This is a genomic window from Pseudomonas izuensis, assembly GCF_009861505.1.
In the GTDB taxonomy this organism is placed as follows: domain Bacteria; phylum Pseudomonadota; class Gammaproteobacteria; order Pseudomonadales; family Pseudomonadaceae; genus Aquipseudomonas; species Aquipseudomonas izuensis.
On the sequence record NZ_WTFT01000017.1, the window covers coordinates 111817 to 164447 of the forward strand.

Sequence of the window (52631 nt, forward strand, 5' to 3'; positions counted from 1 at the left end):
CCAGTTCCCGCAGGTTGTGGGTAATACTGCCGGAGCCGATCAACAGCACACCCTGTTCGCGCAAGCTGGCCAGGGCATGGCCGACGCGGGTTTGCAGGACGGGACCGCCACGGGTTGGCAGGGAAACCTGGACGATCGGAATATCGGCCTGCGGATACATCAATGACAAGGGCACCCAGACGCCGTGGTCAAACGGCCGCTGGGTGTCGCTGCGTGCGGGAAGGTCGGCTGCGTTCAACAGCTCGACAACCTCGGCCGCCAGCCTGGGATCGCCGGGTGCCGGATATTGCACTTCGAACAGCGCCTTTGGAAAACCACCGAAGTCATGCCAGGTTTCGGGCCGGGGATTGGCGCTGACCAAGAGTTCATGACTTTCCCAGTGCGCCGAAACAATCACGATGGCTTTGGGCTTGGGCATTTCTGCCGCCAGGCGAGCGAGGGCCGGCCCGCTGGCGCCGGGTTCCAGGGCCAGCATCGGGGAGCCATGGGATATGTACAGGCTGGGGAACATGAATGAGCTCCTGAGAGTTAAGATGGCACCATCTTCAGTCAGATCATTGATCTAAATCTAATATAAGTTTTAGGGTGTTTTGATCGAATTTTCGGGGTTATTTATGCAGCCGGAGTTTTGGCACAAGAAGTGGGCGTCGAATCAGATCGGCTTTCATCTGCCGCAGGTGAACGGTCATCTGAAACGGTTCTGGCCACAGCTGGGTCTGGAGGAAGGTTCGCGGGTGCTGGTGCCGTTGTGCGGCAAGAGCCTGGATTTGTTATGGCTGGCTCACCAAGGGCATGAAGTCCTGGGCATAGAGTTGTCGGAAAAAGCCGTGGAGGATTTCTTCGCAGAGCATGGTTTCGATCCCGCCATCAGCGAGCAGGGACCATTCAAGGTCTATCGCGCCGGTTCGATTGAACTGTGGTGCGGTGATTTCTTCTCCCTGAGTGCCGGTGATGTGGCGGATTGCTCCGCGCTTTATGATCGCGCGGCGCTGATTGCGTTGCCGCCGGCGATGCGGGAGCGCTATGCCGAACATTTGAAACGAATATTGCCCAGGCAGTCCCTCGGGTTATTGATCACCCTGGATTACGATCAGGCACAAATGTCCGGGCCACCATTCGCCGTGCTCGACGATGAAGTGCAGCGGTTGTACGGGGCTGCGTGGGGGTTGAAGATCCTGGAGGATCGGGATGTCTTGAGCGAGAGCGGGAAATTTCTGGAGGCGGGTGTTACGCGGCTTGAGGAGCGGGTGTATCGGGTTTCCAGCCGCTGATTTGTAGCGACCCTTAGGTCCCCTTCGCGGGCAAGCCCGCTCCCACAGGTCATGTGCCAATCATGAGATCGCGCGTTTCCTGTGGGAGCGGGCTTGCCCGCGAAGAGGCCCTGAAAATCAATGCGATATTCAAACGGAAAAAAAGGCCCGCATTACTGCGGGCCTTCTTGTTTGCCTTGGAAGCACTCAACCCCGACGACGAGCCAGTGCGTCGATACGCTCTTCCAGCGGTGGATGGCTCATGAACATGCGAGCGAAGCCCTGTTTGAGGCCACCGTTGATGCCGAAGGCATTCAGTGTGTCAGGCATATGCACCGGCAGGCCTTGCTCTGCACGCAGGCGTTGCAGCGCACCGATCATCGCGGCAGTACCGGCCAGGTTTGCCCCGGCTTCGTCGGCACGAAATTCCCGTTTGCGCGAGAACCACATGACGATGGCGCTGGCCAGGATACCCAGGACCAGTTCGGCGAAAATGGTCGCCACGTAGTAAGCGATGCCCTGGCCTTCTTCGTTCTTGAAGATCACCTTGTCGACAAAGTTGCCGATGATCCGTGCGAAGAACATCACGAAGGTGTTCACCACGCCCTGGATCAGCGCCAGGGTCACCATGTCGCCATTGGCCACATGACCGATTTCGTGAGCCAGAACGGCCTTCACTTCATCCGGCGAGAAACGCTCCAGCAAGCCCTGGCTGACCGCGACGAGTGCGTCGTTCTTGTTCCAGCCGGTGGCGAACGCGTTCGCTTCGTAGGCCGGGAAAATCCCGACTTCGGGCATCTTGATCCCGGCTTCACGGGACAGTTGCTCGACGGTTTGCAGCAGCCATTGCTCGTGGCGAGTACGTGGCTGGGTAATGATCTGGGTGCTGGTGCTCATCTTCGCCATCCACTTGGAGATGAACAGCGAGAACAGGGAACCGGCGAAACCAAAGACCGCACAGAAAATCAGCAGCTGATTGAGGTTGAGATCAACCCCATTGGCCGCCATGAACCCGTTGAAGCCGAAAAGGCTTAGCGTGATGCTGGCAATCAGCACGACCGCCAGGTTAGTGGCCAAAAACAGCAGGATGCGCATCATGGTTGTAGAAATCTCCTTATGCTAAAGATGTAGCGTACTGCGGGGTATATAAGGTGCTGCACTGGGGTATTCAACCAGGTGACTATTTCAAACTGTGTCCTACGGCAATAGCTTAGCTGCTTGCAGGGCATTTCCGACGTTGTACTGGGAAGTGTTTGTAAGACTTGTGGGCATTGCAGCGCCCGCTGTTGTTAGGCGAGAGCAGGCCGTGTGTGGTTGGTCGGGAAACGAGATGACTGTATTCGGCAGGGCGTAAACATGTGTTGCTGAATGAATCACCGTGCGACGCGTGTGGGCGTCGCACGGTGATGGCTATTTACTGGCGATAGGTTTTGAGGAAGTTGCCGATGCGCCCGATAGCCATGTCCAGGTCATCGACCCGTGGCAGGGTCACGACGCGGAAGTGGTCCGGCCACGGCCAGTTGAAGGCCGTGCCTTGCACCACCAGCAGCTTCTCGGAGAGCAGCAGGTCCAGGACGAATTTTTCGTCGTTATGGATCGGACAGACTTTCGGATCGATGCGCGGGAACGCATACAGCGCGCCCATCGGCTTGACGCAGCTCACGCCGGGAATGTCATTGAGCAGTTCCCAGGTGCGGTTGCGCTGTTCCAGCAGGCGCCCGGGCGGCAGCACCAGATCGTTGATGCTCTGATAACCACCCAGCGCGGTCTGGATCGCATGCTGGCTCGGCACGTTGGCACACAGACGCATGTTGGCCAGCATGTCGATGCCTTCGATGTAGCTCTGGGCATGGTGTTTCGGGCCGGAAATGGCGATCCAGCCGGAGCGGAAACCGGCGACGCGATAGGACTTGGACAGGCCATTGAAGGTCAGGCACAGCAAGTCCGGCGCCAGGGAGGCGGTGCAGATGTGCACGGCATCGTCGTACAGGATCTTGTCGTAGATTTCGTCGGAGAACACCACCAGATTGTGCTGGCGGGCCAGTTCCAGCATGCCCAGCAGGACTTCTTTGGAGTACACCGCGCCAGTCGGGTTGTTCGGATTGATGATCACCAGTGCCTTGGTGTTCGGGGTGATCTTGGCCTTGATATCCGCCAGGTCCGGCCACCAGTTGGCCTGCTCGTCGCACAGGTAGTGCACCGGATTACCACCCGACAGGCTCACTGCCGCGGTCCACAGCGGGTAGTCCGGGGCCGGTACCAGCACTTCGTCGCCGTTGTTGAGCAGAGCCTGCATCGACATCACGATCAGCTCGGAAACACCATTGCCCAGGTAGATGTCTTCTATGCCGACGCCTTCCACCTGCTTTTGCTGGTAGTACTGCATCACGGCCTTGCGCGCGCTGAACAGGCCCTTGGAATCACTGTAACCCTGGGCGGTCGGCAAGTTGCGGATGACGTCCTGGAGGATTTCATCCGGCGCTTCGAAACCAAAGGGCGCCGGGTTGCCGATGTTCAGCTTGAGGATGCGATGGCCTTCCTCTTCCAGGCGTTTGGCGTGCTTGAGCACCGGGCCGCGAATGTCGTAGCAGACGTTGGCGAGCTTGTTCGATTTGCTGACCTGCATGGCGATGTGTTCCCGAAAATGAACGATCCAGGCGGCGTGTGAACAACCGTACTGGGAATCCTGCGTAATCACACAGGCCTGACGCCTTGAGAGGCAGCATCCATAAATCCGTTTGAATGCGCGTGGTCTGGCTGCCAGACTGGCGTTTGACGAGGCGCAATCATACGTGCCGCCTGATCCGTGGAAAAGGTACAGATCGGGCTTTTTCAGCCGCCGAGGTGTGATGATGGAAAAGTTGGAAAAAACCCTGGAAGAATGGAAAGCCATGCTCGATCCCGAGCAGTACAACGTGTGCCGGCTCAAGGGCACCGAACGCCCGTTCTCCGGCAAATACAACGACAGCAAGGTCGACGGCATTTTCCACTGCATCTGCTGTAACGAGCCGCTGTTCGATTCCAGAACCAAATTTGATTCCGGATGCGGCTGGCCGAGTTTCTATGCGCCGATCGGCGACAGCGCCATGGTCGAGATTCGCGACACCAGCCACGGCATGATCCGCACCGAAGTGGTCTGCGCCAAATGCGATGCGCACCTGGGGCATGTGTTCCCCGATGGCCCGCCACCCACCGGCCTGCGTTACTGCATCAACTCGGTGTGCCTGGACCTGGTACCGCGCGCGTGATGCCTACCCTGTAGGAGCGAGCCTGCTCGCGATGGACTTGAGGGCAGCACGGGGCACCAGGCTTCCCGCGTTATCGTTGACGACCATCGCGAGCAGGCTCGCTCCTACAGGGGGGGGTCCGATAATTTAAATTGCACACAATTCAATTGCTCGCTATGTTTAGCGCATCTTCCCGAATCCGGAGCCTTCATCATGAGCGACAACCTGCTGAGCATCCCGTGCACCACCATCAAAGGTGAGCAAAAGACCCTGGCGGATTTCGCCGGCAAAGCCGTTCTGGTGGTCAACACCGCCAGCAAATGCGGTTTCACCCCGCAGTACAAAGGGCTGGAGGAGTTGTGGCAGACCTATAAGGACCAAGGCCTGGTGGTGCTGGGCTTTCCCTGCAATCAATTCGGCAAGCAGGAGCCGGGTAACGAAGGCGCGATCAGCGAGTTCTGCGAGTTGAACTACGGTGTCAGTTTCCCGCTGTTCAAAAAGATCGAGGTCAACGGCGCCGGCGCCCATCCGTTGTTCGTGCAATTGAAAAAGCGGGCACCGGGCGTGCTAGGTTCCCAAGGCATCAAGTGGAACTTCACCAAGTTCCTGATCGGCAAGGACGGCAAGCTGGTCAAGCGTTTCGCCCCGGCGACCAAACCACAGGACCTGAGCCGCGAGATCGAAGCCCTGCTCAAATGAACACCTTGTCCGTCGACTCCCTGAACCTCGACAGCCAGCTCTGCTTCAAGCTGTACGCCGCTTCCCGGGCGGTGATCCGTGCCTATAAGCCGATGCTCGATCAACTGGGCCTTACCTACCCGCAATACCTGGCGATGCTGGTGTTGTGGGAATGGCAGGAAACAGCGCCGGAGCAGCCGACCGTAAAGGCCCTGGGTGAGCGCCTGGCGCTGGACTCCGGCACGCTGACGCCGTTGCTCAAGCGTCTTGAGCAATTGCAGCTGGTGCAGCGTCAGCGTTCGGCCCGGGATGAGCGTGAGGTGCACTTGAGTCTGTCGCCGACCGGCCTGGCACTGCGCGATCAGGTCGGACCGCTGAAGGCTCGACTGTTGTGCGACAGCGGCGTGGATCTGGATCGCCTGAATCAGTTGCGCGATGGCCTGGATCACCTGTTGGGGCAAATCAAGGCACTGTCGTAACGGGTATCCAGATATCCAGCAGCGCGACCAACTCTTCCCGGCGGAAAGGTTTGGCCAGGTAGTCGCTCATGCCCGCCGCACGGCAACGTTCGCGCTCTTCGGACATGGCGTTGGCGGTCAGGGCGACGATGGGCAATTGCGGCCAGCGTCCGCTGCGGCGTATTTGCCGACTGGCTTCATAGCCGTCCATCACCGGCATGTTGCAGTCCATCAACACCAGATCGAACTCGCTGCCCTCCAACTGATCCAGCGCCTCGACACCATGGGCGGCGACGATCACTTCGCACCCGAGTTTGCCGAGCATGCCCTTGGCCACCAGTTGATTGACCGGATTGTCCTCGACCAGCAGCACCCGCGCGCGGCGTTGTGGGGATTGCGCATCGATCCGGATGTCGCCAATGGCGGCGATTTCAGGTTGCAGGACGCGGCGCAGGTTCTGGTGCAGCGCATTGCGTGCCAAGGGGCGGGCCTGCTGCTGCAAGGGGGCGAGGGCATTGACTTGTTCGCTGGGCATGAAGTTGCCATAAGCGGTCACCAGCAAAATCGGCGCGGTGAAGGTGGGGCGCAGGTTAAACAAGCATTCCGGGCAATCGGTAATCAGCATGTCGAAATCCAGGCCGATCAACGGGTCGTCGATGGCGCGCTGCTGATAGTCCACTCCCCAGCCAGGTAACACGCTGCCCAGCAGTTCCGCCAGGCCGCTACTGGCGGCGGTAATGGCGATGACCTTGCCCTTCAAAGACGGCGGTACGAGGGTCCGGGTGTGCCGGGGCAGTGGCAGTTGCGCGCAGAATTGGCTGCCGAAACCCGCTTCCGAGCTGATGGTGAGGCGCCCTTGCATGGCTTCGCAAAGGTTGTAGGTCAGCGCCAGGCCCAATCCGGTGCCGCCGAATTGCCGGGTAATTCCGGCACCGGCCTGGGTAAAGGGTTGGAAGATCTTTACCTGAGCGTCCTGGGGAATACCGATGCCCGTGTCACAGACCTCGATTCTGACGCCATCGCCGGCGGTCGACAGGCGCACATCGACCCGCCCGAAACGGGTGAACTTGAGGGCGTTGGACAGCAGGTTACTGACGATCTGCCGGACCCGGGTCGGATCGCCGAGTACCAGTGCCGGAAAATGCGGATCGATCAGGCAGGTCAGCTCGACACTCGGTGCCGCGTTTTGTGACAGCAAGTTGGCGGTGTCTTCGATCAGCGAGGCCAGGTCGAACGGGATGTGTTCGAGCTCAAGCTGGCCGGCATCGAATTTCGACAGATCCAGAATATCGTTGAGCAATTCCACCAACACCTTGCCCGAGTCATGGGCAATGGACAGCTGTTGCTGTTGCTCGGCAGTCAGGGGGCCGTCAAGCGACAGCGCAATCATCCCCAGCAGGCCATTGAGGGGCGTGCGGATTTCGTGGCTCATGTTGGCCAGGAATACCGAACGCGCTTCGGCCATGTCCAGGGCAGTACTGCGGGCGACTTCCAGTTCTTCATTGGATTGGCTCAGGCGGGTGTTGATCGCCTTGAGTTCGGCGGTGCGCGCCGACACGATGTTTTCCAGTTGGCTGAGGTAGTCGGTGAGGCGGTTTTCCGCGTTGCGCCGCTGCTGGATTTCGGTGGCGACATTTTCGAATTGCTGGTTGGCGACTTTCACCAGCACGCCGATTTCGTCGTTGGCGTGTCCGGCCGGGCATTCCAGGGTAGTGGGTTCAATGCTGCGCGAATCGCGGCCGCTGAGCTCACGGATTACCCGCACCAAGGGTTTGGTCAGCATCACATAAAACAGCGCCAGCAGCAGGCCGGTCAGGATCAGGCTGCGGGCGAAGCCGTTGAGCAAGGTCACTTCGGCGCGACGCAGGAACCGATAACCGAATGAGTAGGTGTCGACGTCCAGTTGCAGCGTGCCGAGGGATTCACCTGGCAAATGGTCCAGATAAAGGCGGTCCTCGAACTGCCGGTCGGCACCGAACAGCAGATCGCTGAGCACGCGATAGCCGCTTTGCAGGCCGGGGCGCTTGACGTTGGCCAGCACGTTACCGTTGTTGTCGGTCAGCCTGGCGCCGATGATCGCCGGCGAGCGCAGCAGGCCCAGGGTCAATTCCTGAGCGAGTTCGGCGTCGATGTTGTAGGCGATGCGTGAGGCAGGGTTGTGGCTGATTTCCAGCAAAGACAGGATTTCACGGTTGATGGAGGCGTCTTCGCTGGCATAATCGATGCCTATTTGCAGCAGACTGAGCAGCGTGCCCAGAATAAAACCGACCAGCACGGTCAGCCGGGCTTGTTTGTAAGACAGCCGGTTGGTGAACTTGATATCCATGGGGTGTTGGATCACTTTCGTTTCCCTTCGCTGCTCAAGCATAGCCGATGCATGGATGCCGATGTTCTCGCGAGTCTCTGTATCGGTGCTGATCCCGGTCTTGGAGCTCTATGTTCTGTCGCTGTATCGCCATCATTACTGTGAACGTGCCCGAGGAGAAGACGTGGATTCCCGATTGAATGCTTTTCTTGAACGCGCCGATGCCGTTCTGGCCCGTATCGAACCGTTGCTGCCTACCCCTCGGCAAGCCATCGACTGGACAACCTGCCTGGCGGCGCGCTGGCAACGCGAGGGCCGTAGCGGCTTTCTGCTGCCGCTACAGGTCAGCCTCGACATGCGTTTGTCCGACCTGATCGGCGTCGACCGCCAGGTGGAACAACTGGGGCGCAATACCCAACAGTTTCTCGATGGCATGCCGGCCAACCATGCGTTGCTCTGGGGCTCGCGCGGCACCGGTAAATCCTCGCTGGTCCGCGCCTTGCTGGCCGAGCACGCCGAGGCCGGTTTGCGCCTGATCGAGATCGAGCGCGATCACCTGGCGGATTTGCCGCGGGTGGTCGAACAGATCGCCAAACTGCCCCAGCGTTTTGTGTTGTTCTGCGATGACCTGTCGTTCGAGTCGGGCGAGGGTGACTATCGCGTGCTCAAAAGCGTACTCGACGGTTCCCTGGAACAGGCACCGGACAACGTATTGCTGTACGCCACCTCCAACCGTCGCCACCTGGTGCCGGAAAAGGAAAGCGATAACGAAAACTGGAAACGGGTCGATGGCGAATTGCACCCCAGCGAGGCGGTGGAGGACAAGATCGCGCTGTCGGATCGCTTCGGATTGTGGCTGTCGTTCTATCCGTTCACCCAGGAACACTTTCTCAACGTCGTCGAGCACTGGATCGGTCAACTGGCCGACAAGGCCGGCCTCAAGTGGCAACGCACCGAAGAGCTGGACATCCTCGCGGTGCGCTGGGCCACGGGGCGCGGCAATCGTAACGGACGTTGCGCGTATCAATTTGCCCGTTATTGGGTCGGGCTGAAACTGTTGGAGCACAAGGCATGATCGATTTACAAAAGAGCGGCCAGGGCCTCGAAGGCTACGGCATGCTGCACGCGCAGCTTGAGTCGCTATTGGCGGATGAGCGGGATTTCATTGCCAACGCCGCGCAGTTTTCAGCGTTCCTGTTCAATCAGCTCGATGACCTGAACTGGGCCGGATTCTACCTCAATCGCCACGAAGAGCTGGTACTGGGTCCGTTCCAGGGGCAGATCGCCTGCGTGCGGATTCCGTTCGGTCGGGGGGTGTGCGGAACCGCGGCGGCCACCTTGCAGACGCAGTTGGTCGAAGATGTGCACGCATTCCCCGGGCATATCGCCTGTGACAGTGCGTCTAACAGCGAACTGGTGGTGCCGCTGGTCAAGGACGGTCGCCTGATCGGTGTGCTGGACCTCGACAGCCCGAAACTGGCACGTTTCACCGCGCAGGACCAGGCCGGTATCGAGCAACTGGCGGCGATTTTCCTGCGCCTCACCGACTGCTGATCACGCCGTCAGGCCTGCCTTGATCAGCAGGCCTGACGGGTCTACCACATCGATTTGCCGTGGGTCGAGGAAACGCTCGGCGTACTTCAGATAGATGCGCGCCTTGATGAATAACCCGAACAACTCAGGGTCAATGTGGGCTTCCCGGCACATGGTGGCCATGATGCCCAGCGCTTCGCTCAAGGACTTGGCTTTCTTGTACGGCCGGTCGGCAGCGGTCAGCGCTTCGAAAATATCGGCGATCGCCATCATCCGTGCCGGCAGGCTCATGTCCTCACGCTTCAAGCGTTTTGGATAGCCGGTGCCGTCCATCTTTTCGTGATGACCTCCGGCGATTTCCGCCACATTGCGCAGGTGGCCGGGGAACGGCAGATGGTTGAGCATCAGGATCGTCTGCACGATGTGGTGATTGATGATGTAGCGCTCTTCACTGGTCAGGGTGCCGCGGGTAGTGCTCAGATTGTAGAGTTCGCCACGGTTGTACTTGTAGCGGGGTACATTGAGTTTGAACCCCCAGGGATTGTCCGGCGCAATCAGTTCGGCTTCGGCGCGTTCGAACAGATGCTCGGGCTTGTCCGCCAGCAGCGATTCGGCGACCGGCAATGCGGGAGGCGGGGTACGGGCCTGTCGCTGATTCTCTTCCCAGGAAACCCCCAGCCGGTCATCCAGGGTTCGGGTCCAGGTGCGCTGTCCGATGCTGCGCAGGCGTTGCAGGTCGCTCTCGGCCATGGCTTCACCGCCGAGATTGCAGCGGGCTACAAAGACGAAGTCATCATCCAGCCCGGCCAGGGTGGCCTCACGCAGTTGCGCCAGGTGTTGCTCATCGCCGCCGTGGGCGACCGCCTGCCAGTAGCTGATCCAGGCATCGCGCTTGAGCACTTCGAAACGGGTGCGGATTTCGTGGATGCGATCGTTCAGGGTTTCAAGTTTCGTGGCCTTATCAACGACGTATTCCGGGGTGGTGACCTTGCCGCAGTCGTGTAGCCAGGCCGCAATGTGCAGGGCCTCCCATTCATCGTCGGTGGGTTGATAGCCGTTGAAGGCCGGATCCTTGCTGGCGGCAGCGGCTTGAGCGAGCATCAGGGTCAGGGCCGGCACACGCTGACAATGCCCGCCGGTGTAAGGGCTCTTGGCGTCAATTGCACCGGCCAGCAGCTTGATGAAGGCATCCAGCAGTTGTTTCTGCCGGGCTTGCAGGCGCTGGCTTTCGATACTCACCGCCGCTGCACCGGACACGGCCTGCAGAAACGCAATGCGATCCGGGCGAAGTTTCTCCAGGTCGCTCTGATTGCCGCTGTCGGCCAGCAGAAACACCAGCAGACCCACGGTTTCGTTATGACGATTGTGCAAGCGGATGCCAATCAGGTGCACCCGGGGACAGTCCAGTGCCAGCAGCACTTTCTGCAAATCCCCCGCCTGCTCGAACCCGAGATGGCACACGACATTGTCGGCGCTCGACAACTGCTGAAGCCAGGCGGGGCTCTGCGGGTTGTGCAGTTCGTGTGCCTGGATATCGAACGACGACAGGGCCTGCGCACTCTCGTTGATGACCAGGCCGTGGGGTTCCATGCGATCGCCGTCGCCTTCGCGCAGGTAGATCAGGCCGGCCTGGGCCTGGCCGATTTTCACGGTTTCAAACAGTACCCGTTGCAGCAACGGGGCGAACCGGGTTTCGGCGCTCAGGCTGTCGGTGATCTGGAAGAAGCTTGCCAGGGTGTCTTTCATGCGCGCCATCGACACACTCAGCTGGTCGATTTCGAGCACCGGAGAGCGACGGGACAGCGGAAAGTTGAAATCGAAACTGCGAATCGCATCCGCTTCCTGCACCAGTGCGCGCAGGGGCTTGACCAGGACTCTGGAGGTCAACCAGCCCAGCGGCACGCACAACAGCAGCGTCGCCAGGGTAATCAGCGCACCTTGCCAGCGCACGCGGTAAGCGTCGATCAGCAATTCATCTTCCGGCACCAAAAGTGCCAATTGCAGTCCCCGGGGGCCTCCTTCCTGCATGCTGCTGCGGGCGACGATCCATTGGCGACCGCCGGCATTCAGGCGATTACCTTCGGGAGGGTTGTTGAGCAGGGCACCCAGGCTGGGGCTCAGGTCGGCGGCCTTGGCCAGGCGGACGGTCTGATCGTCGATGATCAGCCGGCTGGCGTCGGGGTAGGCAATGGCGTTGCCCAGGGCATCGAACAGGACGATTTCGGTAGCAGGGGTCACCACATGCTTGGCCAGGGTGGCACTGAGTTCGACCAGGGTCAGGTCCGCGCCCATGACCAATTGCTCGCCGCTACGTCGGGCCAGGGTGGTACCGACGTTGTGGGTGGAGAAAAAGACGTAGGGTTCGGTGGTGATTTGATCGTTGTCGCGGGCGGCGCTGGTAAACCAGGCGCGGCTACGCGGATCGTAGGGATCGTCGGGATTATCCTGACGGCTGATGAAAGCCAGGTTCCGGTCGAAAAACAAGGATTGCGAATGTACCTGGCCGCCACTGTTTCGCTCGATGCTCCACACTTGATACGCCGCTGTCGTCGGGGCTTTGAGCAGTGTTTTCAGGTCGTCGGTTCGCAGGGGGCGAACCATGAAAAAATCTCCATTGCCGTAGCCCAGGTACAGTGACGCCAGATCGGGGTTGTCGGTGAGTGACTGGCTGAAGGGTTTGAGCAACGCCAGGCGTTGCTCCAGGTCCGGCGCCTGTACAGCGGGATTGAGGATCTGCACGCTCAGCAGGTGACGAATCGGTTCGTAGGTCGCTTTGAGGTCGAGACGGACATCCTGCTCGATGCGATCGAAGAGCTTCTCGCTGCTGGACAGGATGATCTGAGTGGATTGCTGATAATTGAAAATGCCCAGCACCAGGCCGGTCAGCAACAGCAGGCAGGTAAGCATCACGCTGATATGAATGTGCAGCGGAAGCCGCCGTTGAGCCGGGCGCAGTGGGCTGGACATGCAGGTCACTCCATGATGGTTAACACACTGCTCAGCGTCCAAGCATAGTTAAGCCTCTGTGATTCTGCTTTCGTCGCTCTGTCCGATTTGTTGCAACAGCGCCTGATCCAGTTCCAGCAGGGCGCGTTCCACTGCGGCACAGCATTCGGCCACTTTGTCGGGGCGGAAGTCGTCGCGACAGGTTGATTCCAGCGCTTCGCAGCTGTCGATCAAGCGAATCGCCTGGGCGATTCGCGCGGCACCCTTGATCTTGTGGGCGATATCGATAAAGGCCTGCGGGTCCAAGGTGCCGCAGAGTGCCAGCAACCCCTGGCGATCGAGACGGTTACTGTTGAGCAGTTCGGTCAACAGTCGCTGGTTCAGCACGGGATTGCCGCCGGTCAACTGCTGCAACCCTTCCAGGCTGAAAGCCGGAACGAGGGCGGTCGGTGCGATGCCTTTGACCCATTGGCTCAGGGCGGTCAGGGTCAGGGGTTTGAACAGACAGTCATCCATTCCGGCATGCTTGCAGCGTTGAATTTCTTCCGGTTGCGCATTGGCAGTGAATCCCAGAACCGTGCAGGGTGCCTGTTGCGTTTGTTTTTCATGTCGGCGAATGGCTCGGACCAGCTCATATCCATTCATGACCGGCATGTTGCAATCGGCGATCACCAGATCGAACGCACCGGTTTTCCACACCTCCAAGCCTGTCTGCCCATCTTGCGCGACACTGAACCGATGACCCAGAAACTCCAGTTGCTGGCACATGAGCAAACGATTGGCGGCATGGTCGTCGACCACCAGAACGTTCAATGAGGCTGTTGTGTGGTGGATCTGCGTTTCGGTTTTTTCCACCCGGGACGCGCCTGGCAGTGTTTGCAGAAGCAGCGACATCAGCACTTGCGTACCGGCACCCGGCTGACTGCTCAATTGCAAGCTGCCGCCCATCCTTTCGCACAGGCTGCGGCTGATCACCAGGCCAAGCCCGGTGCCACCTCGGGCCGTTTGCCCGGCGTTATCGGCCTGAGCGAAGGGTTCGAACAGGCGCCGTTGATCCTCTTCGCTGATGCCTATGCCACTGTCCTCGACCTGCAACTGCATCTGCACCTGATCGTGCTCGGCGGTGGGGTGCAGGTTGACGCTAATCCTGATCTGGCCGTGCTCGGTAAACTTGATGGCATTGCTGACCAGATTGGACAGCACCTGCTTGAAACGCAGCGGGTCCAGCAGGACATCGCAGGACGGAGTGGCCGGGCTGAAATCCAGCTGGAGTTCAAGTTCTTTCTGCCGGGCCAACCCATCGAAAATCCGCACCACCGATGCCACGATCTCTCGCGGATTGACAGGTTCCGGGCTCAGGCTCAGGTGTCCGGATTCGATGCGCGCGATGTCGAGTATGTCGCCGATCAGGTCCAGCAGATCCTTCGCCGAGTTGTACGCCACATCGATGGCCGGGCGGTCAGGGTGGTTGTGTTCGATACGCTTGAGTGTCAGTTCGAGCATGCCGATAACCGCATTCATCGGTGTGCGGATCTCATGACTCATGGTGGCCAGAAACGTGCTTTTGGCACGGTTGGCTTCATCGGCGCGCTCTTTCGCGCAACGCAGGTCATCAAACAATTGCCGGCGTTCACTGATGTCGATCCAGCCACCGATGATGCCTTGCACTTCGCCGCTTGAGTCGCGGTAGGGGAGAATCCAGTGATAGATCGTCAACCGACGGCCGCCGATATGCAACGCACGGTCGAGAATCAGTGGTGTGCCCTCGGCCACCACTCGCTGATAGTCCGCGTGGTATTCCCGGGCTTCGAAGGCATTGCTCAGGGTGCCGTGGATGACACTTTTGCCGATGACGTCCTCGCGTTTGGCGCTGAAGGCTTGCAAGTAACTGTCATTGCAACTTTGCAGCAGGCCCTGACGATCGCGCACATAAATCGGGTGAGGGGTGCCGTTGACCAGCGAGCGCATGAATTCGAACTGATCATTCAATGCACGTTCGGCAGCCTTGCGTTGATTGATCTGGCGCCGCATGTAGGCATTCCAGGCCACGGAAATCAGTAACAGCACACCAGCACCGATGACGATTTGGTAGAACAGCCGCTGATAGTTGCGCCAGGTGCTTTGCGATGACGCCGAATAGCCACGCCAACGGCTGTTGATGATGCCCAGTTCCTCCGGCGCGATACTCAACAGGGCCTTGTTGAGGATGTCATGAAGTTCCTTGGCTTGCAGGCCGGTCGCCAGGGAAAAGGCCGCCTGCTCGGTGCCGATGGTGGTACTGATCTGCAGGGTGTGTTCGAACAGACTCGATGAGATGAAGTAATTGGCGATCACCAATGAGTTCACCGTGCCCTCTGCCTGACCCTCGGCCAGCATCTCTACGGCACTGAACGTGTCCGGGGTCTCGACGAGCTTTATCTGCGGGTACTCGCTACGCAGATAAGCCATCAGCGGATGACCTTGTGCTATGGCCAGGCGTTTGCCGTTTAGCTGCGTCAGGTTGGTCGGGCTATCCGGGGCCTTGCGCGTCAGCAGGACATAGGAATTTTGCAGGTAGGGACGGCTGAAGTTCAGTTGGGTGTCGCGTTGTGCGCTGGGGAGCAGTGCGGCAATCAGGTCAGCCTGGCCGTCCTTGATTCGCTGAATCATGTCGCTGTCGCTGCGGTTGCGCTGGATGTCGAAACGTAAACCGGTACGCAATCGGATCAGCTCAAGCAGGTCCGCGGCAACCCCTCGAAAGTTGCCGGCACTGTCGAAAAATGTAAGCGGTGCGAAGGCTTCGTTGACCACCACGCGTACCACCGGGTGTTGCGCCAGCCAGCGCTCCTCGTTGTAACTGAGTTCCAGTTTGTGATCGGTGAGCAGAATGTCACTGCCGGCACTCCAGCGTTTGGCAATGTTTTCTCGAACACTGGTGGGGATGGCGAGGAGCATCGCATTGAGGATGCCAAGCAGCTCGGGATTGTTGCGGTGCACCGCAAAACTGAAGCCGTGGGCTTCATGTTTGCCGAAGTTGGCCATGCGGATGTTATTCAGATAGCCCTTGTTGATCATGTAGTGGGTGGAAATGGTGTCGCCGAGAAACACGTCAGCCTGGTCGAAGGCCACGGCATTGATCGCATTCTGGTAGGACGGATAGGACGTGATGATCGCCTTCGGATAAAGGGCCTTGACCTCCTCCTGCGGCAAGTAGTGATACACCATGCTCAGGCGCATGCCGGCGAGACCATCGGTCAGGGATCTGGTTTCGCCTTCACGGGTCACCAGGACTGGCTGATCCACGGCGTAGGGGTTGGACAGTACGATGTCGGCATTGCGTGCCTCGAACCCGTTGGCGGTACCGAGCAGGTCGACCTCACCCTTTTCAAGGGCTTCAATGGCGGCTCCCCGGGATGCAAAGCGCTGAACCCTGATGGGTAAACCGGTTGCCTGGCTCAGGGTGCCCGCATAATCGGCGGTGAAGCCTTCATAGTCGTGGCCGCTGAGGGTCAGGTCGAAGGGCGGATAATCCGGTGCCGAGGTGCCAAGGATCAGTTCTTGTCTGGACTGGAGCCACTGTCTTTGCGATGTGTCCAATTGAATGTCCAGGTGCCCGGCCGTCGAGCGACTCAGCAAGGCGAAGTGTTCGCTGCCCTGGGCCGCGAGCGATGAGGTGCTCAGGGAGAGGCCCACGGCCATCAGTATCAGGTAGTCCTTTAAATGACCGGGCATCCTGTTTCTCACACCAACGCATTGCGTTTTGCCATTTCGATGAGTTCAACCAACGACTTGGCCTTGAGTTTTTGCATGAGACGTTTTTTATAAGTGCTGACAGTCTTGTTACTGAGAAACATGCCTTTGGCAATTTCCTTGTTGGTACGGCCTTGAGCAAAAAGTTGCAATACCATCAACTCCCGGTCGTTGACGGATTTGAATAATTCCAGTTCGGCATTACGCACCTCATCGCCACGAACCGGGTTCAACGCTTCGCTCGGGAAATAGTTGTAACCCGATAGTACTGCTTTGATGGCGCTGACCAGTTCGCTGAGATCTTCCTGTTTACAGACATATCCGGAAGCACCGGACTGCATGCAACGAATTCCAAAAAGTGTTGGGCATTGTGCCGTGAGTACCAATGTTTTCAAGGGGGTACTCATTGCATTGAATCGGGCCAACACCTCCAGGCCATCCAGTTTTGGAATACTGATGTCGAGAATGACCAGATCGGGCATGCATTCACGCACCATCTGCATGGCATCGACCCCATTGTCAGTTTCACCGACGACTTTGTAGCCTTCGTGTTCTAGCAGCATGCGAACTGCAAGTCGGATGACAGGGTGATCGTCGACGATAAAAACGGAGTTCATAATCAAATCCCATGCGAACTGAAATAAAGCGCGCACCTTAGCTCAGATAGTTGGGGTCACGTATGAACTGACCTACCTGTAGCAGCAAAATAGGAATGTTCCTACAGGTGAAAAAGAATAGGCTTACGCGTCAACTAGGTTTTTTATGTAGATGGTTAGCAGTTTGTTTAATTTTGTTATGTTGTTAATGAATTATTTTGTGTGTTTTTTATTATATGTTTATCGGTTTTTTTGTTTTGTGTTCAACGGCTTTGAAATCAATAGTTTTGTGAGTTCGGCTTGTTTCAATGGCTTGACCAAATAACCCAGTAATGGAAGGTCATGAATGCTTGCCATATTTTCAAGTCCATCCAGTTCATCAGGCGTCAGGCTACTCAGAAGGATTGCCTGTTTGATCATCCCGTGGCGACTGGCGAATTTGACCAGATCAATCCCGGAAATATCGGGAAGGCATTGATCGCACAAAAGAATATCGAAAGGTTGCTCGGCGCCAAGCATTTGTTGCAAAGCGCCCTGGGCGCAGTCGGTTGTGGTCAATCGGGTAAAGCCATAACTTTCGAGCAGATATTGAGTGGCCCTTAGCTGAAACGGATGGTCTTCCACCAGCAAGATGCGCAGATTGTCTTTGATCATATTATTCACGCTTCTTTTATAGAACAAAGTAGCCGTGATTGTTTCGCGTCGATACCGGGCAATCGATCAGTTCACTCGACATCAACTGTAGGGGGATTCAGCGAGTGTTGAATGCACTTGGTTTTTTAGTGGCTGATCGGCCATTACAGGTGGCGTAATGGTTGATCAGCCAGTGCTCTTCAGTGACTGGAGCGCCCCGTCATTTCCAGCGCCATGTCGCTGGCGTAGTTGTCCGTCATGCCGGCAATGAAATCGATCATTCTCAGAAACGAGGTGTGCAGCGTGCCGTGGGGATCGGGTGCGTTGTTGCCCAGCAGGTCGAGAATCCGCCGGCTCTTGAAAGATGGCGTCCGACCGTTGTGTTGCTCGAGCGCTGCCCCACAGAAGGCGTTGAGCAAGATTTCCAGCGTGGTGTAGGCACCGATCTCGTGCAGGGTCTTGCGTTTGTCCTGGAAGATTTTTTTGCGTGCCATGTCCTTTGCGTTTAACACGCAACGTTTGGCCGGGCCGTGCATGTGTTCCACCAGATCGCCGGCCAGCGTGCCAGCCAGCAACGTGTCTTGCTGTTCGACAAAGGCGCGGGCCGCGGCATTGGTCAAGTGCTCGATAGCCTTGCCACGCAGGATGGCCAGCTTGCGTCGGCGAGAATCCCCGGGACCGAGTTGCCGATAGGTTTCCGGTAGATCGTCGCCCACCAGATCCAGCAGCAGAGACTCGACTTCGGCATATTCCAGCAACGCCATTTCCAGGCCATCTTCGAGGTCGATCAGCGCGTAGCAGATGTCATCGGCGGCTTCCATCAGGTAAACCAGCGGGTGGCGTGCCCAGCGCTGTTCTTCGAGTTGCGGCAGGCCGAGTTTCTGGGCGATCTGTTCCAGAAGGGGCAGTTCGCTCTGGTAGCAGCCGAACTTGTGTTTCTTGTACCCCAGCGAGTCGGCATGCCTGGCCGTCCACGGGTACTTCAGATAAGTGCCGAGGGTGGCGTAGGTCAGCCGCGTGCCACCGTCGAACTGGTGATATTCCAATTGGGTCAGTACCCGAAAACCCTGGGCATTGCCTTCGAAATTGAGGAAGTCGTTGCGTTCGGCTTCGCTCATTGCATCGAGCCAGCCACGGCCGGCAGCTTGCTGGAACCAGTGACGAATCGCATCTTCGCCAGAGTGACCAAATGGGGGATTTCCGATGTCATGGGCCAGGCAAGCCGATTGCACCACCATCCCCAGGTCGCTGGGTTCGCACCATTCAGGAAGGGCCCCGCGGATGGTTTCACCGACGCGCATGCCCAGCGAACGGCCGACGCAGCTGACTTCCAGCGAGTGAGTCAGCCGCGTGTGGATATGGTCATTACTGGAAACCGGATGCACCTGGGTCTTGCGTCCCAGACGACGAAACGCCCCCGAGAAAATGATGCGGTCATGATCTTTGTGGAAAGGACTGCGCCCGAGTTCTTGCGGGCTGTGCAGAGGCTTTCCGAGGCGTTCGCGGGTAAGCAGGGTGTGCCAATCCAAGGCGGGTATCTCCGTCGGGGGAATTGAGTACCTAGCTTCCCGGTTCGCATCGTGCCCTGCAAGGGGGACTTGTCGGAGCGAGCTTGCTCGCGATGAGCGCCCAGACAACGCGGTCATTCAGGCAGGGCGCGTTATCGTTGGCGTCCATCGCGAGCAAGCTCGCTCCTACAGGGGAAGCCTTGGCCCTAGAGCCCGACCGCATCGATATCGATCAGCAACAACCGCTCACCATTATCAAAAAACTGTCCGGCGGTGAGGCAGTATTGATTGCTGGTGGCATCGCGATACGTGTTGGAGAGGGTCAACTGCCGGTCTTCCCAGCCCTGCGCCAGCAGGTGATAGAAGTACGGACGCCAGGACCAGTTATGACCCATGTAGCGATTGTCGGCGACCCAGGCGTTGTTGCGCCATTCCAGGTTCGGCGTCAGTTGTGTGCCGTTGCGGTCGCATTGATAAAAGCGAAGCAGCCAGGGAAAGGCGTCCAGGTGAGGCAAGTCACTGAGCGGGGCGCGAGCCTGGGCCCAGGCTTGCAGGATCGCCATGAGTTCGCTGAGTTGCCGGCGCATGATCATCAGACGACCGCGCTCGGCCAGTTTCTGCTGAACATAGCGCTGACGCAGTTGTGCAAAGGGCTCAACGAAGTCAGCGGTGGGAAAAAAGTCTTCTTGCGCGCCTGCGAAAAGAAATCCCTGCACGTAGCGTGATCCGCACTCCAGCGCAAAATTGAGCTGCGCATCGGTTTCCACGCCCTCGGCGATAATCCAGCAACCGGTTTTCTCTGCCATTTGCGCCAGGGCCCTGACCACGTCACTGCTGGGACCGCCCAGGGCTGCGGCCTGGAATAAACGCATGTCGAGTTTGAGAATGTCCGGTTGCAGCGCCAGCACGCGATCGAGCTGGGAGTAGCCGGCACCGAAGTCATCGATGGCGATTCGCGCGCCGGCTGACCGGTAACGTGTCACCACTTCGGCCAAGCGCTGGATATCGCCCCCCAGTTCGGTAATTTCGAAAACGATTCGCTGTGGATCGATACCGTACTTGCTCAGCTGACTGAGACTGGGCAGCGGCTGTTCAGGGCGTAATCGGCTGATCCAGCGCGGGGAAATATTCAGACTGAGAAACCAGTCCGAGGGCGCTTCATGCAGTCGGCTCAAGGCGTTGTCGCGCAGCTGGCGATCCAGGCGACGCAGTGCAATGGCGTTGGTTCGTGGATCGGAAAACAGTGGTCCCACCGATGCCAATTGACCGTTGGCCTGACGCAATCGACCCAGCGCCTCGACACCTGCGATACGGCCGGTGGCGGTATCGATGAACGGCTGAAAGCAGGCGAGCGGTTGCCCATCGATCACAAATCCTCCTTGGTTGATCTTGTTTTTTGGATAAAGCCTGGTCACCGGGTAGGCACGCAGGATTGAACCCCTCGATCAAGAGGTTCATCCCACGGGTATTGCAAGAATGCAGCCAGATAGAAACGGCTCAGGGTTTGCGAGAGGAGCCTTGCATGACCAGCTTTATCAGTGGGCCCAGTGTGGTACCGAGCTGAACCAGTCGGGTCAGACTTGCGACTCCGCCATTTTTTGCGCCCTTGCCGGTCAGAAAACCCAGCAGGGTCACCGCTGCGACGCCCCAGAGTGGAGCGTGTTTGAGGCCGAGGCCTTCGTGCAGGTTTTGCGTCATACCGCGAACACGCTGCAAGGGTTGCAACAGTTGCGCGGATTCGTGGCGGATTTCCTGGCGATGCATTTCCATGCGCAGTCTGATCAGCGCCTTGCGCATTTCCGTGCGCGAACTGTTTTGAGGCAATTCAGGCAGATTCATGGCAACAGGCGCTCCCGATCATTTGCCAACTCTTCCAGCGTGCCATGGAAGGGCGAGGACTCATCGAAAATCGCTGCTCTCAGGCGAATGCCGCAGAAGACCGCTGCCAGGGCATAGAACAAGCAAAGCCCGATGATGGCTGCCAGGCGATAGGTGTCCCAAAACAGAATCAGCACCAGCGTGGACAACCCCACCAGCAACAGCAGGGCGAACACCAGCGCCAGGCCTGCAAACAGCAGCAGGCTGACGGTGCGCGCCTTTTGTTCCTGCAGTTCGATGCCGAACAGTTCGACATGGCTGTGCAGTAATCCAAGAACGGCCGCACCCAGGCGCCGCGATGAGGAACTTGCGCCCGTCGTGGACGCGCCGATTTCGTCGATCGCCATCATTAGCGCCGGGTTGCCAGCAGACCGATCAGGAAACCCACCCCGGCGGCGATCCCGACCGATTGCCATGGATTGGCCTGGACATAGTCCTCGGTGGCGGTCACGGCAGCCTTGCCGCGTTCGCGCACGGAGTCTTCGGTCAGTTTCAGGGTTTCCCGTGCACGCATCAGGGTCTCGTGGATCTGTTCGCGCAATTCATCGGCCTGGTCACCGGCCAGGGAAGCGGTGTGTTCCAGCAGCCTTTCGGTGTCGCTGACCAGTGTCTGAAAGTCATTCATCAGGATTTCTTGAGCAGTCTTTGCCTTGATGCTGGCCATTGGTGATCTCCATAGGTGGCGTCTGAAACGTTCGAGTATGAGCCTTGTACGAAGGTTCAGTACAAATGACTGGTACAACTTTTGCTGTGTGCTGGTGCGCCAGCCTGCGCGGATGCGCTGTTGCCGGGCATGATTTACGTAAACCATAACTCAAACAATCAAAACCCGAGCAAATGTCCCCGATCATGATCGACTTCGGCGAACGCTGTGCGCCAAAGCGGTTCATCGGGCGTGGCGCTCTCCATTGGAGGCGACACAACTTGGTGCATGGATTGCCCGCACGAACTGCTTTGGTGCCTTTTTCAGCCTTAAGGTCTGCCTAATCCATGGAAAATCTGCAAAGCGCTGTGGACAGTCTGGTCCATAGTTCCAACACACTGTTCATCCTGATCGGTGCGGTGATGGTGCTGGCCATGCACGCCGGTTTCGCCTTTCTTGAAGTCGGTACGGTCCGACAAAAAAACCAGGTCAACGCGCTGTCGAAGATCCTCAGCGACTTCGCGGTTTCAACCCTGGCTTACTTCTTTATAGGCTATTGGATTTCCTACGGGGTCAACTTCATGCAGCCGGCTGCGGTGATCAATGCCGATCACGGTTATGGGCTGGTGAAGTTTTTCTTTTTGCTGACCTTTGCCGCGGCGATCCCGGCGATCATTTCCGGTGGTATCGCAGAGCGTGCGCGATTCGTACCGCAACTGTGCGCGACGGCGCTAATCGTGGCGTTCGTCTATCCCTTCTTCGAAGGCATGGTCTGGAACGGCAACTTTGGCTTGCAAGCCCGGTTGCTGGAGCGCTTTGGCGCCGGCTTCCATGATTTTGCCGGATCCGTGGTGGTTCATGCCATGGGCGGCTGGCTGGCGCTGGCGGCGGTATTGTTGCTCGGGCCACGCAATGGCCGTTACCGCGAAGGGCGCCTGGTGGCCTTCGCGCCATCGAGCATTCCGTTTCTGGCGTTGGGGTCGTGGATCCTGATCGTCGGCTGGTTCGGATTCAACGTGATGAGTGCGCAAACCCTGCAAGGGGTCAGCGGGCTGGTGGCGGTGAACTCGCTGATGGCCATGGTCGGTGGCACGGTGGCGGCCTTGATTGTCGGGCGCAATGACCCGGGCTTTCTGCACAACGGTCCGCTGGCCGGACTGGTGGCGATCTGTGCCGGCTCGGATTTGATGCACCCCGTGGGCGCTTTGGCGACCGGGGCCGTTGCCGGGGCATTGTTTGTCTGGTGCTTTACCGCCGCTCAGGTCAAATGGCGAATCGACGATGTGCTGGGTGTCTGGCCGCTGCATGGTCTGTGTGGCGTATGGGGTGGAATTGCCTGCGGTATCTTCGGCCAGAGCGCGCTGGGAGGGCTGGGCGGGGTGAGCCTGATCAGCCAGTTGATCGGTACGGCACTGGGTGTGCTGGTGGCACTGGCCGGCGGCTTCGCGGTGTACGGTGCGATCAAGGCGCTCCATGGTCTGCGCCTGAGCCAGGAAGAAGAGTATTACGGGGCGGATTTGTCGGTGCACAAGATCGGCGCGGTCAGCCAGGACTGAGTGGTGGCCTGTCCCTGCTGCTCATTGCCGGCTTTGACGCGCCCGGGCGCTCGACGGTTTTTCGGGGCAGGCCTAGAATAGGCACTCAAATTTTTTCGGTTGAGCGCTCATGCTTCCTGAATGTCAGCTGTTCGGCACCTTGGGGTGCCATCTGTGTGAAGTGGCCGAAGCCATGCTGATGGAATTTGTCGAGCGTGGCCTGCTGGTGGAACTGGTGGACATCGCTGACGACGAAGCATGGTTCAAGTCTTACAGCCTGCGTATTCCGGTACTGCGTCGTGTCGATACGGGGGCTGAGCTGGGCTGGCCGTTCGGGCCGGACGAAGTCGTGGCGTTCCTGCGTTAAACGGTTTTTCGGGATGGCGGGGTCCCCGCCTGTCGAACTTTGCGATTGATCCCCTTGGCTTAACTGTTGTGATTCGGATACTGTATGCGCATACAGTTATTCGGATTGCTGTCCGCCCGTCCCCGGTTCAGGGGATGGCCGGGCGAGTCCGGGCGTTAGAGGGATGAATCGTGGTCAATGTCGAACAATTGAAAAGCAGCGTGAACCGGATGTCGGCGGACGTGGTGCGCGAGGCTGTCCTCGAATTGCGTCTGGACGGGCTGGTAACGGAAGGGAAAACGCCTTTCAACAAACTGCATTTCAATACCTGTTTCGCTGAAATCGAAGCCCTGTTCCAGCGAGCGGGTTATCACCGGCCACTTGATGTCGTGGGTTACCAGGGCTTGTTGTATGCCCTGTATGACCCGGGTCGATGGGAAGCGGTCGATGTACTGCGCTGGCTCAAGGAGTACACCGAGGCGGCGGCGCGCGCGCAGATACCGGCCTGAGGATTCTTCGCTAGGTTCGTTCCCGGTGCTGTTGGATAATGCCGCTCTGTATCGAGGGTTAGAGTTTTCGTATGTCCACTTCATCTTTTTCTGCCGCACACAACCAGGCCAGCACGCTCTACTTGCCGCCTGGCTCGTGGCAGACCGTTTTCGATTGCCTGTGCGAACATTTCAGCGCCATCGATCGTGAACAATGGCTGGACCGAATCGCCCGGGGCCGTGTTCTCGACGGTCAAGGTGTGCCAATCGCCCTTGATTTGCCCTACAAGGAAGGTCTGCGCATTCACTATTTCCGCGAAGTGCCCGATGAAAAACCGATCCCGGTGATCGAGTCGATCCTCTACGCGGACGAGCATCTGGTGGTGGCGGACAAGCCGCATTTTCTACCCGTGACGCCTGCGGGTGAATATGTCGAGCAAACCTTGCTGAGACGGCTGATCCGTCGTCTGGACAACCCGCACCTGGTGCCGTTGCATCGTATAGATCGGCATACGGCGGGACTGGTGCTGTTTTCCGCCAACCCGCAAAGTCGCTCGGCGTATCAATCGCTGTTTCCTTCACGCCGGATCGAAAAACGCTACGAGGCCATTGCCTCGGCGTTGCCTGAGCTCTCGTTTCCATTGGTTCATAAAAGCCGGCTCATCGATGGCGAGCCTTTCTTCCGTATGCAGGAGGGACCGGGTGTCAGCAATACTGAAACGGCTGTCGAAGTCAGGGAAAAGAATGGTGATCTCTGGCGCTATGGCCTTTATCCGGTGACCGGCAAGAAACATCAGTTGCGGGTACATATGACCGCGTTAGGCGCGAGCATTTGCAACGACCCTTTCTATCCTCGGGTACTCAAGGATATCGAGGATGACTACGCCAATCCCTTGAAGCTGTTGGCCCAAGGCCTGAAATTCGTGGACCCGGTCACGGGGCAGGAAAGAGAGTTCGAGAGCACGATCACCCTGCAATGGTGATCAAGTGTTCCAAAATCCGATCCAAAGCATTGATTTGAAAATTCGAATTAATGGGCAGGTTTGCAGTCATTTGAACAGGCCCCACGAACGTGGCATTCAGCGACCCTCGGTACAGCAGCCAGATCGTGCGGCCCGAAACCTTCCATGCAAGGAGATACCAATGAGACGTACCGTTTTCGCCGGGATGTTCATTTGCGCTGTAATGTTGGCTTCTCCCGTATTCGCCGCAGACCACGACCTTTGCACCATCAAGCTTCAGGAACTCAAGAACAAGGTTTCCAGCCTGCCGGCCACGTCCGAAAATACCGCCATGGAAATCAGGCGGATGCAGGCCAGCGCGGAATCGGCTCGAGCTGCCGACGATGACAGGAAGTGCATCACCGAAGCCACGCAAGCGCTGGCCCGGGTAGATCAACTGACCAATGAGCCAAACCCTTGACGAACAGGCTTGGTTTCCGGATTGCAGAAAAGCAAATGCCCCGATAAATCGGGGCATTTCTGTATCCGGTAGTCGCCGCGTAGATTACAACTCTTTAACGGTGCGAACCTGATCCTTGTTGATGCGGGTCTGTTTGCCATCCAGCTGCTCGAATTCGTAGAAGCCCGAATCCTTGTCATAGTGTGGCGTGTCGACGGCCTGGATTTCGCGACCGTCATTCAAGGTGATCACTGTAGGCGAGGCGCAACCGGCGAGGGTCGTGAGGCCCAGCGCGAGCATGAAAGTGGCCAGGGTCCGTTGAGTCATGTTGTGTCTCCGAAATTGAATACTTTTGGTTACTGAACTTGAGACGTATACGGCGTGTGCAAGTTCCTCGGGTACGGTCAGTCTGACACAGTGCCGTGCGTGCTTAACAGTTCCGGCGTGTTGAGGTTGGCCAGGCGCGGGTCGTTGTCAGGACACTGTAGCGCGGTTGCGCCCAGTTTGCGCATGAGTCGCCCCGGACTACGCTCGCCGTCGCTCCAGGCGCGTTCGAAATCACTGCGAAGTGCCACGGGAATGACGCACAGCAAAGGTTCCCAATGCTCGTCATGGCGCAGCATCAACGGTTTGTCGGGATGTTGGCTGGCCGTTTCGCGCATGTTGGCGAGCAGCGCTTCATCGATGCGCGGTACATCGCAAGGCAAGACCAGCAGATGCGAGTGGCGAGCTGCTTTCAGGCCGGCGCGAATGCCGGCCAATGGCCCCGGAAAATCGCCTTCATCGTCATGAACCAGTTGGTCGGCGTAGGGCGCGTACTTTTCCAGATTGCGGTTGCAGGAAATGATCAGGTCATCGCTCAGCGGGCGCGTCTTGCGATGCAGGTGTGCAATCAGCGGTTCGCCGTGCCATTGCACCAATCCCTTGTCCTGACCGCCCATGCGTTGGCCGCGACCGCCTGCCAGGAGAAGAATGGAGCAGGGTGGTAAATCCGGATTCGAGGTCATGGCGAGTCTCCATGGGGGCGGCGAAAAAATGGGGCGCTGTGATATAACACCGGGCTGTTTCTCCTACAACTGGATGAGCCTATGAAAGCCAAGGCTGATGTACCTTTCGCCCCGCTCAACATTGCGGTGCTGACGGTCAGCGACACCCGAACCCTGGAAACCGATACTTCAGGCCAGGTCTTTGTCGACCGCTTGACCGCTGCCGGCCACAACCTGGCCTCCCGGGTGTTGCTCAAAGATGATCTCTACAAAATTCGCGCGCAAGTGGCCAACTGGATTGCCGACGATGTCGTACAGGTGGTGCTGATCACTGGCGGCACCGGTTTCACTGGACGCGATAGTACGCCGGAAGCAGTGAGTTGCCTGCTCGATAAGCAAGTCGATGGATTTGGTGAGTTGTTCCGGCAGATTTCCGTGGCGGATATCGGCACATCGACCGTTCAATCCCGCGCGCTGGCGGGTCTGGCCAATGGCACGCTGGTCTGCTGTTTGCCGGGATCGACCAATGCCGTACGCACCGGTTGGGATGGCATTCTTGCCGAGCAGCTGGATTCGCGGCATCGCCCCTGCAATTTCGTGCCTCATCTGAAACAGGCGGCTCCCTGTGAATCCCGCGGGTAAGCCGGGCAAATCCGGCAGCCTGATGCCGGTCGAGGTGGCGCTCGCACGTTTGCTGGAAATGGCTGACGCCTCGAGGATTGTCGAACGCGAGCGCTTGCCGTTGGCGCGGGTTGAGGGGCGAGTGCTGGCCGATGATCTGGTGTCGACGCTTGATCTGCCGCCATGGCCTAACAGCGCCATGGACGGTTATGCATTGCGTGCAGCCGACTGGACGGGAGAGCCCCTGGTCGTCAGCCAGAAGGTTTTTGCCGGGCAGGCACCTGATGCCTTGAAGCTGGGCACCTGTGCACGAATCTTCACCGGGGCGCCTGTTCCCGCTGGCGCCGATTGTGTCGAGATGCAGGAAAATGCCGAAGTACAGGCGGATGAGCGAGTGCGCTTCACCGAAACCCTGACCCCTGGACAAAACATCCGTGCACAAGGCCAGGAAACCACGGTGGGTGAACTGATTCTGCCGGCGGGTACGCGTTTGGGGCCGATTGAGCAGGGGCTGGCTGCCTCGCTCGGTTGCGCCGATCTGGAAGTCATTCGCAAGGTGCGCGTTGCGGTGCTGTCGACCGGGGATGAGTTGGTCGAACCGGGTCAGGCGCTTGGGCCAGGGCAGATCTATAACAGCAATCGTGTTTTGCTCTGCAGTTGGTTGCAGCGGATGGGCTGTGAAGTGATCGACGCCGGCATTCTTCCCGATGACCTGGTCACCACGCGTGCGCGCCTCGGTGAATTGAAGGATGTCGATCTGATCCTTTCTACCGGTGGCGTATCGGTGGGCGAGGCAGATTTTCTGGGCATTGCCTTGCGCGAAGAGGGTGAGTTGAGTTTGTGGAAGCTTGCCATCAAACCTGGTAAGCCGCTGACGTTCGGGCATTTTCGCGGCGTACCGGTTATTGGCTTGCCGGGCAATCCGGCATCTACCCTGGTGACATTTGCCTTGTTGGCCAGGCCTTATCTCTTGCGTCTTCAGGGCGTCAAACAGGTGGAGCCGCTGAAGGTGCAGGTGCCAGCAGGGTTTGACTGGCCCACCGCCGGCAATCGACGCGAGTACTTGCGCGCTCGCCTGGAAAATGGTCGGGCAATCATTTACAAAAATCAGAGTTCCGGCGTGTTACGCAGTGCCGCCTGGGCTGATGGACTGGTCGAAGTGCCGGAGCATCGCACCCTGACTGCAGGTGATTCCGTCTATTTCATTGCGCTGAGTGAAGTACTGAGCTGACCTTGGTAATTGTCCTGCCGAGCAAGCCCGGTTGATCTGACCGGGTTTGGCGTCAAGACCAATCAATGCGCCAGGAGCAGTGTCACAAGCTGATCGAAGCGACTATTGGCGACCCAGCCGAGCAGGCCGAGCACTACGACTGTTCCGCCAGCGGAATAGGCAAGCCTGTGTTTGATGGACTTTACGTCACTGCGAACTTCTTCCATCTCTCTTCGCATGTTGTTGAGGTGTCTTTCCAGCTCAATGACGCGAGGCTCCATATCAACTTCTCCAGTGGGATTCGCAGCTTGCTGACGGGGCCGTTTCTCTGCGAGCGATACGCCCGGAATCATCGGCAACTTCAGGTCGTGGTGGTGCATGGCACATCCTTGTGATGGTCTTGCGGATAACTGAAAAAACTGGACACCAAAGTGTACCAATCACACTTATTGGTCAATTGAGCCGATTCCTCACGATTTGTAAGAAATATCCCGTCATGTAGGAGGCAAGATGGCTCGCCTGGAAAAAAATCACTTTTTTCGACTTTTAGGGTGATCGACGCGGTCAACATCTCCCATACGCTATTCACACCCGGGAGTGACATCTATGAGCGATCGCAAGGCGCTGTTGATTCTGCATGGCAAGCAGGCGCTCAACGAGGCAGTTCGCGCCGCCGTCGAAAGCCGGCGCGAACAAGGTTGGGAACTGGCCGTCAGGCTGACATGGGAAGCGGGCGACGCACAGCGGCTGGTGGATGAAGCGCTGGCGGCAGGGTACAGGCAGATCGTTGCCGGCGGTGGTGACGGGACCCTGCGCGATATTGCCCAAGCCATGGCCGCAAAGTCGACACAGGCCAGTCTGGTACTGATGCCGCTGGGCACCGCCAACGATTTTGCACGCGCCGCCGGTGTTCCGCTGGAACCTGCTCAGGCTCTGGATTTATTGGACGTGAAGCCGAGTGCCATTGATCTGGGGGAGGTCGGTGGGCAGGTTTTTCTGAATATGGCCACAGGCGGTTTTGGCAGTCAGGTCACGGCCAATACCTCCGAGGACTTGAAAAAGGTACTCGGCGGCGCGGCTTACCTGTTCACGGGCTTGTCACGCTTCAGTGAGCTGCACGCGGCATATGGCGAGTTGCAGGGGCCGGGTTTTCACTGGAGTGGGGACTTGTTGGCGCTGGGCATCGGTAATGGTCGGCAGGCGGGTGGTGGCCATGAATTATGCCCGCAGGCGCTGGCGGATGATGGCTTGCTCGATATCAGCATTTTGCCAGCCCCACAGGAAGTGGTCGATACCTTGAAAAACCTGCTGGCCGACGGCTTCGGCATCGACAGCATGTTCGTGAGAGCCCGCTTGCCATGGGTCGAGATCAAGGCTTCGGAAGGTCTCTATATCAATCTCGATGGCGAGCCGCTCGAAGGTGACTGTCTGCGTTTTTCAACGCAGCCGGCGGCACTTCGGGTGCACTTGCCTGAAGGCTCGCCGCTGTTGAGTGCGTCGCAGCCTGTCAGTCATCCAGGCTGATGATCTGCTCGCGTACGGCGAACAGCACCAGGCCAGCCACATCAAAAATCTGCAAGCGCTTCATGATCTGCGAGCGGTGGGTTTCAACGGTCTTGACGCTCAGACCCAGGCCGTTGGCTATTTCGCGGGTAGACTTTCCGCGAACAATCAGGCGCAGAATCTCCATTTGGCGGGCTGTCAGGTTGTGCGAGTCAGCAGGTTCGGGGTTTTTCTGGTTCCGGGTCAGTGCCTGGGTGATGACGGTATGGGCAATGGCCGGGCTCAGGTAGCGTTCGTTGTTACGCAAGGCTTCCAGGGCATGCGCCAGTTCAGTGGCCGTGGTGTCCTTGAGCAGATAGCCGTGAGCCCCGGACTCCAGTGCTCGCATGATAAGTGCCGGATCGGTGTGCATCGACAGGATCAATACCTTGCACTGCGGGCGGACTCGCTTGAGTTGCTGCAAGGCATCAAGGCCACCGGTCTGCTTCATGGATATATCCAGCAACACGATATCCGGGGACAAATGCTCGACCATCGCCAGCAGCTGTGAGCCGTCATCGGCCTCGCCGATGACCGCATAGCCAGGAAGGTCCAGCACCAGGGCGCGCACGCCAGCCCTGATCAGCGAGTGGTCATCCACCAGAAGTAAGTTACAAGTCAATGCATAACCTTATTTGTACTGGCCCGTTCGAGCGCGCGGGGCGCCCAGGGGAAGAGAGCTTCGATTTGAGTGCCTTTGCCCGGTTCGCTGGTCACGGTCAATGTACCGCCCAGTTGATTGATCCGCTCGGACATCCCGGCCATGCCACGCTGGCCCTCACGACCCGGGTCGGTGGCGGGGGCGAATCCCTGCCCGTCGTCACTGATGGATAATGACAGGCCCTGGGGCAAACGCTGCAGGCAAACCAGCAGATTCTTTGCTTGAGCATGCCGCAATATGTTGGTGACCGCTTCCTGGGTAATGCGATAGGCCGCCACGGCCATTTCTTCGGGAATCCCCGTCAGGCGTTGGTGGCATTCCAGGCTCCAGTGCACGGAGGTATTGGCCAGCGTCTTGAGCAGGTGTGCCCGCAGGCTGGCTTCCAGCCCGAGACTGGTCAGCTGTCGGGGGTTCAGAATGGCTGACACGTCGCGGACTTTGGCGAGGGTTTCTTCCAGGGTGTCGCAAAGTACGGAACATTGCCCCTGAAGTTCTTCCGGCATCCGGCGCTTGAGCCAGTCACTTTGAAGTTTGGCGGCGGTGAGCAACTGGCCGATGTCGTCATGCAGTTCCCGGCTGAGTCGGTGGCGTTCGTTTTCCTGGACCTGGAGCAAACGGTCGGCAAGTTCCTGGGGTTGGAACTTGATCGACTTGCGCGACAGGCGATATTGCACCCAGACACAACCCAAGGCAGCCATGTTGAGCGCCAGCAGACCCAGCGGCAGATGAGTGGAAAGAAAATAGATCAGCAGGCTGCCAAGGGTGGAGCAGGCACATAGCAAAAGCGTGAACCGACGCGCGTTTTCTCGGGAGGGTGGCCACGTGGCAATTGACTTGAGGCTGGCGTACATAGCGGATGGAGCCAATGGATGTTCGCTGCGGGCAGACCGGCCATGTTGATTGACGGGTCTCTGTTTTGTAATGTTGTACAACAACTTCAACGGTGCATAGTTTCTGTATAAGAAAATTCAGCCTGGAACTTGGTCAGGCTACAGCCGTGGCAATCATATTGCCATTAATTGACGCCAACTAATGGGCGGCATAATACCACTTAAGATACCGTTGGTCGCGCATGCGATATATGTCCTGGGCGTCAGGAGGCAAGGTGTTGCGCAGGTGAGTTCCACATTGGAAAGTGTGGTTATCGTTGTCGGAGGGGGGCGTTTATCAAATGGATTTTGTCTTTTGACGTCAGGCAAAACCCTAGTCGGGACAGACACGCTATTGCCGGAAAGAATAGTTATTTTATTTGCCGCTGTCGTTAATGGGTATGCAGTATTCAATTGCGACATGTGCGCGCTCAAGTTACTGCACAGTCGTGACAATTAAGTGTGTAGCGCGACACGACTCCGTGGGTCTAAGCCTGCCGCTCCAAGTAGGGAACCAGTGTGAACGGTTTGGAATTAACCGGTGGTTGAAACTGACTTTGGCCGACCTGGAAGGCAAAGGCCTCGATCAGGGTCGTCTGTTCGGTTTCATCGAGACTCAGTTGGCCGGTTTTCTGGTCGATCAGTTCAAGTTGCCAGGCAATCAATGTCAGGCAGTCTTTCAACGCACTCAGGGCCTCGTCGTGCAGTGCCATGTGATTTTGCGCGTGGTTGAGCAAGCCATGAATGTGCAGCGAGAACTCTGAAACCGCCGCCAGCGCGAGGGCGTCCGCCTTGCTGGCCAGTTTGAGCAGCGTGCTGAGCATGCAATCAATGGCGTCCTTGTCATTGCTGATCAGTTGCAGATGGCTCAGGCATTCCTCGGTTTTGGCCAGAAGTGATTCGGCTTCGACGAGAAATTCCGGGACCCGCTTTGCCCACTCTTTACGATTGTTCGGCATGCTTATCTCCACAACGTCATGACTAATGAGGGGATGTCGTGCGTGTCGACGGGGACAATGGCTGTCCCGACGTAACCGTTTCGTCGTGAGATCGCATTCCGGCCGGCTTGAACACAGGCGGGGAAACTACTTGAGAGGGTGGCTGGCCACTGACCTGCGATCGCACACAAAAGCCTGACTCCATTCATGCAATGAGAATGGCGTCACATTAATGGCTATTGGATATTGCGAATATCAGGTTGTGGCTGATTGTTGCTAGGGGAATCCCTTACGCGACGGAACCTTGGGCCAAAATAAAGGTCGCCGCGCAGAGCATGCAGCAGATCAAATCATAGCGCCAGTAAACCATGATGTTAATGTGACATCAATGGTTGGGCGTGGCATTTCGCAGGGGTCAAGGTCTGGCAAAAACAGCCGATAACCCTCTATTAGTGAATTCATCAGTACAAGCCCAGGAGTCATTGATGGCTGGCATTCTCGATACGGTAGACCAACGTACGCAACTGGTGGGTGAGAATCGCCTGGAAATTCTCATGTTCCGGCTCGCCGGGCGGCAATTGTTTGCAATCAATGTGTTTAAAGTGCAGGAAGTCCTGCAACTGCCAAAACTGACCCTGATGCCTCAACGCCACCCGTTCGTTTGCGGCGTGGTCAACCTGCGTGGCCAGACCCTGCCGGTCATCGACCTGTCCCAGGCGATCGGCATGCGTCCGCTGGTGCCGGGCCCGAACAGTACGATCATCGTCACCGAGTACAACCGTTCCGTGCAGGCGTTCCTGGTCGGTGGCGTGGACCGTATCGTCAACATGAACTGGGAAGCGATTCTGCCGCCGCCGACCAGCGCCGGTCGCCAGCACTACCTGACAGCCATCAGCAAGGTCGACGACCAGTTGGTGGAAATCATCGACGTGGAAAAAGTCCTCGCGGAAATCGTGCCCTACAACGCCAAGGTGTCCCGCGACAAACTCGATGACCCGGTGCTCGAGCGTGCCCGTGGACGTGAAGTGCTGTTGGTGGATGACTCCAATGTGGCCTTGGCGCAATTGCGCGACACCCTGGGTCAACTGGGCGTGAAAATGCACATCGCCAGCGATGGTCTGAAGGCACTGAACATGCTCAAGGCCTGGGCCGACACCGGCGTGAACATGACCGACAAACTGCTGATGGTCTTCACCGACGCGGAAATGCCGGAGATGGATGGCTATCGCCTGACCACGGAAATCCGCAACGACCCGCGTCTGCGTGGCCTTTATGTGGTGCTGCACACGTCTTTGTCCGGCAGCTTCAACGACTCGATGGTCAAGAAGGTCGGCTGCGACAACTTCCTCTCCAAGTTCCAGCCGGACAAACTCGTCGACGTGGTGCGCCAGCGCCTGATGCTGGACGCTGTCCCTGCCTGATAACGATGTAATCCTTGTGGGAGTGAGCCTGCTCGCGATGGTGTGTCAGTCAACATCAGTGCAGCGGACACACCATCGCGAGCAGGCTCGCTCCTACAGTTATTTTTGCACTTTGATTCAGGGGGCAGGCTCGTATAGGGTGGCGTTTTTGCCCATCAGGGAGCCGGCCATGTTGCGACTGAGCGCGCTTTATCGTTATCCGTTGAAATCCGGCAAGGGTGAAACCTTGCAGCAGGTCGGCCTCGACAAGCTGGGGTTGGACGGCGATCGCCGCTGGATGCTGGTGGACGAGGCCAGCGGGCGTTTCCTGACCCAGCGGGCGGTGGCGCAGATGAGCCAACTCTCGGCGTTGTGGAATGCCGATGGCGGTTTGACCCTCAATGCTCCCGGTCACTCGCCGATTGATATCGCGTTGCCTGGTAGCGATGCTGAGCTGCGCGGCGTGACCATCTGGCGCGACAGCTTGCGTGTGCCGGATGCCGGCGATGCGGCGGGTGCCTGGGTCAGTGAATTCATTGGCAAGCCGACACGTCTGGTGCATGTGCCACTGGAGCGGGCGCGTACTACCGAGGCCGGTTACGGCAAGGAAGACGATCAAGTGGCGTTCGCCGATGGCTTCCCCCTATTGCTGATCGGTCAGGCGTCGCTGGAGGATCTGTCGCAACGGGTCGGTCGCCCGCTGGAAATGCTGCGCTTTCGACCGAACCTGGTGATTGAAGGCAGTGACGCTTTTGCCGAGGATGGCTGGAAGCGCATTCGCATTGGCGATGTCGAATTCCGGGTGGTCAAGTCGTGCTCACGCTGCATCCTCACCACCATCGATCCGCAAACCGGCGAACGTAGCGAAGATCGCGAACCGTTGGCGACCTTGCAGAAGTACCGTGCCGAGGCTGATGGCGCGATGTTCGGGCAGAATCTAGTCAATGACAGCAATGGACGGCTGGAAGTGGGTATGCCGGTGACGATCCTGGAATAATCGCCTTGAAATGGAAAACGCCCGTGTCTTCAAAGACACGGGCGTTTTTTTGTTGCCGTGAAAACCCGGTGGGTTAGCCGCGGTATTCGCACAGGTAAGCGGTGTCGACGGCGACTTTCAGCTGGAATTTGCTGTTGGCGGGCACATTGAACTGGCTGCCGGCGGCAAAGGTTTCCCAGTCGCTGCTGTCCGGCAGCTTGACGGTCAGCGCGCCGGATACTACGTGCATGATTTCACGCTGGCTGGTGCCGAATTCATATTCGCCCGGAGCCATGACGCCGATGGTCGCCGGACCTTCAGCGGTGCCAAAGGCGATCGACTTGACGGTGCCGTCGAAGTACTCGTTGACTTTAAACATGGGCGATTCCTCGAAAAGGGCTAAAAAGGGCCGGCCAGTATGCACAAGGGTGCCGGAGTCGTCACCTCTCCAAAGGAGGGAAAATCTGCGGTAACAGGCGCGCGGTATTGCGTGCATCCTCCAGCGCACGGTGTTGTTGACCGGTAAATTGCAGACCTGCCAGTTGCAGTGCGCCATTGAGCCCCAGCGGGCGTTCCAGGCGACGGGCCTTGGCAAAGCGCTGCTTGAGATTGATGTGCGGTGTGCGGCTCAGGACGCTGTCGAGTTGCAGCCGCTGCCATTCCTGAATGAGCTGCTGGCGATCGTAATCGCCCCAACTTATCCAGCCTTCCAGTTGCGCATGATGTTGCCCGAGCCATCGTTCGAATGACGGCCAGATTTCGCTCAGCGTCCGCGCCGCATCGACATCGGCCTGGGTGATGTGCGTCAGTTCCCGACAAAACGGTGTCAGCAACGGCCGCCTCAATGGCCGCACAAAGCACTGGAAGTGATCCACTTCGCGGCCTTTGCGGTCCACTAGGGTGGCGCCGATTTCGATGATTTCCATTTCAGTTACTGGCCAGCCACCCTCATCGGTGGTGGCTTCCAGATCAATGACCAGCCAGTGAGGCATTGCAGGGTTCCTGGTATCCGCGTCCTGATAGGCTTTGAGCGTAGCCAAACGCGACGGTTCCGCCTAGCGGCTTATTCCACCTCCAGTAAAATCTGACGATTCTTCACCTGATCGCCGACGCGCACCTGCAGACGCTTGAGAACGCCATCGATGCCCGACTTGAGTGGATGCTCCATTTTCATCGCCTCCAGCACCACCAGCAATTGCCCCTTGCTGACCGGGCTGCCCTCGTTGACCAGCACATCGACAATGGCGCCGTCCATCGGCGCCTTGAGGGTGCCGCAGCTGATACTGGCCTGGCTGCTGACCAATGCCTGGGTCCGGTCATCCAGTCGCAGGCTGCCGGGGCGGGTAAACAGGCAGATTTGCCCGGCGTGCAGTCGGTAGGCATGGCGACGACGGATGCCGTCGATTTCCAGGGTGGCCCAGCGCCCGTCGCACTCGATGATCTTCAGTTCAAGACTGCGGCCGGCGACCTGAACACGCCAGGCTTCGCCCGGTACGGCGTTCAGCGCCACTGACCACTGCTGATCGTCCAGGCCGAGGCGATAATGCAGCGGCACACTGGCGTTGTTGCGCCACCCGGCCAGCGGCCCGCGGTGCGCCTGGGCCGAGGTCTGGTAAAGCAGGGCGGCGGCAATCGCCAGTTCCTCGGCGCTCGGTACAGGGGGATGCAGGCACGGATGGTCAGCGAATTGCCGGGCAATGAATCCGGTACTGAATTCGCCACTGATGAATTGCGGGTGCTGCAACAGGCTGGCGAGCAGGCACTGGTTGCTCTGCACCCCTAGCAGGACGCTGTCCTGCACCGCCCGCAGCAACTTGCGCCGGGCTTCCTCGCGGGTGGCACCATGGGCGATGATCTTGCCCAGCATCGGATCGTAGAAAGGGCTGACCTGCTGGCCTTCGAGCAGGCCATGGTCAATCCGTACGCCGCCGCTTTGCAGTGCCGGTTCCCAGGCGTCTATGCGCCCGGTTTGTGGCAGAAAGCCCCGGGTCGGGTCCTCGGCATAAAGGCGCACCTCCATGGCATGCCCGTTGAGTTGTACCTGCTCCTGACGCAACGGCAGCGGTTGTCCTTCGGCGACGTTCAGTTGCCAGGCCACCAGATCCAGGCCGGTGATCAGTTCGGTGACCGGGTGTTCCACTTGCAGCCGGGTGTTCATCTCCAGGAAATAAAACTGCCCGCGCGCATCCAGCAGGAATTCCACGGTGCCCGCACCGACGTAATTCACCGCCCGACCGGCCTTGAGCGCCGCTTCACCCATGGCTTGGCGCAAAGTGGCGGTCATGACCGGGCACGGCGCTTCCTCGATGACTTTCTGATGGCGGCGCTGGATCGAACAATCGCGCTCGCCGAGGTAGATCAGGTTGCCATGCTGGTCGCCGAACAGTTGGACCTCGACATGCCGGGGTTCGATCAACGCCTGTTCGAGGATCAGTTCGTCGCTGCCAAACCCGTGCAGGGCTTCGGAGCGAGCGGTGCGAATCTGTTCCAGCAAATCACCGGCATCGTGCACCAGCCGCATGCCGCGCCCGCCACCGCCGGCACTGGCCTTGATCATCACTGGATAGCCGATGCGTTCGGCTTCGCGACTGAGCGTTGCGTCATCCTGTTCGGCGCCCTGATAACCCTGGATGCACGGCACGCCAGCGTTGAGCATGGCGATTTTCGATAGGCGTTTGCTGCCCATCAGCTCGATGGCTTCGGGGCTGGGCCCGATGAACGTGATGCCGGCGTGCTGGCAAGCGCGGGCGAACCCGGCGTTTTCAGAGAGAAAACCGTAACCCGGATGGATAGCATCCGCGCAGGTCAGGCGCGCCGCGTCGAGGATCGCCTGGATGTTCAGGTAAGACTGTTGCACCGGGGCCGGACCGATATGCACGGCTTCGTCGGCCATTTGCACATGCAGCGCATCCGCATCGGCATCGCTGAACACGGCGACAGTGCGGTAGCCCATGGCCTGGGCGGTGCGCTGGATGCGGCAGGCGATTTCACCGCGGTTGGCGATCAGGATTTTTGTGAATCCGGGCATGGTTTATTCCCCTGGTTTTGCGGTGAATGTGAGGGCCTCATCGCTGGCAAGCCAGCTCCTACAGGATTTGTGAACGACAAATATCCTTGTGGGAGCTGGCTTGCCAGCGATGCTTTTAAAGGGCCCACCCCGGTTTTCTTTTTTGCACAAAGGCCATGGTCCCCTCGACCCCTTCTTCGCCGATCACCGCTTCGCTGAACCACTCGGCCGCCTGATCCAGCAACTCATTCGATGGCTGCACGGCACTCGCCAACAACAATTTTTTAGTCGCCGCATTCGCCCCCGGCGCACAACACAACACATGGGCCAGCACCTCATCGAGGCGTTCGGCCAATGCCTGCGGATCATGCTCGACAAAATGCACCAGCCCCATTCGCCGCGCGTGAGTGCCATCGAAACGCGCCGCCGTCAGGGCCAGGCGCCGGGTCTGGGTCAGGCCGATGCGCTGGACCACGAACGGCGCGATCTGCGCCGGCAACAGGCCGAGGCTGGTTTCCGGCAGACCGAATTGCGCCTGATGATCGGCCAGGGCGACATCGCTGACACAGGCCAGCCCAAAGCCGCCGCCCAGCACCGCACCTTGCAGTACGGTGATCACCACTTGCGGCGCGTGCTGGGTTTCTTCCAGCAGGGCACCGAAGGCACGGTTCATTTCGCGGTGCGCCGTTGCACCCTGGGCGCTGGCCATGTCCTTGATGTCGCCACCCGAACAGAAGTGCCCGCCGGCACCGCCGATCACCAGGGCGCGAACAGCACGGTCATCGCGCACCGCCGCCAGCACCGCGCGCAGTTCGGCGACCATCTGCAGGCTCATGGCATTGCGGTTTTCCGGGCGATTGAGGGTGATGTGCAGCACGCCATTATGCAGCTCCAGCAGCAACGTCTGGCAAACCGGCAGGCTGCTCATGGCTTTTTCCCCGGCAGGATGCCCATGAGTTTGCAGATGATCCCCAGCATGATTTCGTCGGCACCGCCGCCGATCGACACCAGCCGCACATCGCGGTAAGCACGGGCCACCGGGTTGTCCCACATGAAGCCCATGCCGCCCCAATATTGCAGGCAACTGTCGCTGACCTCGCGTCCCAGACGACCGGCCTTGAGCTTGGCCATGGACGCCAGGCGCGTGACGTCCTGGCCTTTGACGTATTGCTCGGTGGCCTGATAGACCAGCGCGCGCAGGCATTCGATTTCGGTTTGCAATTCGGCCAGGCGGAAGTGAATGACCTGGTTGTCGATCAGCGCACTGCCGAAGGTCTTGCGCTCCTTGCAGTACTCGATGGTGCTGTCGACACAGTATTCCAGACCCTTGATCATGTTCGCCGCGCCAAACAGGCGTTCCTCCTGGAATTGCAGCATCTGCATCATGAACCCCGCGCCTTCATGGCCGATGCGGTTGCGCTGCGGCACGCGCACGTTGTCGAAAAACACCTGGGCGGTTTCCGAACTGCGCATGCCGAGTTTGTCCAGGTGCGAGCTGAGGCTGATGCCGGGACTGTTCATCGGCACCATGATCAGCGACTTGTTGACGTGCGGCTTGTCGTCCGAGGTGTTGGCCAGAAGGCAGATGAAGTCGGCGCTGGGCGAGTTGGTGATCCACATTTTGCTGCCGTTGATCACGTAGTCGTCGCCGTCCTTGCGCGCGGTGGTCTTCAACCCGGCCACGTCGGAACCGGCACCGACTTCGGAGACGCCGATACAGCCGACCTGTTCACCGCTGATTGCCGGGCGCAGGAACTCGTCACGCAGCTCATCGGAGCCGAAACGCGCCAGGGCCGGGGTGCACATGTCGGTTTGCACGCCGATGGACATCGGAATGCCGCCGCAATGAATGGTGCCGAATTCTTCGGCGGCAACGATCGAGTAGCTGTAGTCCAGGCCCATGCCGCCGAATTTTTCCGGTTTGGAGATGCCCAGCAGACCCAGCTCACCGGCCTTGCGAAAGATCTCGTGAATCGGAAAGCGCCCGGCCTTTTCCCATTCGTCCACGTGAGGGTTGATCTCATGATCGACGAATTGGCGGACGGTGCGGCGCAGTGCTTCGTGTTCCTGGGTGAAGATCATTTTTATTGTTCTCCTTATCAATCGGCCTAGAACCGGGCCACACCAAAACTGTTGGCTTGCAGCGGCCGCATCCCGGCCTCGTGACAGATATCCAGCAAGTAACCGAGCAGGGTCCGGGTATCCCGTGGATCGATCAGTCCGTCGTCCCACAGATTGGCGCTGCCGTAGAGCGCCGTGGACTGGCTGTCGAGCTTCTGCGCGGTGACCTGCTCCAGCATGTCGAGCATTTTCGGGTCGGGCACCAGGCCGTCCTTGGCCTGTTTGGCCTCGGTGACGATGCGCAACACCTTGCCGGCCTGGGCGCCGCCCATCACCGCCGTGCGACTGTTGGGCCAGGCGAAGATGAAGCGCGGGTCGAGGCCACGGCCGCACATCGCGTAGTTGCCGGCACCATAGGAACCGCCGACCACGATGGTCAGCTTCGGCACGCGGGCATTGGCCACCGCCTGGATCATCTTGGCGCCGTGCTTGATCACGCCTTGCTGCTCCGATTCGGTGCCGACCATGAACCCGGTGGTGTTGTGGAAAAACAGCAGTGGCGTCTGGCTCTGGTCGCACAGCTGAATGAACTGTGCCGCCTTGCTCGCGCCCTTGGGCGTGATCGGGCCGTTGTTGCCGATGAAGCCGCAGGTGCGCCCGTGGATTTTCAGGTGACCGCAAACGGTCTGTTGATCGAACTCGTTCTTGAAGTCGAGAAAGTTCGAGCCGTCGGCGATACGGGCGATGATTTCGCGTACGTCGTAAGGCTTTTTCGGATCATCCGGGATCAGCCCCAGCAGTTCGTCGATGGGGTAGAGCGGTTCTTCCCACTGAGGTTCAGGGAGCCACGGCAGTTGATCGTTCCATGACAGCAGGCTGACGATCTCGCGCACCTGACGCACGCCGTCGGCATCGTTTTCGGCCAGGTATTCGGCGGTGCCGGCCATTTGCGCGTGCATCTCGGCGCCGCCCAGTTCTTCATCGGTGGCGACTTCGCCAGTGGCAGCCTTGAGCAGTGGGGGACCTGCGAGAAACAGCTTGGCCTTGCCGCGCACCACCACCACGTAGTCCGACAATCCCGGCTGATAGGCGCCGCCCGCCGTCGCTGAACCGTGCACCACGGTGATCTGCGGCAAACCCATGGCTGACATCCGTGCCTGATTGGCAAAGCTGCGCGCGCCCTCGACGAAAATTTCCGCTGCGTAGTTGAGGTTGGCGCCGCCGCTTTCGGCCAGGGTGATCACCGGCAGTTTGTTTTCCATGGCGATCTGTTGCAGGCGCAAGGACTTTTTCAAGCCGCTGGGGGAAATGGTCCCGCCCTTGATCGCACTGTTGTTCGCCACCACCAGCACGCGAACGCCGGACACATAGCCGATGCCGGCGATCAAGCCGCCACCGGCCGAGCTGCCGTCCTTGTCGTCGTGCAGTTTGTATCCAGCCAGGCTCGCCAGTTCGAGGAACGGCGCGCCAGGGTCCAGGAGCAGATTGAGGCGTTCGCGGGGCAGCAACTGCCCGCGTTTATCGAATTTGGCTTTTGCCTCGGCAGCCTTGTTCAGCAGGTTCTGTTCAAGCGACTGGACCTGTTCGATGCACGTCAGCATCGCCGCACGATTGCGGGCGAACTGTTCGCTGTGGGAATCGAGTTGCGATTGAATCACCGGCATGGGCTATTCCTTATCCTTGAGGACATCAGGAAGGTACGCACGGTGAAAACCGTTGTACGACTCACTGTTCGTCGCCTTGTGAATCGGCCACGCCCGTCCGCCGAGGCTGGCCGCACCATCTATGCGCAAGGTGCTGCCGCTGATAAACGCCGCCGCCGGGCTCAGCAGGAAAACAATGGCCGCACTGACTTCCGATTCGGTGCCGATGCGCTTGAGTGGAACGTGTTCGCGCAAGGTCGGGATCACCGCCTTGAACGCACCTTCGTAAGTGTCCATGCCGCTGGACGCAACCCAGCCCGGCGCCACGGCGTTGACCCGCACGCCGGCGTAACCCCATTCGAAGGCGGCGGTCTTGGTCAGGTTGTCCATGCCCGAACGCGCCGCGCCGGAGTGGCCCATCCCGGGCATGCCGCCCCACATGTCGGCGAGCATGTTGACGATGGCCCCGCCGTGCTTGCTCATGGACTGATTGAACACTTCCCGGGCCATCAGGAAACCGCCCACCAGATTGGTGCGCATCACGGTTTCAAAACCCTTCTGGTTGATCGAGGCCAGGGGCGACGGGTACTGCCCGCCGGCATTGTTGACCAGGCCGTGAATCGGCCCGTGCTTGCGGATCAGTTCGCTGACCAGATGCGAAACCGCTTCCTCCTCGCGGATGTCGCAGGTGCTCCAGTCAGCCTTGCCGCCGTCTTCGGCAATTTCCGTGGCGACGCTTTTCAGTTTGTCGGCCTTGCGCCCGACCAGCAGTACATGGGCGCCCAGGGCCGCCAGTTCGTGGGCGGTGCAGCGTCCGATACCGCTGCCGCCGCCGGTGACGATGATAGTTTGACCGGCAAACAAATCGGCTTTGAAAATCGAATCGTAGGCCATGGCGGCAATCCTCTAGTTGACCTGGTCGGCGATGCGCTGCGGCACCGGAATCTGGATTTCCAGCAGTTGCTGGGCGAAGGCCTTGCCTTGCGGGTCGATGCGCAGACTGGCAACGCCGCCGCCACCGAGGGCATTTTCAAGGAGAAAATTCAGGCTGTGGGTGGCGGGTAAATACCAGCGTTCGACACGTCCGTGGACCGGGTCGAGAACGTGGCTCATCCAGTCGACGATCACCTCCGGGGTCAAGGCCTCGGCGATCCACGGCAGGTACTCGGGTGCGCGAGCCATGACGCCGATGTTGCTATGGTTGCCCTTGTCACCTGAGCGCGCCACGGCGAGTTTGATCAGCGCCACGCTGGCGTCAGCCGGACCATCGGGCCTGGGCGGTTCGAACGGCGCGGGCAAGTCATGAGTATCGAGCACGTCCAGGGCGGGCAGGGCGCACGGATGGCGTTGACCCATGAAATCAATTTCCAGCGTGCAGGCGGATTTGTCGATGAGGAACGAGAACAAGCGGATCAGTGGATACACCGTCGGCCTTCCGCCGACGATGCCGGTCAGCCCCGGCGCCATACCGGTGGCCGCCTGGGCGATTTCCCGGGAAAACACGATCAATGCCTGCTTGTTTGGATGGCGTACGGCGAGCTTGATCACCACTTCGCGGCTGTCCTGGCGCTGGGCATGGGGGCCGTACGTGGCTTCACTGCCGAGCAGTTCGATGCTGACGTCACTGTAGGGTGCCCAGCCACGCCGAGTGAAGATTTCCGAGGTCTTGTTGATGATCGCCGCGCTGACTCGACGGGCCTTGTCGACCGCATCGATGCCGGCGATCAGGCAACTGGCGGTGCAGCGGAAACCATCCGGATACGTGGCGCTGACTTTGTACTGACCGGTCGGCGGCAGGCCTTTTGCGCCATGCACCTGAACGGCATTTTTGCCTTGTTGAACGAGTTTGACCTGGGTGAAATCGCAGACCACATCCGGCAGCAGATAAGCGCGCGGATCGCCGATCTCATAGAGCATCTGCTCGCCCACCGTCAGTGGCGTGACCAGCCCACCGGAGCCTTCGGGTTTGCTGACAATGAACTGGCTGTCGGCGCTGACTTCGACGATAGGAAAGCCGATGTGTTCGTAGTCCGGCACATCGCGCCAATCGGTGAAGTTGCCCCCGGTGCACTGCGCACCGCATTCGATGATGTGCCCGGCCAGCGCCGCCTGGGCCAGTTTGTCGTAGTCGTGCCACGACCAGCCGAATTCATGCACCAGCGCGGCGCTGACCACGGCGCTGTCGACCACGCGCCCGGTGATCACGATGTCCGCGCCCAGGCGCAGGGCTTCGACGATGCCCGGCGCGCCGAGGTAGGCGTTGGTCGAGACACACATCGGCGGCAGCGGGGCGCCGCTGAACATTTCATGGAGGCCAAGGGTGCTCAGCTGTCTGGACTGCGGTTGCAGGTCGTCGCCCAGCAGCACGGCGATCTTCAATGTCACTCCGGCCTTGTCGCAGGCCGCTTGCAGGGCGGCGGCGCAGGCCTGTGGATTGACTCCGCCGGCATTGCTGATGACGCGGATTTTTTGTTCGGCGAGCTGAGTGAGGAGGGGGCTCAGGACTTCGATGAAGTCACTGGCATAACCGGCCTGCGGGTCCTTCATCTGCGCACCGGCCATGATCGACATCGTGATTTCCGCCAGGTAATCGAACACCAGGTAGTCCAGGCGCCCGCCTTCCACCAGTTGCGCGGCGGCAGTCGAGGTATCGCCCCAGAAGGCGCTTGCGCAACCGATGCGGATCGTTTTGGGCGCAGTCAATTCCATAACCACCTCCGACAGATGTGAAACGAGACTACCAAGCAAGCGCTTGGTTTGTAAATGACTGAAATATCTTCTGCCCGAGCGCTTGCTTGGTTGCCAATGCCAGCTTAAATTGCCCGCGCAAGCCCGCTGTTTTAGCGGTGATCAAGACTGTAGGAGAGAACGGGTGGACGAGCAAAAAGCCCTGAGGGTCATGCGTGATCTGGTCGACAACGGCCAGTTGACCGATCCGGACAGCGCCCGTGGCAAGCTGCTGCAAGTGGCGGCCCACCTGTTTCGCAACAAAGGCTACGAGCGCACCACCGTGCGCGATCTGGCCGGTGCCGTGGGCATTCAGTCGGGGAGCATTTTCCATCACTTCAAAAGCAAGGACGAAATCCTGCGGGCCGTGATGGAAGAGACCGTCCGATACAACACCGCGTTGATGCGCGCAGCCCTCGCCGAGGCCCACAGTGTGCGCGAGCGGGTGCTGGCGCTGATCCGCTGCGAATTGCAGTCGATCATGGGCGGCAGTGGCGAGGCCATGGCGGTGCTGGTCTACGAATGGCGCTCGCTGTCCGAGGACGGCCAGGCAAAAGTCCTCGCACTGCGGGATATCTATGAAGACATCTGGTTGCAGGTGCTGGGCGAAGCGAAGAGCGCCGGGTTCATTCGCGGTGATGTATTCGTCACCCGGCGTTTCCTGACCGGGGCGTTGTCCTGGACGACCACCTGGTTTCGCGCCGATGGCAGCATGAGCCTCGATCAGTTGGCCGATGAGGCGCTGACACTGGTGCTGGAGGAAAAATAATAAGTTTGTGTTGGTCGGCAGGAAACTGGCTAACTGGGCGAAACCGCCTAGCTTGAAAGCATTGATGCAGTATTTTTGGGGAGTGGGTCGTATTGATGTCTTCGCCAATTCGGACGGCTTCGCGTTTTTTGCTGGCAGCGCTTGCGGCGTTATCGATTTTGCCGTCCCAGGCTGCACAACTGGTGCGCATCGGTGCCGCGCACTTTCCTCCGTACACCGTGCGCCCGGAAACCGGGGCCGACACGGGCCTGTTGCCGCAATTGGTAGCAGCGCTCAATGCCCTGCAAAGCGACTATCAATTCGTGCTGGTGCCCACTTCCATTCCCCGACGCTTTGGTGACTTCAAGCAAGGGCGGGTGGACATGGCGATCTTCGAAAATCCCGACTGGGGTTGGAAAGAAATCCCGCACACCATTGTCGACATGGGCCTGGAAGACGCCGAAATATTCGTCGCCCAACGTCAACCCGAAGGCCGGTCGGCTCGCCAGCAAGACTATTTTGACGACTTGACGGGCAAGCGTCTGGCGCTGTTCAGCGGTTACCACTATGAGTTTGCCAGCTTCAACGCCGAGCCCAAATACCTCGCCACCCACTACAACGCCACGTTGACCTACTCCCATGACAGTAACCTGTTGATGGTACTGCGTGGCCGCGCCGACATCGCCCTGGTGACGCGCTCATACTTGAGCGACTACTTTTTACGCAATCTGAAAGTCGCTGATCAATTGCTGGTGTCCGATCGCGTCGACCAGGTTTATCACCATTACGCCATCCTGCGCCCGACAGCGCCGATCACGGGTGAGGCATTCGGCAGCTTGCTGCAAGAGCTGCGGGACAATGGCCAGATGCTGAGGATTTTTGATCCGTACAAGATTGCGGTGGTGCCGGTTCTGCACTAGAGGGTTCCACAGGTCGCGCTCATTCAGACATCACGCGTTATCGTTGACGTCCATCGCGAGCAAGCTTGCTCCTACAGGGTTAGCGCTGAACCTGTGGGAGCGGGCTTGCCCGCGATGGGAGCAACACGAATGTCGTTGCTTAACGACGTGCACTGGCATTCGCACGATTGCCCGACACCTTGCGGCAATGCACCAACGCATCGCGAATCATGAAGTTGACCAGGGTTGGCGAGACGCCGAGTTCCTTGGCGATGTCCTTTTGCGGTACGCCGTTCAGGCGGTACATTTCGAAGGCGTAGCGAGTACGGCTCGGCAGTTCGGTGAGGGCGTCGGCGATGTTTTCCAGGGTCGAAAAATTAATGTGTGACGTTTCCGGCGAAGCGCCCTGAATCACCACGTTCAGCCCTTCCTCTTCAGGCCCGGAATACTTCTGCTCCAGTGCCTGCTTGCGGTAGTGATCGATCGCCAGGTTGCGCACGATCTGGAACAAATAGCTGAGTTGAGCCTTGAACGAGGACGTGATCGGTGGCGCCGATTGCAGCCGGAAAAATGCATCCTGCACCACATCCTCTGCACGCGAACGGCAGCCGGTGATACGCGCTGCAATCTTGACCAGGATCAGTCGATTGTCGACGAAGGCCTGAAGTAGCGGTGAATCGCACCTGCCTGTGGACACTTGTTCCGTCATGGAAATCACCCTTCTGCCAATAGGTTAGTGGGACGCCAGGAAATCCTGGCCGTCCTGCACGTCGAGCGACAAATTAGGCGTAATGATAATTATTGTCAATTGAGAAAGAGGAGCAATTCGTGCGAATGTGTGGTGTGAGCGCGACCACACGCTGATTCATGACACCCCGCGGTGTTCTCCGGTTTTTCGCGAGCAGGCTCGCTCCTACAGTGATTCAGGGTGTTCATATATTGGGTGTCCACCACTGCGCACTGTGGGAGCGGGCTTGCCCGCGATGGCGGAATATCGGTCACCGTTGATGCCGGATGCGGTTCAAACAATCGAATCGATATCGATGGTCATCGGCGGAATCGAGCGTTCGTTCGCGCCTGGTTTCGGTGCCACTGCCAGTTGCACGGGAGCCTGGTTCTGTGGATGTGCCCGCCAGCGGGCCAGGTTCTGCGCCAGTTGCTCGGGTTGCGCACACAGTACGCCGTAGACATCTTCCTGTTTGATGGACTGATAAGACAGGGGCGCCAGTCGCGCTTGTGTGGTTTTGATCCTGCCAATCTCCTGCTCGAGGGCATTGATGAGCTTTTCCTGGCTCCGGACATAGGCATCCGGCCTGGCCATCAGATCCTGCCGTTTGCGGCGCATTTTTTCAGAGACGATGTTCAATGCACCTTCTACAAATTGAAGTTCGCGACGGGTGATCAGGGGAAGGTTCGATTCCGATGCTTGCTGCCAGCGCCGCAACGTCGCCCAGCAGGCGGGAATGTAGGCAGGCGCCATGAAATGGTCCGCGGCCTGGAAAATCTGAGACAGCAACGAGGGTCGCTGCGGCAGGCCGTTTTGCTGCTGCAACGCCACTGTGCACGCGGCATGCTGGTTGATGACGTCGCAGCCCGGCTGCCAGAGAATCGAAGACATTTCCTGGCTGTTGAAGCGCACAGGCATGAAGTGGAGCAAGGCGCCGTGGTGGTCGTACGGCTCGCCGGTCCAATTGGTAATGCCCGCGACAAACACCGACAGGCCGAGCGGAACATTGACAAAGGTCATCGCGGCCCCGGTGCCGAAAACATTGGCCTTAGTGTTCATCCAGGTGCCGGGCACGCTGGGCACCGGGTCGTTATGGTTGACCATGCGGTAGTGCACCAGCGGTTCCGCACCTTTGACGAAGTTGGCGTCACCGGCTCGGGGGGCGCCGTAGGTGTAGAGTTGGAGGGTGTAATTGAAACCTGCTCGACGACGCAGCATCTCAGCAAGAAGCAACGCTACAGCGCCGCCGAGACTGTGGCCGCAGATCAGGAGTTTTTGGCCGGCATAAAATCTGTCGAGGTAGTTCAGTACAAAGTCGTAAGCCTTTAATGCACTTCCATAAAAACCACGATGTACCTTGCTGTCGGTGCCTTGAAACGGTACTTGGTATGCATCGGCATCGCGAAGGGCGTCGGGGGGATTCTCGGAAGTACCCCGCACGGCAATCAGGATCAGATCGTCGTTGTGGGTAATGAAGGCCTGGGTATCTGTGGCATCTTCTCTATCGATATCGTTGAGAAAGTGAACTTTGGCAGGGTGTTCCTGATCGCTTTTTAGTTCAGGGTTATTCACGTCATAGAGAGAGGGATCAAACGGCACGATTTCCAGACGTTTGGAGTACGGCACGTCTTCATACAACGGATAGTAAGGTTTGGTTTGTGATGAATTGACCTGCCAAATTTCATCTGACACGGCCATCGCATCGCCAAACCAGTTTCCCACGCTCGGTTGCAGAGGAAAGCTCACGGTAGAGTTTATGGGCGCTTTCTCTGGTTCCTGACCAAAAGGGCAATAACTCAGGGTAGACATCAGCGCGAGTTGATAGAGGTTCAGTGCGCAGAAATCGGGGCCGGTCGACAGCATGGGGCGCAAGGCCCGCAGTGGTCGTACTTCAAGCACCGTGTGCTGTTGCGGTAGCAGGGCAAAGCCGAGCTTGCCATGCTCCCCCATGATAGTTGCCCGTCCTGTACTACCCGGGAAGGACGACTCTGGAGGGAGATGCGAAACATGCTCGACCAGATGACGCACTTCTATCTGGACGAACTCATCGGCGCAGGCATGGGCTGGATTGCTGATGGGGCGCGTTGCGTCCGGGTTCAGGAAGCGGGTTTGCTCGGCGCGTACCTGGAGTTCGGTTATTTTGAGGGGATAGTGTTGTCTTTTCATGGCTCGCACGTAAATCATTTCTTGCCCTTCGTATAAGGGTTCAAAAAACAGCGCGACCGGGCCTGCAAAATGGTTGGTGATTTTTCCTGTGCCGGCGATATCGAGGTAGCCGCTGTATTTCTGACCTTCCGAATCGATTACGGTATAGATCAGTCCTGCATAGGGCTCACCCGAACCGAATTCGTCAACCAATTGAAAACTGGTCCACATGCCCTGTACCGGGCATGTCAGCACTCTGCTGCTCAAGCGTGATGACAATTCTTCATCCATTGATGTCATGTCTAAATCTCCTTATTCCGTGCAGTCGGGATAAATGCTGCAGATGTGCCCATCAGGCAGGGTGAAGGTGCTGAAGTTTGTGTAATTACCGAAGCAGTAAGCGTCTTGATCCTCAAAGCTTTTACCCATGCAGCGCCTCCAGCCATTGGGTACCTTGACCCAGGTGTCGCCAAAGGCAGGCCGTTCTTCCTCAGCCAGCGTGATCTTCATCCTCACGGTTTTACCCGGCAGTTGATCGAGGGTGTACGCCGAGAACGGACGACCCTTGCCCAGTTCGCCCTGTGCATTGGTTTTTTTGCAGTCGAGGATTTTGACGATGCGTCGGTAAGTGCCAGCAGTGCGGAACAGCCATTGGCATTCACCGTAAAACGTACTGTCACCCGTGTTACTGAACGTGCCCTTGTATTGCTCCTCCAACTCGTCGCGAAAGGCGACATTGGCACTGTCTCCCCCAAAGTCCCCCCGGTCTTTTCCATAAGTCGCATTGATATCCAGCTCAATACGCCGGATCACCAAGGGGCAGCCATTGCGGGTTCGGCGAATGGTGATCTCGGCATCCGGTTGGTATTGCGTGCGCCATTCCCTGTTGAACATAGGCGCTATGTTGTCGCGGTTTTCGACGGTGCAGGTTTCACCCTTGGCGGGCCCATAGAAGACCGTTGCGACGTAGGCGAAATCCGGCGGTAACTCCGCCGTGAAGGTGAAGGTATTTGGCTGGCTGGCGCAACCAGCCAATAACACCATGTATCCCCCCAGGCCGGCGCCACGCCATGGGCCGTTCATAATGACGTCTGCCTTTTGCCAAACCCCTGTAACGAATACACCCGCTCAAAATGCATGGCCGGTGTTTCATCGGCACGCGCCTGCCAATACGCCTCCAGGGTATAGGCCGGTGCTTGCAGACTCTGCACCAAGAGAAACTCCACTTGCTCCGGCGTATGCCAGCCCCATGCATCCGCTTGGGCCAGTCGATCGCGTAGCCAGGCATCCGGATCATGTAGTCCGGCGAGGTCGGCGTAGGCCTTTACGTGCTCGGCCAACAGGTAGCGATGGGCATTGATAAGGCGAATTTGCATTGCCTGCAAAGTGCAAGCTGATGTGCGCAGCCACAGGGGTTCACTGGGCACCACATAAGCTCCGGGTGCCGGGTTGTCGGTGATTTTCCAGCCAGCGCCATCCCAGTAGCACACACTGAACACCGGCCCGAGATAGGCCGGAAGAGCGTCGGCAGGTAATTGTTCGAGGGCCCGGGCCAACACCCGATTGTCATGAAAGCGATACAGCGCTTGATGCGCACGCGGACCGATGAGCAAGCGTTCGCGCCAGTGTTTGCCCAGGTTGGGCAAGTCACCTTTCGGCAGGCTGGCCAGCCATCCCCAGTTGCGCTGCGGATGTTCGAGCAGTCCATCGATGCGTCTGTCGCCGGGCTGGTCGAGGGTGAAAATGAACGGCCCGGCATTGGCCAGGTCGGCGATGGCAGTGCCTTCGTAGACACTCAGATACTGCTCGATCGGGCTGGCGTTCAACAGTGACTGGCGGATGTCGCTTTCATTTTCAGAGTCCAGAATCAAGCACAATGAATGACCAGCACGTTGCTGGTCGGTCATCCAGCGACGGACAAACAAGTCAGTCATGCCAGGTCTCCTTGTGGCAGGCAGATGCCTGCACGGCAGGCTTCGCAAACGGGGCAGAAGTCCGCGCCCAGCATTTTGCTGTGCGTCATCAATGCCCTTTGGCTGGGTGCCAGCACGGGGCGCAGTTCCGCGGGCGCCGATAGTGCTTCAACCATTGCGGGTGCCGAGATGGCCAAGCCCGGCACCGGTGCGCCACCGAGCTGGAGGTCGCTGCTGCCGAAAATGCCGCCATGGCCAATCACCAGGTGTTGGTCGCCTCCCCGAATGCTGACGCCCGCGGCGGCCTCCAGAATCAGAAACTTGTTGGCCTTGATGCAAACCTGGTCAGCTTCGATGACCAGGTTTTGATCGACGCGGGTGTGGCTGTTGCTGGCCACATGGACCATGTGATCCCCCAGGACGGTGCGATGTTCTTCCGCTTCCAGCAGCGTAAAACTGTTGCCCTTGATGGTTTCCCGCCGCTCATTGCCCACTTCGAGGCGACTGTCGTTTTCGATCTTCTGCTCCATATCCCGTTGGGCACGCAGGTAGATCAATTCCCGACCGACGCGATCCTCCAGGTGCAGTTCGTTGAAGCCGGTGCTGTTCGGCGTACTGCGCGAACGAAACACGCTGCGGGTTTTATGCTCCGGCAATGCGTAGGGCGGTGGGTTGATGCTGTTGATCAGGCATCCGCTGATCAGCGGTTGATCAGGATCACCTTCCAGAAAGCTGACGAGTACTTCCATGCCGACCCTCGGCAGGCTGACGCTACCGTGGGCATTACCGGCCAAACCGGAGGCCACCCGCAGCCAGCAACTGCTCTTATCGTTGTGTCGCCCTTCGCGATCCCAATGAAACTGCACCTTGACCCGCCCGTATCGATCGCAATGGATCTCTTCGCCTTCGGGACCGGTGACCTTCGCGGTCTGGCTGCCGAGCATTCGCGGTTTTTCGTGGACGAGGGGCGGGCGGTAGAAAACATCCCAGGGAATGGCAACAAACCGGTTGCGATAACCCTGGACAAATCCATCCTGTCGATCGGTCGCGTCGTGGCTGAAGTTCTCCTCGAGCACGGCGGGTTGCCGGCCTTCATGGCGCACTTTGGTCAGTAGCCAGAGGTCGTTCCATTCACGGATCGGGTGCTCCGACATCTGCAGAAGGTGCCCGGAGACCAGGGTCGGTTGATCGCTTTTACCCTTTGCCCGGTTGTGATCGACGCGGTGACGTTCCAGGGACCGTTGACTTCGCACCTTGTCACGCTCACCCAGATCAATCCCCCCCAGGTAAGCATAATCTTCCAGATTCGGCTGAACCTGGCCGGGCGCGGATCGGCAGCTGGACTCCAGCAGTATGCTGGCTTTCCTGAAATCGTACTCTCGACGTGTGGTGCGGCTGGGGCGGGTATTGAGTTGCCGCTTGAATCGCTTGATGACCGGCCCTTCGGCAACCAGGCCGTTGTCCCGTCGATAAGGCGTTATCCCTTCAATCCGGGGGAATATGGACTGATGATCGGCAAACACCAGCAGATGTTTTTCGCGGCTATGGCTGAAGTGGTAATGCAGGCCTTCTTCTTCACAGAGGCGCTGGATGAAGTGCAAATCAGATTCCTGGTATTGCACGCAATATTCGCGAGGGGGATAAACCGAGGTCAGGCGGAACTCGTGAAACTCACGATTGAGGCCGTGGTCTTCCAGCACCGTCGCGATGATCTGTGCAACGGTCAATTGCTGAAAAATGCGCTGGTTGATTCGGTGTTTGAGGTAGGTCAGCCGAGGCACCAGCGTCAGGCTGTAATGGGTCAGGCGATGACCGCTCTCACCGCGGGCAACGCTATGTATCTGGCCATGAACGCCGTTGCCATGATCGTTAAAGGCCAGGAAAGCCTGTTTGTGCAGGAGGTTTTCCAGGTCCAGGTTCGGTCTGTCGCTGACCAGTTCGACATCGAAGGCGTAAGTCTGGCTGATGGACTCATTGCCAACGAAGGATAGGACCTGAAGATCGTGTTCGAAATCGGTGATCGCAAGCGTGAAACGGGTATCGAGGGTCGCGTCGGGCATGCATGACTCCTTGTCTTGCGGCGTTGCAAAGACTCCGGAACGTTGATGCAACGCGTGTAAAAAGGTCATCCATGACCCTTTACGGTAAACGTTCTGAAGCCGGGTTCAGGTGCACGCTATCAAGGCTGCCAATGAATTGATGTCAGACGCTTCCTAAAATGCCGTTACAAACCATCAATTAGAACGCTGCAATCCAGCAGGTCACCGGTGTGTGGAGCTGATCTGCTTCTGTAGGAGCTGGCTTGCCAGCGAAGGCGGCCTACGAGCCGACCTGAATGTTGTTGACCGAGTACATATCCATTCCTGCAACAACGGCCACTGACGGTTCCGCCCTGACGGCGGGT

General features: G+C 58.7%; 50 protein-coding genes (1 of these 50 running past the window's edge). 18 read left to right on the top strand and 32 right to left on the bottom strand.

Annotated features, from left to right (window positions below; all coding sequences use genetic code 11):
• A protein-coding gene (locus GPL81_RS17050; protein WP_160107674.1) for a DODA-type extradiol aromatic ring-opening family dioxygenase crosses the window boundary here: on the bottom strand, nucleotides 1-511 show its 5' portion. Its footprint begins 257 nt before the window's first position; only the first 511 of its 768 coding nucleotides appear in the window; the start codon lies at nucleotides 509-511; its stop codon lies off the left edge, out of view.
• 103 nt (nucleotides 512-614) lie between these two features.
• Here GPL81_RS17050 and GPL81_RS17055 point away from each other — a divergent pair, with 103 nt between their 5' ends.
• On the top strand, nucleotides 615-1271 hold the full coding sequence (locus GPL81_RS17055; RefSeq protein WP_160107675.1) for a thiopurine S-methyltransferase: 657 nt from the start codon (nucleotides 615-617) through the stop codon (nucleotides 1269-1271).
• Between the two features lie 186 nt (nucleotides 1272-1457).
• Here GPL81_RS17055 and htpX read toward each other — a convergent pair whose 3' ends face one another.
• Nucleotides 1458-2348: a protease HtpX gene (htpX, locus tag GPL81_RS17060; protein WP_077044600.1), complete on the bottom strand. Its 891-nt coding sequence runs from the start codon at nucleotides 2346-2348 to the stop codon at nucleotides 1458-1460.
• A gap of 316 nt (nucleotides 2349-2664) precedes the next feature.
• Nucleotides 2665-3876 carry a pyridoxal phosphate-dependent aminotransferase gene (locus GPL81_RS17065; protein WP_096509778.1) on the bottom strand — a complete coding sequence of 404 codons (1212 nt, stop codon included), beginning with the start codon at nucleotides 3874-3876 and terminating at the stop codon, nucleotides 2665-2667.
• Between the two features lie 226 nt (nucleotides 3877-4102).
• On the opposite strand from GPL81_RS17065, the gene msrB reads away from it, so the two are divergent.
• The 3 genes from msrB (at nucleotide 4103) to GPL81_RS17080 (ending at nucleotide 5634) form a co-directional block, all read left to right on the top strand.
• The gene (msrB, locus tag GPL81_RS17070; protein ID WP_160107676.1) at nucleotides 4103-4498 is read left to right on the top strand and encodes a peptide-methionine (R)-S-oxide reductase MsrB; all 396 of its coding nucleotides are present in this window, start codon (nucleotides 4103-4105) and stop codon (nucleotides 4496-4498) included.
• A gap of 192 nt (nucleotides 4499-4690) precedes the next feature.
• Nucleotides 4691-5176 (top strand): glutathione peroxidase, encoded by a 486-nt coding sequence (locus GPL81_RS17075; RefSeq protein ID WP_008075665.1) that lies wholly within the window; start codon nucleotides 4691-4693, stop codon nucleotides 5174-5176.
• Nucleotides 5173-5634, top strand: coding sequence for a MarR family winged helix-turn-helix transcriptional regulator (locus GPL81_RS17080; RefSeq protein WP_160107677.1), 462 nt, complete (start codon nucleotides 5173-5175; stop codon nucleotides 5632-5634). The genes GPL81_RS17075 and GPL81_RS17080 overlap by 4 nt, the downstream gene beginning before the upstream one ends.
• Here the strand turns inward: GPL81_RS17080 and GPL81_RS17085 are convergent.
• Complete coding sequence (locus tag GPL81_RS17085; RefSeq protein ID WP_160107678.1) at nucleotides 5618-7981, bottom strand: hybrid sensor histidine kinase/response regulator; 2364 nt, start codon at nucleotides 7979-7981, stop codon at nucleotides 5618-5620. The genes GPL81_RS17080 and GPL81_RS17085 overlap by 17 nt on opposite strands.
• Before the next feature lie 121 nt (nucleotides 7982-8102).
• Here GPL81_RS17085 and GPL81_RS17090 point away from each other — a divergent pair, with 121 nt between their 5' ends.
• Both GPL81_RS17090 and GPL81_RS17095 read left to right on the top strand, forming a co-directional pair.
• A complete protein-coding gene (locus tag GPL81_RS17090; RefSeq protein ID WP_121105955.1) occupies nucleotides 8103-8993 on the top strand; it encodes an ATP-binding protein in 891 nt (296 codons plus the stop codon).
• Entirely contained in the window at nucleotides 8990-9472 is a 483-nt protein-coding gene (locus GPL81_RS17095) for a GAF domain-containing protein (RefSeq protein WP_115948251.1), read from the top strand. Before GPL81_RS17090 ends, GPL81_RS17095 begins: the two co-directional genes overlap by 4 nt.
• On the opposite strand, the gene GPL81_RS17100 is transcribed toward GPL81_RS17095, so the two are convergent.
• The 9 genes from GPL81_RS17100 to GPL81_RS17140 all read right to left on the bottom strand — a co-directional run bounded on the left by GPL81_RS17100 (nucleotide 9473) and on the right by GPL81_RS17140 (nucleotide 21405).
• Entirely contained in the window at nucleotides 9473-12418 is a 2946-nt protein-coding gene (locus GPL81_RS17100; RefSeq protein ID WP_160107679.1) for an HD domain-containing phosphohydrolase, read from the bottom strand.
• A 48-nt stretch (nucleotides 12419-12466) separates the two neighbouring features.
• On the bottom strand, nucleotides 12467-16108 hold the full coding sequence (locus GPL81_RS17105; RefSeq protein WP_160107680.1) for a transporter substrate-binding domain-containing protein: 3642 nt from the start codon (nucleotides 16106-16108) through the stop codon (nucleotides 12467-12469).
• A gap of 8 nt (nucleotides 16109-16116) precedes the next feature.
• Complete coding sequence (locus tag GPL81_RS17110; RefSeq protein ID WP_096509784.1) at nucleotides 16117-16743, bottom strand: response regulator transcription factor; 627 nt, start codon at nucleotides 16741-16743, stop codon at nucleotides 16117-16119.
• Between the two features lie 219 nt (nucleotides 16744-16962).
• The gene (locus tag GPL81_RS17115; protein ID WP_160107681.1) at nucleotides 16963-17376 is read right to left on the bottom strand and encodes a response regulator; all 414 of its coding nucleotides are present in this window, start codon (nucleotides 17374-17376) and stop codon (nucleotides 16963-16965) included.
• A 179-nt stretch (nucleotides 17377-17555) separates the two neighbouring features.
• Entirely contained in the window at nucleotides 17556-18884 is a 1329-nt protein-coding gene (locus tag GPL81_RS17120) for a deoxyguanosinetriphosphate triphosphohydrolase (protein ID WP_160107682.1), read from the bottom strand.
• Nucleotides 18885-19069: 185 nt separating this feature from the next.
• Nucleotides 19070-20233 carry an EAL domain-containing protein gene (locus tag GPL81_RS17125; RefSeq protein ID WP_160107683.1) on the bottom strand — a complete coding sequence of 388 codons (1164 nt, stop codon included), beginning with the start codon at nucleotides 20231-20233 and terminating at the stop codon, nucleotides 19070-19072.
• A 127-nt stretch (nucleotides 20234-20360) separates the two neighbouring features.
• On the bottom strand, nucleotides 20361-20702 hold the full coding sequence (locus GPL81_RS17130; RefSeq protein WP_096509788.1) for a hypothetical protein: 342 nt from the start codon (nucleotides 20700-20702) through the stop codon (nucleotides 20361-20363).
• On the bottom strand, nucleotides 20699-21088 hold the full coding sequence (locus GPL81_RS17135) for a phage holin family protein (RefSeq protein WP_160107684.1): 390 nt from the start codon (nucleotides 21086-21088) through the stop codon (nucleotides 20699-20701). The genes GPL81_RS17130 and GPL81_RS17135 overlap by 4 nt, the downstream gene beginning before the upstream one ends.
• A gap of 2 nt (nucleotides 21089-21090) precedes the next feature.
• The gene (locus GPL81_RS17140) at nucleotides 21091-21405 is read right to left on the bottom strand and encodes an ElaB/YgaM/YqjD family protein (protein ID WP_160107685.1); all 315 of its coding nucleotides are present in this window, start codon (nucleotides 21403-21405) and stop codon (nucleotides 21091-21093) included.
• Nucleotides 21406-21731: 326 nt separating this feature from the next.
• Here GPL81_RS17140 and GPL81_RS17145 point away from each other — a divergent pair, with 326 nt between their 5' ends.
• From GPL81_RS17145 to GPL81_RS31490, 5 genes are all read left to right on the top strand, one after another.
• Entirely contained in the window at nucleotides 21732-22940 is a 1209-nt protein-coding gene (locus GPL81_RS17145) for an ammonium transporter (protein ID WP_160107686.1), read from the top strand.
• Between the two features lie 109 nt (nucleotides 22941-23049).
• Entirely contained in the window at nucleotides 23050-23286 is a 237-nt protein-coding gene (locus tag GPL81_RS17150) for a glutaredoxin family protein (protein ID WP_160107687.1), read from the top strand.
• A gap of 170 nt (nucleotides 23287-23456) precedes the next feature.
• Nucleotides 23457-23774, top strand: coding sequence for a transcriptional regulator (locus GPL81_RS17155; protein ID WP_160107688.1), 318 nt, complete (start codon nucleotides 23457-23459; stop codon nucleotides 23772-23774).
• Between the two features lie 71 nt (nucleotides 23775-23845).
• Entirely contained in the window at nucleotides 23846-24736 is an 891-nt protein-coding gene (locus tag GPL81_RS17160; protein ID WP_160107689.1) for a pseudouridine synthase, read from the top strand.
• A 160-nt stretch (nucleotides 24737-24896) separates the two neighbouring features.
• Nucleotides 24897-25175, top strand: coding sequence for a hypothetical protein (locus tag GPL81_RS31490; protein WP_096509795.1), 279 nt, complete (start codon nucleotides 24897-24899; stop codon nucleotides 25173-25175).
• 84 nt (nucleotides 25176-25259) lie between these two features.
• Here the strand turns inward: GPL81_RS31490 and GPL81_RS17170 are convergent, their stop codons facing one another.
• Together GPL81_RS17170 and mobA are read right to left on the bottom strand one after the other, a co-directional pair.
• Nucleotides 25260-25481: a YgdI/YgdR family lipoprotein gene (locus GPL81_RS17170; RefSeq protein ID WP_096509796.1), complete on the bottom strand. Its 222-nt coding sequence runs from the start codon at nucleotides 25479-25481 to the stop codon at nucleotides 25260-25262.
• A 77-nt stretch (nucleotides 25482-25558) separates the two neighbouring features.
• Nucleotides 25559-26161, bottom strand: coding sequence for a molybdenum cofactor guanylyltransferase MobA (mobA, locus tag GPL81_RS17175; RefSeq protein ID WP_160107691.1), 603 nt, complete (start codon nucleotides 26159-26161; stop codon nucleotides 25559-25561).
• An 81-nt stretch (nucleotides 26162-26242) separates the two neighbouring features.
• Here mobA and moaB point away from each other — a divergent pair, with 81 nt between their 5' ends.
• Both moaB and GPL81_RS17185 read left to right on the top strand, forming a co-directional pair.
• The gene (gene moaB / locus GPL81_RS17180) at nucleotides 26243-26782 is read left to right on the top strand and encodes a molybdenum cofactor biosynthesis protein B (RefSeq protein WP_096509798.1); all 540 of its coding nucleotides are present in this window, start codon (nucleotides 26243-26245) and stop codon (nucleotides 26780-26782) included.
• Nucleotides 26766-27992: a molybdopterin molybdotransferase MoeA gene (locus GPL81_RS17185; protein ID WP_160107692.1), complete on the top strand. Its 1227-nt coding sequence runs from the start codon at nucleotides 26766-26768 to the stop codon at nucleotides 27990-27992. The genes moaB and GPL81_RS17185 overlap by 17 nt, the downstream gene beginning before the upstream one ends.
• A 62-nt stretch (nucleotides 27993-28054) precedes the next feature.
• Here GPL81_RS17185 and GPL81_RS17190 read toward each other — a convergent pair whose 3' ends face one another.
• A complete protein-coding gene (locus tag GPL81_RS17190; RefSeq protein WP_160107693.1) occupies nucleotides 28055-28351 on the bottom strand; it encodes a hypothetical protein in 297 nt (98 codons plus the stop codon).
• A 226-nt stretch (nucleotides 28352-28577) separates the two neighbouring features.
• On the opposite strand from GPL81_RS17190, the gene yegS reads away from it, so the two are divergent.
• Nucleotides 28578-29495 carry a lipid kinase YegS gene (yegS, locus tag GPL81_RS17195; protein WP_160107694.1) on the top strand — a complete coding sequence of 306 codons (918 nt, stop codon included), beginning with the start codon at nucleotides 28578-28580 and terminating at the stop codon, nucleotides 29493-29495.
• Here yegS and GPL81_RS17200 read toward each other — a convergent pair.
• From GPL81_RS17200 to GPL81_RS17210, 3 genes are all read right to left on the bottom strand, one after another.
• Nucleotides 29479-30135 carry a response regulator gene (locus GPL81_RS17200; RefSeq protein WP_160107695.1) on the bottom strand — a complete coding sequence of 219 codons (657 nt, stop codon included), beginning with the start codon at nucleotides 30133-30135 and terminating at the stop codon, nucleotides 29479-29481. The genes yegS and GPL81_RS17200 overlap by 17 nt on opposite strands.
• Nucleotides 30132-31025 carry a sensor histidine kinase gene (locus GPL81_RS17205; RefSeq protein ID WP_160107734.1) on the bottom strand — a complete coding sequence of 298 codons (894 nt, stop codon included), beginning with the start codon at nucleotides 31023-31025 and terminating at the stop codon, nucleotides 30132-30134. The genes GPL81_RS17200 and GPL81_RS17205 overlap by 4 nt, the downstream gene beginning before the upstream one ends.
• Before the next feature lie 506 nt (nucleotides 31026-31531).
• A complete protein-coding gene (locus GPL81_RS17210; RefSeq protein ID WP_160107696.1) occupies nucleotides 31532-32002 on the bottom strand; it encodes a hypothetical protein in 471 nt (156 codons plus the stop codon).
• 464 nt (nucleotides 32003-32466) lie between these two features.
• Here GPL81_RS17210 and GPL81_RS17215 point away from each other — a divergent pair, with 464 nt between their 5' ends.
• Both GPL81_RS17215 and GPL81_RS17220 read left to right on the top strand, forming a co-directional pair.
• The gene (locus tag GPL81_RS17215; RefSeq protein WP_096509805.1) at nucleotides 32467-33402 is read left to right on the top strand and encodes a chemotaxis protein CheV; all 936 of its coding nucleotides are present in this window, start codon (nucleotides 32467-32469) and stop codon (nucleotides 33400-33402) included.
• A gap of 169 nt (nucleotides 33403-33571) precedes the next feature.
• Nucleotides 33572-34378: an MOSC domain-containing protein gene (locus GPL81_RS17220; RefSeq protein ID WP_160107697.1), complete on the top strand. Its 807-nt coding sequence runs from the start codon at nucleotides 33572-33574 to the stop codon at nucleotides 34376-34378.
• A 73-nt stretch (nucleotides 34379-34451) separates the two neighbouring features.
• Here the strand turns inward: GPL81_RS17220 and ppnP are convergent, their stop codons facing one another.
• From ppnP to GPL81_RS17260, 8 genes are all read right to left on the bottom strand, one after another.
• Nucleotides 34452-34736, bottom strand: coding sequence for a pyrimidine/purine nucleoside phosphorylase (ppnP, locus tag GPL81_RS17225; protein WP_007940055.1), 285 nt, complete (start codon nucleotides 34734-34736; stop codon nucleotides 34452-34454).
• A 61-nt stretch (nucleotides 34737-34797) separates the two neighbouring features.
• The gene (locus GPL81_RS17230; RefSeq protein ID WP_160107698.1) at nucleotides 34798-35349 is read right to left on the bottom strand and encodes a 3'-5' exonuclease; all 552 of its coding nucleotides are present in this window, start codon (nucleotides 35347-35349) and stop codon (nucleotides 34798-34800) included.
• Nucleotides 35350-35420: 71 nt separating this feature from the next.
• Nucleotides 35421-37385 (bottom strand): acetyl-CoA carboxylase biotin carboxylase subunit, encoded by a 1965-nt coding sequence (locus GPL81_RS17235; protein ID WP_160107699.1) that lies wholly within the window; start codon nucleotides 37383-37385, stop codon nucleotides 35421-35423.
• A gap of 115 nt (nucleotides 37386-37500) precedes the next feature.
• Nucleotides 37501-38292 (bottom strand): enoyl-CoA hydratase/isomerase family protein, encoded by a 792-nt coding sequence (locus tag GPL81_RS17240; RefSeq protein WP_160107700.1) that lies wholly within the window; start codon nucleotides 38290-38292, stop codon nucleotides 37501-37503.
• Nucleotides 38289-39446, bottom strand: coding sequence for a citronellyl-CoA dehydrogenase (atuD, locus tag GPL81_RS17245; protein ID WP_096509810.1), 1158 nt, complete (start codon nucleotides 39444-39446; stop codon nucleotides 38289-38291). Before atuD ends, GPL81_RS17240 begins: the two co-directional genes overlap by 4 nt.
• 26 nt (nucleotides 39447-39472) lie before the next feature.
• Nucleotides 39473-41089 (bottom strand): geranyl-CoA carboxylase subunit beta, encoded by a 1617-nt coding sequence (gene atuC, locus GPL81_RS17250; RefSeq protein ID WP_160107701.1) that lies wholly within the window; start codon nucleotides 41087-41089, stop codon nucleotides 39473-39475.
• Nucleotides 41090-41092: 3 nt separating this feature from the next.
• Nucleotides 41093-41962 (bottom strand): SDR family oxidoreductase, encoded by an 870-nt coding sequence (locus GPL81_RS17255; protein WP_160107702.1) that lies wholly within the window; start codon nucleotides 41960-41962, stop codon nucleotides 41093-41095.
• Nucleotides 41963-41974: 12 nt separating this feature from the next.
• Nucleotides 41975-43777, bottom strand: coding sequence for an acyclic terpene utilization AtuA family protein (locus tag GPL81_RS17260; RefSeq protein ID WP_160107703.1), 1803 nt, complete (start codon nucleotides 43775-43777; stop codon nucleotides 41975-41977).
• A 163-nt stretch (nucleotides 43778-43940) separates the two neighbouring features.
• On the opposite strand from GPL81_RS17260, the gene GPL81_RS17265 reads away from it, so the two are divergent.
• Together GPL81_RS17265 and GPL81_RS17270 are read left to right on the top strand one after the other, a co-directional pair.
• Complete coding sequence (locus GPL81_RS17265; protein WP_096509814.1) at nucleotides 43941-44564, top strand: TetR/AcrR family transcriptional regulator; 624 nt, start codon at nucleotides 43941-43943, stop codon at nucleotides 44562-44564.
• Between the two features lie 95 nt (nucleotides 44565-44659).
• Nucleotides 44660-45463 (top strand): substrate-binding periplasmic protein, encoded by an 804-nt coding sequence (locus GPL81_RS17270; protein WP_160107704.1) that lies wholly within the window; start codon nucleotides 44660-44662, stop codon nucleotides 45461-45463.
• Between the two features lie 139 nt (nucleotides 45464-45602).
• On the opposite strand, the gene GPL81_RS17275 is transcribed toward GPL81_RS17270, so the two are convergent.
• The 5 genes from GPL81_RS17275 to GPL81_RS17295 all read right to left on the bottom strand — a co-directional run bounded on the left by GPL81_RS17275 (nucleotide 45603) and on the right by GPL81_RS17295 (nucleotide 52287).
• Complete coding sequence (locus tag GPL81_RS17275; protein WP_160107705.1) at nucleotides 45603-46151, bottom strand: RNA polymerase factor sigma-70; 549 nt, start codon at nucleotides 46149-46151, stop codon at nucleotides 45603-45605.
• A 312-nt stretch (nucleotides 46152-46463) separates the two neighbouring features.
• On the bottom strand, nucleotides 46464-48614 hold the full coding sequence (locus GPL81_RS17280) for a lipase family protein (RefSeq protein WP_160107706.1): 2151 nt from the start codon (nucleotides 48612-48614) through the stop codon (nucleotides 46464-46466).
• 12 nt (nucleotides 48615-48626) lie between these two features.
• Nucleotides 48627-49397 (bottom strand): hypothetical protein, encoded by a 771-nt coding sequence (locus GPL81_RS17285; RefSeq protein WP_160107707.1) that lies wholly within the window; start codon nucleotides 49395-49397, stop codon nucleotides 48627-48629.
• Nucleotides 49394-50248, bottom strand: coding sequence for a DUF4123 domain-containing protein (locus GPL81_RS17290; protein WP_160107708.1), 855 nt, complete (start codon nucleotides 50246-50248; stop codon nucleotides 49394-49396). Before GPL81_RS17290 ends, GPL81_RS17285 begins: the two co-directional genes overlap by 4 nt.
• Nucleotides 50245-52287 carry a type VI secretion system Vgr family protein gene (locus tag GPL81_RS17295; protein WP_160107709.1) on the bottom strand — a complete coding sequence of 681 codons (2043 nt, stop codon included), beginning with the start codon at nucleotides 52285-52287 and terminating at the stop codon, nucleotides 50245-50247. Before GPL81_RS17295 ends, GPL81_RS17290 begins: the two co-directional genes overlap by 4 nt.
• Nucleotides 52288-52631: the final 344 nt, after the last annotated feature.

Bases quoted from the DNA above. Each gene is read 5' to 3' on its own strand.
- GPL81_RS17055 (WP_160107675.1), top strand. From the start codon at position 615: ATGCAGCCGGAGTTTTGGCACAAGAAGTGGGCGTCGAATCAGATCGGC.
- htpX (WP_077044600.1), bottom strand. From the start codon at position 2,348: ATGATGCGCATCCTGCTGTTTTTGGCCACTAACCTGGCGGTCGTGCTG.
- GPL81_RS17065 (WP_096509778.1), bottom strand. From the start codon at position 3,876: ATGCAGGTCAGCAAATCGAACAAGCTCGCCAACGTCTGCTACGACATT.
- msrB (WP_160107676.1), top strand. From the start codon at position 4,103: ATGGAAAAGTTGGAAAAAACCCTGGAAGAATGGAAAGCCATGCTCGAT.
- GPL81_RS17075 (WP_008075665.1), top strand. From the start codon at position 4,691: ATGAGCGACAACCTGCTGAGCATCCCGTGCACCACCATCAAAGGTGAG.
- GPL81_RS17080 (WP_160107677.1), top strand. From the start codon at position 5,173: ATGAACACCTTGTCCGTCGACTCCCTGAACCTCGACAGCCAGCTCTGC.
- GPL81_RS17085 (WP_160107678.1), bottom strand. From the start codon at position 7,981: ATGCTTGAGCAGCGAAGGGAAACGAAAGTGATCCAACACCCCATGGAT.
- GPL81_RS17095 (WP_115948251.1), top strand. From the start codon at position 8,990: ATGATCGATTTACAAAAGAGCGGCCAGGGCCTCGAAGGCTACGGCATG.
- GPL81_RS17100 (WP_160107679.1), bottom strand. From the start codon at position 12,418: ATGTCCAGCCCACTGCGCCCGGCTCAACGGCGGCTTCCGCTGCACATT.
- GPL81_RS17105 (WP_160107680.1), bottom strand. From the start codon at position 16,108: ATGCCCGGTCATTTAAAGGACTACCTGATACTGATGGCCGTGGGCCTC.
- GPL81_RS17110 (WP_096509784.1), bottom strand. From the start codon at position 16,743: ATGAACTCCGTTTTTATCGTCGACGATCACCCTGTCATCCGACTTGCA.
- GPL81_RS17115 (WP_160107681.1), bottom strand. From the start codon at position 17,376: ATGATCAAAGACAATCTGCGCATCTTGCTGGTGGAAGACCATCCGTTT.
- GPL81_RS17130 (WP_096509788.1), bottom strand. From the start codon at position 20,702: ATGAATCTGCCTGAATTGCCTCAAAACAGTTCGCGCACGGAAATGCGC.
- GPL81_RS17135 (WP_160107684.1), bottom strand. From the start codon at position 21,088: ATGGCGATCGACGAAATCGGCGCGTCCACGACGGGCGCAAGTTCCTCA.
- GPL81_RS17140 (WP_160107685.1), bottom strand. From the start codon at position 21,405: ATGGCCAGCATCAAGGCAAAGACTGCTCAAGAAATCCTGATGAATGAC.
- GPL81_RS17145 (WP_160107686.1), top strand. From the start codon at position 21,732: ATGGAAAATCTGCAAAGCGCTGTGGACAGTCTGGTCCATAGTTCCAAC.
- GPL81_RS17150 (WP_160107687.1), top strand. From the start codon at position 23,050: ATGCTTCCTGAATGTCAGCTGTTCGGCACCTTGGGGTGCCATCTGTGT.
- GPL81_RS17160 (WP_160107689.1), top strand. From the start codon at position 23,846: ATGTCCACTTCATCTTTTTCTGCCGCACACAACCAGGCCAGCACGCTC.
- GPL81_RS31490 (WP_096509795.1), top strand. From the start codon at position 24,897: ATGAGACGTACCGTTTTCGCCGGGATGTTCATTTGCGCTGTAATGTTG.
- GPL81_RS17170 (WP_096509796.1), bottom strand. From the start codon at position 25,481: ATGACTCAACGGACCCTGGCCACTTTCATGCTCGCGCTGGGCCTCACG.
- mobA (WP_160107691.1), bottom strand. From the start codon at position 26,161: ATGACCTCGAATCCGGATTTACCACCCTGCTCCATTCTTCTCCTGGCA.
- moaB (WP_096509798.1), top strand. From the start codon at position 26,243: ATGAAAGCCAAGGCTGATGTACCTTTCGCCCCGCTCAACATTGCGGTG.
- GPL81_RS17190 (WP_160107693.1), bottom strand. From the start codon at position 28,351: ATGCACCACCACGACCTGAAGTTGCCGATGATTCCGGGCGTATCGCTC.
- yegS (WP_160107694.1), top strand. From the start codon at position 28,578: ATGAGCGATCGCAAGGCGCTGTTGATTCTGCATGGCAAGCAGGCGCTC.
- GPL81_RS17205 (WP_160107734.1), bottom strand. From the start codon at position 31,025: ATGTACGCCAGCCTCAAGTCAATTGCCACGTGGCCACCCTCCCGAGAA.
- GPL81_RS17210 (WP_160107696.1), bottom strand. From the start codon at position 32,002: ATGCCGAACAATCGTAAAGAGTGGGCAAAGCGGGTCCCGGAATTTCTC.
- GPL81_RS17215 (WP_096509805.1), top strand. From the start codon at position 32,467: ATGGCTGGCATTCTCGATACGGTAGACCAACGTACGCAACTGGTGGGT.
- GPL81_RS17220 (WP_160107697.1), top strand. From the start codon at position 33,572: ATGTTGCGACTGAGCGCGCTTTATCGTTATCCGTTGAAATCCGGCAAG.
- ppnP (WP_007940055.1), bottom strand. From the start codon at position 34,736: ATGTTTAAAGTCAACGAGTACTTCGACGGCACCGTCAAGTCGATCGCC.
- GPL81_RS17230 (WP_160107698.1), bottom strand. From the start codon at position 35,349: ATGCCTCACTGGCTGGTCATTGATCTGGAAGCCACCACCGATGAGGGT.
- GPL81_RS17235 (WP_160107699.1), bottom strand. From the start codon at position 37,385: ATGCCCGGATTCACAAAAATCCTGATCGCCAACCGCGGTGAAATCGCC.
- GPL81_RS17240 (WP_160107700.1), bottom strand. From the start codon at position 38,292: ATGAGCAGCCTGCCGGTTTGCCAGACGTTGCTGCTGGAGCTGCATAAT.
- atuD (WP_096509810.1), bottom strand. From the start codon at position 39,446: ATGATCTTCACCCAGGAACACGAAGCACTGCGCCGCACCGTCCGCCAA.
- atuC (WP_160107701.1), bottom strand. From the start codon at position 41,089: ATGCCGGTGATTCAATCGCAACTCGATTCCCACAGCGAACAGTTCGCC.
- GPL81_RS17255 (WP_160107702.1), bottom strand. From the start codon at position 41,962: ATGGCCTACGATTCGATTTTCAAAGCCGATTTGTTTGCCGGTCAAACT.
- GPL81_RS17260 (WP_160107703.1), bottom strand. From the start codon at position 43,777: ATGGAATTGACTGCGCCCAAAACGATCCGCATCGGTTGCGCAAGCGCC.
- GPL81_RS17270 (WP_160107704.1), top strand. From the start codon at position 44,660: ATGTCTTCGCCAATTCGGACGGCTTCGCGTTTTTTGCTGGCAGCGCTT.
- GPL81_RS17275 (WP_160107705.1), bottom strand. From the start codon at position 46,151: ATGACGGAACAAGTGTCCACAGGCAGGTGCGATTCACCGCTACTTCAG.
- GPL81_RS17280 (WP_160107706.1), bottom strand. From the start codon at position 48,614: ATGACATCAATGGATGAAGAATTGTCATCACGCTTGAGCAGCAGAGTG.
- GPL81_RS17285 (WP_160107707.1), bottom strand. From the start codon at position 49,397: ATGAACGGCCCATGGCGTGGCGCCGGCCTGGGGGGATACATGGTGTTA.
- GPL81_RS17290 (WP_160107708.1), bottom strand. From the start codon at position 50,248: ATGACTGACTTGTTTGTCCGTCGCTGGATGACCGACCAGCAACGTGCT.
- GPL81_RS17295 (WP_160107709.1), bottom strand. From the start codon at position 52,287: ATGCCCGACGCGACCCTCGATACCCGTTTCACGCTTGCGATCACCGAT.